At 43.8% G+C, this 57519-nt stretch carries 58 protein-coding genes (2 of these 58 cut by a window edge); 31 read left to right on the forward strand and 27 right to left on the reverse strand.

The features are described from left to right. Together trpB and GZK95_RS04480 are read left to right on the forward strand one after the other, a co-directional pair. A protein-coding gene (gene trpB, locus GZK95_RS04475; RefSeq protein WP_075713885.1) for a tryptophan synthase subunit beta crosses the window boundary here: on the forward strand, positions 1–46 show its end. 1178 nt of this gene lie to the left of the window's left edge; only the last 46 of its 1224 coding nucleotides appear in the window; its start codon lies off the left edge, out of view; its stop codon occupies positions 44–46. 151 nt (positions 47–197) lie between these two features. Next, positions 198–746 carry an NAD(P)H nitroreductase gene (locus GZK95_RS04480; protein WP_075716098.1) on the forward strand — a complete coding sequence of 183 codons (549 nt, stop codon included), beginning with the start codon at positions 198–200 and terminating at the stop codon, positions 744–746. A 480-nt stretch (positions 747–1226) separates the two neighbouring features. Here GZK95_RS04480 and GZK95_RS04485 read toward each other — a convergent pair whose 3' ends face one another. Continuing rightward, the gene (locus GZK95_RS04485) at positions 1227–2102 is read right to left on the reverse strand and encodes a LysR family transcriptional regulator (protein ID WP_075709014.1); all 876 of its coding nucleotides are present in this window, start codon (positions 2100–2102) and stop codon (positions 1227–1229) included. Positions 2103–2337: 235 nt separating this feature from the next. Between GZK95_RS04485 and GZK95_RS04490 the strand changes: the two genes are divergently transcribed. The 7 genes from GZK95_RS04490 to recR all read left to right on the forward strand — a co-directional run bounded on the left by GZK95_RS04490 (position 2338) and on the right by recR (position 8035). Continuing rightward, positions 2338–3438: a response regulator gene (locus tag GZK95_RS04490; protein WP_075716097.1), complete on the forward strand. Its 1101-nt coding sequence runs from the start codon at positions 2338–2340 to the stop codon at positions 3436–3438. Positions 3439–3623: 185 nt separating this feature from the next. Continuing rightward, positions 3624–3755, forward strand: a complete 132-nt coding sequence (locus GZK95_RS22375) for a hypothetical protein (protein ID WP_139312647.1) — start codon at positions 3624–3626, stop codon at positions 3753–3755. A gap of 18 nt (positions 3756–3773) precedes the next feature. After that, positions 3774–4166 carry a YbaN family protein gene (locus GZK95_RS04495; RefSeq protein ID WP_263862231.1) on the forward strand — a complete coding sequence of 131 codons (393 nt, stop codon included), beginning with the start codon at positions 3774–3776 and terminating at the stop codon, positions 4164–4166. A gap of 148 nt (positions 4167–4314) precedes the next feature. Next, a complete protein-coding gene (gene apt, locus GZK95_RS04500; RefSeq protein ID WP_075708992.1) occupies positions 4315–4860 on the forward strand; it encodes an adenine phosphoribosyltransferase in 546 nt (181 codons plus the stop codon). A gap of 12 nt (positions 4861–4872) precedes the next feature. Further along, a complete protein-coding gene (gene dnaX / locus GZK95_RS04505; protein WP_075716096.1) occupies positions 4873–6987 on the forward strand; it encodes a DNA polymerase III subunit gamma/tau in 2115 nt (704 codons plus the stop codon). A gap of 101 nt (positions 6988–7088) precedes the next feature. Next, positions 7089–7418: a YbaB/EbfC family nucleoid-associated protein gene (locus tag GZK95_RS04510; RefSeq protein ID WP_075708990.1), complete on the forward strand. Its 330-nt coding sequence runs from the start codon at positions 7089–7091 to the stop codon at positions 7416–7418. Between the two features lie 17 nt (positions 7419–7435). Then, positions 7436–8035, forward strand: coding sequence for a recombination mediator RecR (gene recR, locus GZK95_RS04515; RefSeq protein ID WP_075708989.1), 600 nt, complete (start codon positions 7436–7438; stop codon positions 8033–8035). Between the two features lie 314 nt (positions 8036–8349). Here recR and aqpZ read toward each other — a convergent pair whose 3' ends face one another. Next, positions 8350–9042, reverse strand: a complete 693-nt coding sequence (gene aqpZ / locus GZK95_RS04520) for an aquaporin Z (RefSeq protein WP_075716095.1) — start codon at positions 9040–9042, stop codon at positions 8350–8352. A 301-nt stretch (positions 9043–9343) separates the two neighbouring features. Here aqpZ and GZK95_RS04525 point away from each other — a divergent pair, with 301 nt between their 5' ends. Together GZK95_RS04525 and GZK95_RS04530 are read left to right on the forward strand one after the other, a co-directional pair. Next, positions 9344–9724 carry a RidA family protein gene (locus GZK95_RS04525; RefSeq protein WP_075709076.1) on the forward strand — a complete coding sequence of 127 codons (381 nt, stop codon included), beginning with the start codon at positions 9344–9346 and terminating at the stop codon, positions 9722–9724. A gap of 315 nt (positions 9725–10039) precedes the next feature. Then, positions 10040–10693 carry a helix-turn-helix transcriptional regulator gene (locus tag GZK95_RS04530; protein ID WP_075709077.1) on the forward strand — a complete coding sequence of 218 codons (654 nt, stop codon included), beginning with the start codon at positions 10040–10042 and terminating at the stop codon, positions 10691–10693. A gap of 166 nt (positions 10694–10859) precedes the next feature. Here GZK95_RS04530 and GZK95_RS04535 read toward each other — a convergent pair whose 3' ends face one another. Then, the gene (locus tag GZK95_RS04535) at positions 10860–11561 is read right to left on the reverse strand and encodes a GntR family transcriptional regulator (RefSeq protein WP_075709078.1); all 702 of its coding nucleotides are present in this window, start codon (positions 11559–11561) and stop codon (positions 10860–10862) included. Between the two features lie 286 nt (positions 11562–11847). Between GZK95_RS04535 and GZK95_RS04540 the strand changes: the two genes are divergently transcribed. The 4 genes from GZK95_RS04540 (at position 11848) to GZK95_RS04555 (ending at position 15877) form a co-directional block, all read left to right on the forward strand. After that, on the forward strand, positions 11848–13473 hold the full coding sequence (locus GZK95_RS04540) for an alpha-glucoside-specific PTS transporter subunit IIBC (protein ID WP_075709079.1): 1626 nt from the start codon (positions 11848–11850) through the stop codon (positions 13471–13473). An 85-nt stretch (positions 13474–13558) separates the two neighbouring features. Continuing rightward, positions 13559–14896: a 6-phospho-alpha-glucosidase gene (locus GZK95_RS04545; RefSeq protein WP_075709080.1), complete on the forward strand. Its 1338-nt coding sequence runs from the start codon at positions 13559–13561 to the stop codon at positions 14894–14896. A 58-nt stretch (positions 14897–14954) separates the two neighbouring features. Further along, positions 14955–15242 (forward strand): SemiSWEET transporter, encoded by a 288-nt coding sequence (locus tag GZK95_RS04550; RefSeq protein WP_075709081.1) that lies wholly within the window; start codon positions 14955–14957, stop codon positions 15240–15242. A gap of 365 nt (positions 15243–15607) precedes the next feature. After that, positions 15608–15877 carry a hypothetical protein gene (locus GZK95_RS04555; RefSeq protein WP_225623997.1) on the forward strand — a complete coding sequence of 90 codons (270 nt, stop codon included), beginning with the start codon at positions 15608–15610 and terminating at the stop codon, positions 15875–15877. Between the two features lie 74 nt (positions 15878–15951). On the opposite strand, the gene GZK95_RS04560 is transcribed toward GZK95_RS04555, so the two are convergent. Beyond that, positions 15952–17529, reverse strand: coding sequence for a PTS transporter subunit EIIC (locus GZK95_RS04560; protein ID WP_075716094.1), 1578 nt, complete (start codon positions 17527–17529; stop codon positions 15952–15954). Positions 17530–17748: 219 nt separating this feature from the next. Here GZK95_RS04560 and GZK95_RS04565 point away from each other — a divergent pair, with 219 nt between their 5' ends. The 3 genes from GZK95_RS04565 (at position 17749) to GZK95_RS04575 (ending at position 21016) form a co-directional block, all read left to right on the forward strand. Next, positions 17749–18447 (forward strand): GntR family transcriptional regulator, encoded by a 699-nt coding sequence (locus tag GZK95_RS04565; protein ID WP_075709084.1) that lies wholly within the window; start codon positions 17749–17751, stop codon positions 18445–18447. A 239-nt stretch (positions 18448–18686) separates the two neighbouring features. Then, the gene (locus GZK95_RS04570; RefSeq protein WP_075716093.1) at positions 18687–20021 is read left to right on the forward strand and encodes a 6-phospho-alpha-glucosidase; all 1335 of its coding nucleotides are present in this window, start codon (positions 18687–18689) and stop codon (positions 20019–20021) included. A 14-nt stretch (positions 20022–20035) separates the two neighbouring features. After that, positions 20036–21016, forward strand: coding sequence for an aldo/keto reductase (locus GZK95_RS04575; protein ID WP_075716092.1), 981 nt, complete (start codon positions 20036–20038; stop codon positions 21014–21016). Positions 21017–21125: 109 nt separating this feature from the next. On the opposite strand, the gene GZK95_RS04580 is transcribed toward GZK95_RS04575, so the two are convergent. From GZK95_RS04580 to GZK95_RS04620, 9 genes are all read right to left on the reverse strand, one after another. After that, the gene (locus GZK95_RS04580; RefSeq protein ID WP_075716091.1) at positions 21126–21779 is read right to left on the reverse strand and encodes a 2-dehydro-3-deoxy-6-phosphogalactonate aldolase; all 654 of its coding nucleotides are present in this window, start codon (positions 21777–21779) and stop codon (positions 21126–21128) included. Next, complete coding sequence (locus GZK95_RS04585; RefSeq protein WP_075716090.1) at positions 21763–22674, reverse strand: 2-dehydro-3-deoxygalactonokinase; 912 nt, start codon at positions 22672–22674, stop codon at positions 21763–21765. The genes GZK95_RS04580 and GZK95_RS04585 overlap by 17 nt, the downstream gene beginning before the upstream one ends. Positions 22675–22689: 15 nt before the next feature. Continuing rightward, positions 22690–23835: a mandelate racemase/muconate lactonizing enzyme family protein gene (locus GZK95_RS04590; protein ID WP_075716089.1), complete on the reverse strand. Its 1146-nt coding sequence runs from the start codon at positions 23833–23835 to the stop codon at positions 22690–22692. 44 nt (positions 23836–23879) lie between these two features. Further along, on the reverse strand, positions 23880–24593 hold the full coding sequence (locus GZK95_RS04595) for an IclR family transcriptional regulator (RefSeq protein ID WP_075709090.1): 714 nt from the start codon (positions 24591–24593) through the stop codon (positions 23880–23882). Between the two features lie 164 nt (positions 24594–24757). Next, positions 24758–25933, reverse strand: coding sequence for a mandelate racemase/muconate lactonizing enzyme family protein (locus GZK95_RS04600; protein WP_075709091.1), 1176 nt, complete (start codon positions 25931–25933; stop codon positions 24758–24760). A gap of 44 nt (positions 25934–25977) precedes the next feature. Next, entirely contained in the window at positions 25978–27348 is a 1371-nt protein-coding gene (locus GZK95_RS04605) for an MFS transporter (protein ID WP_408646685.1), read from the reverse strand. Positions 27349–27444: 96 nt separating this feature from the next. Continuing rightward, a complete protein-coding gene (locus GZK95_RS04610) occupies positions 27445–28863 on the reverse strand; it encodes an aldehyde dehydrogenase family protein (RefSeq protein ID WP_075714085.1) in 1419 nt (472 codons plus the stop codon). Between the two features lie 240 nt (positions 28864–29103). Further along, on the reverse strand, positions 29104–29355 hold the full coding sequence (locus tag GZK95_RS04615) for a YkgJ family cysteine cluster protein (RefSeq protein WP_197740176.1): 252 nt from the start codon (positions 29353–29355) through the stop codon (positions 29104–29106). A 194-nt stretch (positions 29356–29549) separates the two neighbouring features. Beyond that, the gene (locus GZK95_RS04620; RefSeq protein ID WP_075709095.1) at positions 29550–29801 is read right to left on the reverse strand and encodes a GlsB/YeaQ/YmgE family stress response membrane protein; all 252 of its coding nucleotides are present in this window, start codon (positions 29799–29801) and stop codon (positions 29550–29552) included. A gap of 324 nt (positions 29802–30125) precedes the next feature. On the opposite strand from GZK95_RS04620, the gene GZK95_RS04625 reads away from it, so the two are divergent. From GZK95_RS04625 to GZK95_RS04655, 7 genes are all read left to right on the forward strand, one after another. Continuing rightward, positions 30126–30563 (forward strand): YcgN family cysteine cluster protein, encoded by a 438-nt coding sequence (locus tag GZK95_RS04625; RefSeq protein WP_075709097.1) that lies wholly within the window; start codon positions 30126–30128, stop codon positions 30561–30563. 293 nt (positions 30564–30856) lie between these two features. Further along, positions 30857–31375 carry an Hcp family type VI secretion system effector gene (locus GZK95_RS04630; RefSeq protein WP_075709098.1) on the forward strand — a complete coding sequence of 173 codons (519 nt, stop codon included), beginning with the start codon at positions 30857–30859 and terminating at the stop codon, positions 31373–31375. A gap of 143 nt (positions 31376–31518) precedes the next feature. Next, positions 31519–33582: a type VI secretion system Vgr family protein gene (locus GZK95_RS04635; RefSeq protein ID WP_075714083.1), complete on the forward strand. Its 2064-nt coding sequence runs from the start codon at positions 31519–31521 to the stop codon at positions 33580–33582. Beyond that, a complete protein-coding gene (locus GZK95_RS04640; RefSeq protein ID WP_075714081.1) occupies positions 33579–34472 on the forward strand; it encodes a DUF4123 domain-containing protein in 894 nt (297 codons plus the stop codon). Before GZK95_RS04635 ends, GZK95_RS04640 begins: the two co-directional genes overlap by 4 nt. Next, on the forward strand, positions 34469–37687 hold the full coding sequence (locus GZK95_RS04645; protein ID WP_075714079.1) for a LysM peptidoglycan-binding domain-containing protein: 3219 nt from the start codon (positions 34469–34471) through the stop codon (positions 37685–37687). The genes GZK95_RS04640 and GZK95_RS04645 overlap by 4 nt, the downstream gene beginning before the upstream one ends. After that, entirely contained in the window at positions 37687–38646 is a 960-nt protein-coding gene (locus GZK95_RS04650; protein WP_075714077.1) for a DUF6708 domain-containing protein, read from the forward strand. The genes GZK95_RS04645 and GZK95_RS04650 overlap by 1 nt, the downstream gene beginning before the upstream one ends. A 298-nt stretch (positions 38647–38944) precedes the next feature. Further along, positions 38945–40600, forward strand: a complete 1656-nt coding sequence (locus GZK95_RS04655) for a mechanosensitive ion channel family protein (RefSeq protein ID WP_075714075.1) — start codon at positions 38945–38947, stop codon at positions 40598–40600. Between the two features lie 158 nt (positions 40601–40758). Here GZK95_RS04655 and GZK95_RS04660 read toward each other — a convergent pair whose 3' ends face one another. From GZK95_RS04660 to gap, 6 genes are all read right to left on the reverse strand, one after another. Then, positions 40759–42639 carry a BCCT family transporter gene (locus GZK95_RS04660; RefSeq protein ID WP_075709104.1) on the reverse strand — a complete coding sequence of 627 codons (1881 nt, stop codon included), beginning with the start codon at positions 42637–42639 and terminating at the stop codon, positions 40759–40761. Between the two features lie 125 nt (positions 42640–42764). Then, a complete protein-coding gene (locus GZK95_RS04665; protein ID WP_075709105.1) occupies positions 42765–43121 on the reverse strand; it encodes a hypothetical protein in 357 nt (118 codons plus the stop codon). Between the two features lie 174 nt (positions 43122–43295). Further along, positions 43296–44237: a ChaN family lipoprotein gene (locus GZK95_RS04670; RefSeq protein ID WP_075714073.1), complete on the reverse strand. Its 942-nt coding sequence runs from the start codon at positions 44235–44237 to the stop codon at positions 43296–43298. A 60-nt stretch (positions 44238–44297) separates the two neighbouring features. Then, complete coding sequence (rlmA, locus tag GZK95_RS04675; protein ID WP_075714071.1) at positions 44298–45116, reverse strand: 23S rRNA (guanine(745)-N(1))-methyltransferase; 819 nt, start codon at positions 45114–45116, stop codon at positions 44298–44300. Between the two features lie 117 nt (positions 45117–45233). After that, positions 45234–46115: a D-hexose-6-phosphate mutarotase gene (locus tag GZK95_RS04680; RefSeq protein ID WP_075709108.1), complete on the reverse strand. Its 882-nt coding sequence runs from the start codon at positions 46113–46115 to the stop codon at positions 45234–45236. 101 nt (positions 46116–46216) lie between these two features. After that, complete coding sequence (gene gap, locus GZK95_RS04685; RefSeq protein WP_075709109.1) at positions 46217–47212, reverse strand: type I glyceraldehyde-3-phosphate dehydrogenase; 996 nt, start codon at positions 47210–47212, stop codon at positions 46217–46219. Between the two features lie 336 nt (positions 47213–47548). On the opposite strand from gap, the gene msrB reads away from it, so the two are divergent. Beyond that, the gene (msrB, locus tag GZK95_RS04690; RefSeq protein ID WP_075714069.1) at positions 47549–47968 is read left to right on the forward strand and encodes a peptide-methionine (R)-S-oxide reductase MsrB; all 420 of its coding nucleotides are present in this window, start codon (positions 47549–47551) and stop codon (positions 47966–47968) included. 80 nt (positions 47969–48048) lie between these two features. Here msrB and GZK95_RS04695 read toward each other — a convergent pair whose 3' ends face one another. After that, positions 48049–48864: a DUF2989 domain-containing protein gene (locus GZK95_RS04695; RefSeq protein WP_075709111.1), complete on the reverse strand. Its 816-nt coding sequence runs from the start codon at positions 48862–48864 to the stop codon at positions 48049–48051. A gap of 101 nt (positions 48865–48965) precedes the next feature. Between GZK95_RS04695 and GZK95_RS04700 the strand changes: the two genes are divergently transcribed. Beyond that, positions 48966–49253, forward strand: a complete 288-nt coding sequence (locus GZK95_RS04700) for a YeaC family protein (protein ID WP_075709112.1) — start codon at positions 48966–48968, stop codon at positions 49251–49253. An 88-nt stretch (positions 49254–49341) separates the two neighbouring features. On the opposite strand, the gene GZK95_RS04705 is transcribed toward GZK95_RS04700, so the two are convergent. The 4 genes from GZK95_RS04705 to GZK95_RS04720 all read right to left on the reverse strand — a co-directional run bounded on the left by GZK95_RS04705 (position 49342) and on the right by GZK95_RS04720 (position 52492). After that, positions 49342–49833, reverse strand: coding sequence for a YchJ family protein (locus GZK95_RS04705; RefSeq protein ID WP_075709113.1), 492 nt, complete (start codon positions 49831–49833; stop codon positions 49342–49344). Between the two features lie 69 nt (positions 49834–49902). Next, entirely contained in the window at positions 49903–51141 is a 1239-nt protein-coding gene (locus GZK95_RS04710; RefSeq protein ID WP_075709114.1) for an EAL and HDOD domain-containing protein, read from the reverse strand. 73 nt (positions 51142–51214) lie between these two features. After that, positions 51215–51952, reverse strand: a complete 738-nt coding sequence (lpxH, locus tag GZK95_RS04715; protein WP_075709115.1) for a UDP-2,3-diacylglucosamine diphosphatase — start codon at positions 51950–51952, stop codon at positions 51215–51217. 45 nt (positions 51953–51997) lie between these two features. After that, positions 51998–52492 carry a peptidylprolyl isomerase gene (locus tag GZK95_RS04720; RefSeq protein WP_075709116.1) on the reverse strand — a complete coding sequence of 165 codons (495 nt, stop codon included), beginning with the start codon at positions 52490–52492 and terminating at the stop codon, positions 51998–52000. Positions 52493–52693: 201 nt separating this feature from the next. Here GZK95_RS04720 and cysS point away from each other — a divergent pair, with 201 nt between their 5' ends. Both cysS and GZK95_RS04730 read left to right on the forward strand, forming a co-directional pair. Beyond that, the gene (gene cysS / locus GZK95_RS04725; RefSeq protein ID WP_075709117.1) at positions 52694–54076 is read left to right on the forward strand and encodes a cysteine--tRNA ligase; all 1383 of its coding nucleotides are present in this window, start codon (positions 52694–52696) and stop codon (positions 54074–54076) included. Between the two features lie 130 nt (positions 54077–54206). Beyond that, positions 54207–54785: a thymidine kinase gene (locus GZK95_RS04730; protein WP_075709118.1), complete on the forward strand. Its 579-nt coding sequence runs from the start codon at positions 54207–54209 to the stop codon at positions 54783–54785. 137 nt (positions 54786–54922) lie between these two features. Here the strand turns inward: GZK95_RS04730 and infA are convergent, their stop codons facing one another. The 3 genes from infA to aat form a co-directional block, all read right to left on the reverse strand. Continuing rightward, complete coding sequence (gene infA, locus GZK95_RS04735; RefSeq protein ID WP_001040192.1) at positions 54923–55141, reverse strand: translation initiation factor IF-1; 219 nt, start codon at positions 55139–55141, stop codon at positions 54923–54925. A gap of 81 nt (positions 55142–55222) precedes the next feature. Beyond that, positions 55223–55921 carry an arginyltransferase gene (locus tag GZK95_RS04740; RefSeq protein WP_075714067.1) on the reverse strand — a complete coding sequence of 233 codons (699 nt, stop codon included), beginning with the start codon at positions 55919–55921 and terminating at the stop codon, positions 55223–55225. Continuing rightward, positions 55921–56637 carry a leucyl/phenylalanyl-tRNA--protein transferase gene (gene aat, locus GZK95_RS04745; protein ID WP_075714065.1) on the reverse strand — a complete coding sequence of 239 codons (717 nt, stop codon included), beginning with the start codon at positions 56635–56637 and terminating at the stop codon, positions 55921–55923. Before aat ends, GZK95_RS04740 begins: the two co-directional genes overlap by 1 nt. 15 nt (positions 56638–56652) lie before the next feature. On the opposite strand from aat, the gene GZK95_RS04750 reads away from it, so the two are divergent. Then, positions 56653–57111, forward strand: a complete 459-nt coding sequence (locus tag GZK95_RS04750) for an outer membrane lipoprotein (protein ID WP_083626149.1) — start codon at positions 56653–56655, stop codon at positions 57109–57111. Positions 57112–57235: 124 nt separating this feature from the next. After that, positions 57236–57519 carry the start of a 3-phosphoshikimate 1-carboxyvinyltransferase gene (gene aroA / locus GZK95_RS04755; protein ID WP_075714063.1) on the forward strand. It continues 997 nt past the right edge of the window, so the window shows 284 of its 1281 coding nt (coding positions 1–284); its start codon is at positions 57236–57238; its stop codon lies beyond the right edge, outside the window.

The raw sequence follows: 57519 nt of genomic DNA on the forward strand, positions 1-57519 counted from the left end.
GGTTGAGAACTACGGTAAGCAATATGGCATTGAGTCGCTAATCTAATCGACATCGTTCGAAAGGATAAAGGTTACTTGGATACAAAACTAAGCTGGCGTAGTGCCAGCTTTTTTTATCACCATATATTATGAATTTGTTATTATATTTAGGTAACTAGATAAATAAAAACAAACAGTAAAGTTAGTAAGGAATGGTTATGGATGCTTTAGATTTACTTCTTAATCGTCGTTCGATTGGCCGCTTATCAGAGCCAGCCCCAGAGGGTAAGGTATTAGAAAACATCATTCGCGCGGGGCTGCGGGCACCAGACCACGGTGGTTTGACCCCATGGCGTTTTGTTGTTGCGCAAGGCTCGGGGTTGCAAAAGTTGTCGGATATTTTGCTTGAGGCAGCTAAGGCTGAGGATAGTGACCAAACGGTGCTTGAAAAAGTGACCAATGCTCCATTTCGAGCTCCGATGGTGATTACTGTGATTGCTAAAGTTAAACCTCACGACAAAGTGCCAGCATTTGAGCAGTACTTGTCTGCAGGATGTGCGGCTCATGCCATGCAAATGGCGGCGGTTGCGCAAGGTTTCCAAGGCTTTTGGCGCTCTGGCAAGTGGATGTTTCATCAAAAAGTACATCAAGCCTTCGGTTTAGAAGGTGAAGATCAGATAGTAGGATTTCTCTATTTAGGTACGCCGGGCTGCACACCAATGAAAGTGCCTGAGCGGGATTTAAGTAAGTTTGTCGAGTTTCTTTAGAGAAGGGCACGCTATCGCTACTATAGAGCCTAAAAGGCTGAAGTTGTGATTCCATAGAGCGCGAGTAGGGAATCTCGCTGTTTCTAAACAGCTTCGGTGTAAACAGAGATCCCCAACTCGTTCGTCCCTCACTCTTGAGGATGACGATCGTTAGCCTGTTCCTCGTTTTTGAGGATGACGAGGTTAAGTGATGTGTTTTATGTAGAGCGTATAACTTTGAAGTTGTCATTCCATAGAGCGCGATAGCGCGAGTAGGGAATCTCGCTGTTTCTATACTGCTTCGGTGTAAACAGAGATCCCCAACTTGTTCGTCCCTCACTCTTGAGGATGACGATAGATAGTACGTTCCTTGCTATAGAGGATGACAATCGTTAGCGAGGAGATCGATCTTTGCATCTAAAGATGACAATCCTCAGTGAGTTTTTGGTCGTTAATCAGTGCCCAAAAGAAAAAAGCTTGGCTGAGCCAAGCTTTTTGAAATTAGTGAATGTTATAAGCAATCACAAAGTCGATAAACAGGCGTACCTTCTCAGGCAAGTGATCTTTGTGGTTGTATAGCATGTAAATATCACGTGGGTTAGCACTCCAGTCGCGTAGGACTTGCACTAAGCTGCCATCTTCGATGTACTCGCGGATCATCACGTCAGGCATTAGAGTGATACCTAAACCTTCCGAGCAGGAGCTGCGAACCACATTGAGTGCACTTGCTTGGAAGCGGCCTTTATCGTTGTTAATCACCACCTCACCACTCTCATTGATCAATTGCCACTTAAGAAGTGGATGACCTTTCAGTAGCTGATGATTGTGTAGCTCTTCTGCGTGAACAGGAGCTGGGTGGTGGCTTAGGTATTCAGGACTTGCTACTAGAATATCTTTTACTGAACTAATCTTACGAGCGATTAGACTTGAATCGCGTTGCGGTCCAACTCGGAAAATAACATCCCATTCAGTGGGATCAAGTTGGTCAGCGTGATTGCTGGTGGTAAGCTCGATACTAATATCAGGGAACTGATGCATAAACTCGTTAAACATCGGCATCATCATGCGCTTGGTTAAGTTCGAAGGAGACGAAATGCGAATCTTACCCGCGGCACCACGACATTCATCTGAAATCTCTTCAGTCACATTTGATAAGCGTTGAAGCAATGGCGAGCATTCGTTGAAAAAACGTTCTCCGGCTTCGGTAAGTGATAACTTACGCGCGTGACGATTTAGCAGACGCAGGTTCAATGAATCTTCCAGAGCTTGAATACGTCGCGTAATCGTTGCAACAGGAATCATGGTTTTGCGTGACGTTGCAGTATAGCTCCCATTTTCGACAACCAAGCGAAAGAGGTTTAAGTCATCTAATTTCATCATTCGGACACATTATTTTACGAATTGCGTTAATTTATATTGATCATCTCTGTCAAAGATTGAGACACATCAACAAGTCATGAGATCTTATGTTATTTTGATTACATCAAGTATGCAACCAATCAGAAGATCGGCTAATTTGTATAATTAAGGGTTCACGACTACTTTAAGAGAAGCTTTTTATAGTTTTATAAATATAATTATTCAACACCCAATGGGGATGTGAGGCGGTACCATGCATAAGATATCAGAAGCGCAAATTTTGCCATCAAGCGATATTTCTGCGCAAAAAAGACGCATTATGCTGGTGGACGACGATCCTATTTTCCGCCACATTACGACGGCATACCTTGAGACACAAGGCTTTGAAGTTCTTGAAGCTGAAGATGGTCTTGCGGGTTTAAGACAATTGCGCCAGTTTGAACCCGATTTAGTATTGTGTGATCTGTCGATGCCAGTTTTAAACGGTGTTGAGTTCGTCGAAGAGGTTAGTGTCGCTTATCCTTCCCTACCAATGATTGTTGTTTCGGCAACCGAGAGCATTTCTGATGTTGCCAAAGTCATGAAATGCGGCATCAAAGACTTTCTCACAAAACCCATCTCCAACCCCGACAATCTAACCAATGCGATTGAAAATACATTGGAAGATGCCGATAACCATCTGATTGATCAACGTGATTTTTCCTCCCAGTGGTTTCGTGTCGACGGTGCTGAAATGCCAGAAGAGCAAGAGTTGCACTGGCATTTAGATTATCTGCAAAAACATCCAATCGCAGCCAAGGACTTTTTGTTGGCGCTGTTACCCGATAAAGACACATCACAAGGTTCTTGGAAATGTACTTACCGCCTGTTGCAGTCCACCGAAGTGATGCCGCTAGTGTTTGATTACGCTTGGGTAATGAATGGCCAGTTTATTTTCTACTTAGTGGACTCGGACAACGAGAGTGACCAGGGTGCCGCGACAACTTTATTAGTTCGCGCGCTGTTTCATGATTATGTTCGTGGTTTGAGATCACAAAACGCGGATTTAAAAGATCTAATAGATATTCTTGAGAAGGGTATTGATTGCACTGATTGCGCTGCGCCGATTAAGGCGGTATTTGGTATCGCTAACTTGGCTGATGGCAGCGTGAGTATTTTGCCCGCAGGTTTAGATGTTAGTCTCTCAAGTCAAAAAGAGGGTGTGACTCAAATCAGCGCACAAAGATGTTTAGGCAATAAGTGCTTGTACAACCCAATGCTAGCGGACGTTACCATAGGACAGCGTTGCTCTGTTAGTTCAAGTCGTTTGGGTACCAGCAGTTTTGCATTGGATATCGTTGACTTGGCAAAGTAGCGCTATCCACTTAGGGTTAACTGCTAGGGCTCACCGGTATTTTTGAATAACCCTATTTCTCCTCTGTGTTTGTCTCGTCCATATTAGGCTATAGTGCCAAGCTCAACAAAAAGATAACAAATCACCAACAAATTAGTTTCGATTTGAATCTTTTATCTTTTCCTTAATAGATTTGAGATTGAGCAATGGCAGACAAAGATTTTAAAGAGCCCTATAATATCTTCTACTTCCTCGGGTTTATCGCGGTACTACTGATCCCGACCTTACCAGCAACGTTAACATGGCTTCGTGTTTTAAACGGTTATGCTGGGTTTTGATTGAAATGGAGCTGAGCCATCGTTATTCGTCGTTTGTTGTATAACTTGATAGGTGGTCTCAGCCTATGCCTTGGCATTATTGGTATTTTCCTCCCTGTTCTACCTACCACTCCGTTTGTGTTACTCGCTAGCGCCTGTTTTATGCGTAGCAGTCCGCGTTTTCATCGCTGGTTGAGTGAACACCCAACGTTTGGACCTATCATTTCAAACTGGCATCAACATCGAGCCGTGTCGAAAAAAGTCAAACTGCGTGGCGCATTGGTCATGGTCGCGAGCTTTTGCTTCTCTATCTATATTGTGCCTCATGATTGGTTAAAGATTATGCTGCTCGTCATGCTGTTGGCATTACTTAGCTGGTTTATTCGTTTGCCTGTGATAGAGCACCTTGCTGACCAAGAAGAAAATCACTAAGATTGGCGAGAAGTGTGCCCACGATTTATAGTGGGCGTTTGTTTTTTCACCTTTAGCTTTTTAAGCTTTAATTAGGTGAAAACGAATTTATTCGCAAGTCGTGAGCAAGAGTGATTACGACTGCGTAGCCAATCTTAAGAACAGAGTTATGACGACTGAAACAATCTCATTGATTAAAGCGAGCATCAAAAGCATTGCTGATTACCCAAAACCAGGCATCCTTTTCCGCGATGTCACCAGCCTACTAGAAGATGCACAAGCGTACCAAGCAACGATCCAACTTCTTGTAGACAAGTACAAAGAGATGGGCTTTACCAAGGTTGTTGGTACCGAGGCTCGTGGCTTCCTATTTGGTGCACCACTTGCTCTTGAGCTAGGCGTAGGCTTTGTTCCTGTGCGTAAGCCGGGCAAACTGCCACGTGAAACCGTAGCGCAAACTTACGATCTTGAGTACGGTACTGACACCCTAGAAATCCATGTTGATGCAATCAATGAAGGCGACAAAGTGCTAGTTGTTGATGATCTACTAGCAACGGGTGGCACGATTGAAGCAACAACCAAACTTATCCGCCAACTAGGTGGTGAAGTAGAGCACGCAGCATTTGTTATCAACCTACCTGAAATTGGTGGTGACAAGCGCCTAGAAAAACTAGGTCTGAATGTTTACAGCATCTGCGAGTTCGACGGTCACTAATCGGAATAGTTCATGAGTTATCTTGCCTTAGCGCGAAAATGGCGACCAACCAGATTTAATGAAGTGGTTGGTCAAACCCACGTATTAACTGCTTTAGAGAATGCTTTAGCGCAGAATCGCTTGCACCATGCTTACCTTTTTAGTGGCACGCGTGGGGTAGGTAAAACTTCCATTGGTCGTTTGTTTGCCAAAGGTCTGAACTGTGAAACAGGGATCACCGCGACGCCTTGTGGCCAATGTGATACCTGCCGTGAGATTGATGAAGGTCGTTTTGTTGACTTGTTAGAAATCGATGCGGCGTCGCGTACCAAAGTCGAAGATACTCGTGAACTGCTGGATAATGTGCAGTACAAGCCTGCACGTGGTCGCTTTAAAGTCTACTTAATCGATGAAGTGCACATGCTCTCTCGCCATAGTTTCAACGCATTGTTGAAAACATTGGAAGAGCCACCAGAGTATGTGAAGTTCTTACTTGCGACGACAGATCCACAAAAGCTGCCCGTGACCATTTTGTCGCGTTGTTTGCAGTTCCACCTCAAGCCAATCAGTGTTGATGATATTCATCAGCAACTTGAACATATATTGAGTCATGAAAGTGTCGGTTTTGAGCAACGTGCGTTGGGTATGATTGCCCATGCTGCTGATGGCAGTATGCGCGATGCGTTGAGCTTAACTGACCAAGCGATAGCACTGGGTAATGGTCAGGTGCAAACTGAGTTAGTCAGCCACATGTTGGGGACTCTCGATACTGACCAAGCATTACACCTGCTTGAAGCTATCGCCTCCAAGCAGGCGCAGACAGCGATGGATGCGATTTTACGCTTGGCGCAAAATGGGGTGGAGTGGGATGGCTTGCTTAATCAATTAGCCACTCAGCTTCATCGCATTGCAATGTATCAAGCACTGCCATCGACACTGGACAAAGCTCAGCCGGATGCAGAAAAAGTGGAACTATTAAGTCGTTCGCTTTCTGCGGAAGATGTGCAGCTATACTACCAAATTGCTTTAAAAGGGCGCCAAGACTTACCGCTTGCTCCTTCGCAACGTGTTGGTTTAGAAATGGTCGTGCTACGCATGATGGCATTTCGTCCTGCAGCGGCGAGCGCGAATGTGATTTCAACTCAAGTGGCGCAACCTCAGCCTGTGGTTAACGCACCAGTTGAACCGCCTGTTCAACCAACGGCGAATAGTGCTCCTCAAGCTGCGGCTCCGGTTCGACCTTCGACGCCGCAACAAGTCGCGCCTCAACCTACATCGCAGCCAGCCTCACGACCAATGGCACCAGAGTATGACTTGGCTCCGCCGCCGGATGATTACTATGAAGAGTATGATTCAGGGCCTGTGCAAGGCGCTATGAGTAATGCAAATACTCAGATGCAACCGACACAACAACCAGCACCATCGGCGCGTCCGACTATGGCTGGTTTGCGTCATCAGTTGCGCTCACAACGTGGGCAAGTTCAAAGTGATGGTCATTCGCCAAAAAAGGCTAACGCGACATCTGTAGCGAAAAAAGAGTCAGTTCTTGACCGTGTTGCTCAAAAACACGCTGGCTCAACACAGGTGTCGCCATACAAGCATGGTTTGCTCCCAGTGCCACAACAGCACGAGGAAAAAGATGACGCGTACCGTTGGAAACCGACATTACCTCAAACCAAGCAAGAGAAAAAAGAGCTTACGCCTACTCAAATTAAGCAAGCGTTAGAGCACGAAAAGACACCTGAAATGGCGAAAAAGCTCGCAGATGAGTCGATCAAACAAGACCAGTGGGCAGAGCTTATTACGCGTTTAGATACGGCAAAGATGGTTGAGCAACTTGCGCTGAACTCATTTTATGAGAAAAACGGTTCAACGATTTCTTTAACGCTAAGGGCTCAGCAAGCGCACTTAAACACTGACCGCGCTCAAGCTGAACTTTTGGCCGCGTTAAATGCTGCTCTTGGAGAAGAGTGCCACTTAAGTGTGGAAGTTGGTGATAAAGGTCAAACACCTTTAGAGCTACGTGAAGCGCTATATCAAGGCAAATTACAACAAGCATTTGACAGTTTAGAACAAGATCCTCATGTACAATTTATAGAGCGACGCTTTGCGGCAGAGCTTGATAAAGATAGCGTGAGACCAGTTTAGGGTTGAAAGCAGTGCTTTTGACCCCATCTAGTATAAAACCACAAGCATTTAGCACGACCCTTTAGTAGCGGTTGTTGTTAAACATAACCAGAGAGATAAACATGTTTGGTAAAGGCGGTATGGGCAACCTGATGAAGCAAGCCCAGCAAATGCAAGATCGTATGCAAAAGCTTCAAGAAGAAATCGCAAATATGGAAGTAACAGGCGAGTCTGGTGCTGGCCTAGTTAAAGTGACTATCACTGGTAGCCATAGCGTGCGTCGTGTTGACATTGACGAGAGTCTGATGGAAGACGACAAAGAGATGCTTGAAGATCTTATCGCTGCGGCATTTAACGATGCAGCACGTCGCGTAGAAGAAACGCAAAAAGAAAAAATGGCGCAAGTGACTGGCGGTATGCAACTACCACCAGGCATGAAAATGCCATTCTAATCACTGAAGGTTAGTAAATGCGCACCAGTCATATGCTGGAGCAATTGATGGAGGCCTTACGTTGTCTACCTGGGGTTGGTCCCAAGTCGGCGCAGCGTATGGCCTTTCATTTGTTACAGCGAGATAGAAAAGGCGGCCTGCAATTGGCTGATGCTCTTAGCCAAGCAATGACAGAAATTGGTCACTGTAGTGAGTGCCGTACCTTTACCGAAGAAGATACTTGTCATATCTGCACCAACGCTAAGCGCCAAGAAAACGGTCAGCTTTGTGTGGTTGAGAGCCCTGCCGATATTGCAGCGGTAGAGGCGACAGGTCAGTTTTCTGGTCGATACTTTGTTCTGATGGGACATCTATCTCCCCTTGATGGTATCGGGCCGAGTGATATTGGCTTGGACGTACTGGATTACCGATTACGTCATGGCGATATACAAGAAGTTATTCTGGCCACTAATCCGACCGTAGAAGGCGAAGCGACAGCGCATTACATTGCTGAGCTTTGTCGTGAGCATCAAGTTGACGCAAGTCGTATTGCTCACGGTGTGCCAGTTGGCGGAGAGCTTGAGTTAGTCGATGGAACCACCTTGTCCCATTCGCTTCTAGGACGCCACAAGCTTTAAAAAACCGCCTTCGGGCGGTTTTTTTGTAGAACGGATGTAGGATAGGGAGTCTGTTTTTTTCTACGTCGCACTGAGTGCGAGATCCCCGACTCGGCTGCGCCTCTCGAGGATGACCAAGGGCAGGAGAGCGCGATTGTTAATGGCGGCATTACTCAATACTTGCCATCCCATATGGCGCAATCACTAACTACTTGTCATTCCATACAGCGCGATAGCGCGTGATAGGGAATCTTGTTTTTCTCAACGCCAATACTCAGTGCGAGATCCCCGACTCGGCTACGCCTCTCGAGGATGACTACGGGGAGGGAGCGCGCTCATTCCTCTTTCCCTGCGATCATTTTGTAAGCAAGCGCTCCTAATGCTGCCCCAATGATCGGCGCGATCCAAAACAGCCATAACTGACTTATCGCCCAATCACCAACAAATACGGCGACGCCAGTACTGCGCGCTGGGTTAACTGAAGTATTGGTCACAGGTATCGAAATCAAGTGAATCAGCGTTAAGCACAAACCAATCGCAAGCGGAGCAAAGCCTTGTGGAGCTCTAGAATCGGTTGCCCCCATAATCACCAGTAAGAACATCATGGTCATGACGATCTCACACACTAGGGCGGCAATCAGAGAGTACTGTCCGGGAGAATGTTCACCATAGCCGTTTGAGGCAAAACCAGAGCTGACCACATCAAAGCCCATCTGTCCGCTGGCAATAACATACAACACTCCGCCAGCAATAATGCCGCCCAATACTTGAGCAATGATATAAGGCAGCACTTCTTTGCTCTCAAAGCGCCCTCCAACCCATAAACCTATGGTGACTGCTGGGTTTAAGTGGCAGCCAGAAATATGCCCAATAGCGTAAGCCATTGTGACGACAGTGAGGCCAAATGCCAGTGATACGCCGAGTAGGCCAATCCCAACATCAGGAAAGCCAGCGGCCAAAACGGCGCTACCACAACCACCTAGCACCAACCAAAAAGTACCAAAAGTTTCAGCAAGAAGTTTGTTCATCGTGACGTGATCCTCTGTAACTGTGTCTGCTGAACATAGTTAACGATCAGCAAAAGTGCCTAATTTCTTGAGAAAATAGTGGTTAATCTACGAGGTGTTATGCGGAACTAGGCTAAAAAATCGTATTTAGTTGAGTTTTTTCAATCAATAAAATTTGAGAAAAAGGCAAAAATTCAACTGTAAAAGCAAATATGTGATCTATTCCGGTTGTTTTTATCATATTTTGTTGAGAATATAGCGCCATCATAAGTTGTTGCTCACAATGACTTGTTATAAAAATAAAATATATATGAGGAATATCATGAAAAAAGTGATCAGCGCAGAGCAAGCTCCAGCAGCGATTGGCCCATACTCACACGGTACATCTTACGGTGAAATGATCTTCACTTCTGGCCAGCTTCCTGTTGATGGCGCGACTGGTAAAGTTGTTGAAGGTGGTATCACTGAGCAGAGCGTTCAATCACTAACTAACCTTAAGCACGTTCTTGAAGCTGGCGGTGGTAGCATCGATACAGTTCTAAAAACAACTTGCTACCTAGCAAACATTTCTGACTTCGCTGAGTTCAACAAAGTTTACGCAGATTTCTTTAAAACTGATTGCCCAGCACGTAGCTGTTTCGCAGTTAAAGATCTGCCTCTAGGCGTTCTTATCGAAGTTGAAGCGATTGCTCACAAACTATAGTTTCAACACTTATCGCTGGAGATGAATTAGTTTTCCATTAGAAGTGTTATCGTACAGCAATTGAATGATTCCCTCGTACATAGATACGCGCTATGTAACCGCTGGCTCACTTTCAAGGATTGAAGGTAACCAGCACTTGCTGTAACTTCTGGTGATAAAGTTATATTAATCAAAATCTTGGCATTATTGTCATGGTTCATTAAGCGAAAAGTAATAGACTATGGTGAGCTTGGGCTTGATTACATACTCAAAAGCAATCTGCTGAAGTATGTTTTCAAGCCCTTCTTAATCGTCGCATAAGCTAAGGTAAGTACATTGGAAATAAAGAAACTGACCAAAAGTGATCTTGATATCCTTCACTCGATGAAGAATGTGGTTGATGGTATTGCTCGCATGTATGGCGAATATACCGAAGTCGTGCTCCACAGCTTAGATGCCGAATCTCCGGCAATCATAAAAATCGCGAACGGCCATGTTACGGAGCGAGGAGAAGGGGCTCCAATTACCAACTTAGCTTTGATGAAATTAAAAGAGGGCAAGGATGTATCTGACTCGTATTTGACGAAAACCTCATGCGGGAAGACTTTGCACTCAATCACAACCATCGTTAGAAACCCAAAGAATAAGCCAATCGGTTTGTTGTGTATTAACGTTGATATGGATGCACCGATTCAGTCATTCTTAAAGACGTTATTGCCGCCTCGCAATGAAAGCGAGTTAGAAGTGGCATCGCCGGAGACATTTGCTCGAAACATTGATGAGACAATCGAAAGTACCATCAACTCAGTGCAGTCTGAGGTTTGGCAAAATGAAGCGATTGCACCGTCTAAGCGAAATCGCGAGGTCGTAACACGCTTACATGGATTGGGTATATTTAAAATTAAAGATGCGGTATTGATGGTTGCGAACCAATTAGGTATTTCGCGAGATACGATTTACCTCTACCTACGAGAATTGGGTAACAATTGATAGTCATCAACTTGATGCTATCGTTTTAAATCAGCTCCATTGGAACTGATAAAATAAGCACAAACGGTCGCCCTTAGTGGCGACTTTTTGTGTTTATAGCATCTAAAATTTTGTGGCCAGTTATTGAGGTCTAAGCCAAACAGGCTTAGACCAGTTTTAAAGCGCATTAATCGCGTTTTAGGTAGTGACGATAAGACATGGTGCCAGGTTTAGATGTGATTTTGGTGTACTCGAAGATGCGTCCATCTTTTAAAATACCAGTAGAAAGAATGCAGATCAGTGGCTTACTGGCTTCAACTTTTAGCGTATCGCACATATGTTGATCGGGGATAATCGCTTCAAAGTCTTGATACGCTCCGTCAATCTCAAACCCTAGCTCTTGCTCCAAATAGCGATACTTGGAATCTTCCAGCGACATCACATTCATTTTTGGATACATTGACACTGGCATATAGGAGTCTTCATACACAGAAGGCACACCATTGACTAGCTTGAATCGACGAATGAAATAGACTTTTTCATCCATACCAATCTTTAAGATCTCTGCCAGTTCTTCATCTGGATCAATTAACGAAAATTCACAGATTTTGTACTCCAGCTTTGTTGCTGGATCATCTACATACTCTTTCGTACTTTTTAGCGTCAGCATTGAGCTAACCATTGTTTTACCAATGATGGTTGTCCCTGCTCCTTGGCGCTTTTCAACCATGCCAAGTGCGACTAACTCATCAATCGCTTTGCGAACCGTGATTCGGCTGACAGAGTAATGTGCAATTAACTCTTTTTCGGTCGGCAGTGTTTCACCAATCGAGAACTCTTCTGAATCAATGCGGGTACGTAAGTCCTGCATTACCTTCTTATACAGCATATGCCACCTCTCTTAAGGTAACCAATTTAGCATATTATAATGGTACAAATCAATGACCTTTGATCGCGCTCACAGTTCCAAATGGAGGTGAATCTAAGAAAATGCGATTAATTGTTATTCATTGGTACTAAATATTGAGCGAAATCTCAAAATACATCTCTTATTTGTTATTGATCACGTTTAACATATCTTATATTTGTCATATCAATTTTCGAGGAGTAAGTTAAATATTGTCGAAAGACGGAACACGCTGAAAAAGATATATAACAAATTAAGGACCCTGCCCATGTTGAGTGCGATACAACGATTAGGCGGAGCAATGTTTACCCCAGTCTTGCTGTTCCCGTTTGTAGGGATACTAGTCGGATTAACCATTGTTCTTAAAAACCCAGTTTTTGTTGGTGATCTTGCTGATAAAAACGGTCTGTATTATCAAGTGTTACAAGTCATAGAAGAGGGTGGCTGGACCATCTTCCGCAATATGGCACTTTTATTCGCGGTTGGTTTGCCAATCGGACTGGCTAAAACAGCCCATGCTCGCGCAGTTATGGTGGTCATGGTTTCTTACTTAACCTTTAACTACTTCGTTGGCGCGATGGGTGGATTCTGGGGTGACTTCTTTGGTGTGGATTTCACTCAAGCAATTGGCGGAACTTCAGGCTTAACTGAAATAGCAGGTATTAAAACCATCGATACCGGTATTTTTGGCGCCATCATTATCTCTGGTCTAGTCACTTGGATTCACAACCGTACGTTTGAAAAACAGCTACCTGCATACCTAGGTATTTTCCAAGGTGCGTCATTTGTAGCAATGATCTCATTTTTTGCCATGCTGCCAGCGGCTTGGTTAACCCTTTACGTATGGCCTTCAATTCAACACGGTATTCTAGGTCTACAAACTTTCATGGTTGAGTCTGGTTCATTTGGCGTGTGGCTGTACACATTCTTAGAACGAATCTTGATCCCAACAGGTCTTCATCACTTTGTGTATGCACCGTTCGTATACGGCAATATTGCAACACCAAACGGCATTGCTGTGGATTGGTTTACTAACTTAGAGATGTTCACTCAATCAAGCCAAGCGATGGTGGATCTTTTCCCTGCTGGTGGCTTTGCGCTCCACGGTAACTCAAAAATCTTTGGCTGTACGGGTATTGCATTGGCGATGTACCACACAGCGAAACCGGAAAACCGTAAGAAAGTTGCTGCATTACTTATTCCCGCAACACTCACTGCAGTGCTTGTGGGTATCACCGAGCCGCTAGAGTTTACCTTCCTGTTTATCGCGCCATGGCTATTTGCGATTCACGCTCTATTGGCTGGCACTATGGCTATGGTGATGTACAGCTTTGGTGTGGTAGGCAACATGGGTGGTGGTCTCATTGAGTTTGCGACCGGTAACTGGATTCCTCTACTTGGTAACCATACCAGCATGGTCATCACTCAAATCGCGATTGGTCTGTGCTTCACCGTGATTTACTACTTCGTCTTTAAGTATCTTATCGTCAAATTTAATGTGCCGATTGCGGGGCGTGGCGAAGCTGAACTTAAACTTCACACTAAAGATGACTTTAACAAAAAACACGGCATCACTGGTAAAGGCGCACAAGGTGCAAGCCCACTTCAAGTCCAAGCGGTAGAGACCATTCACGGTTTAGGTGGCGTCGAGAACATCGCGGACTTAAGTAACTGTGCGACTCGCTTACGCGTCACAGTCAAAGATCCAGCGAAAGTGGAATCAGCAGAATACTTTATGAGCACAGGTGCGGTGAACTTGGTTAAAAACGGTAATGCAGTGCAAGTCATCATCGGATTGAGCGTTCCACAGTTACGTGAGGAATGCGAAAAGATAGTCAGTGTTTACAAAGCAGAACAAAAAGTGGATGAGCTAACACCAAGTCCGGCTAGTTAATCAAAAAACAAAAACGAACAAATCAAAATTTAATCAAATATCGAATGGGCGGCTTATGCGCCGCCCGAAATAAGAGAGGCATAGTATGAAAAAAGAATTCTCAGTTGTTATTGCAGGCGGCGGTTCAACATTTACTCCAGGCATCGTAATGATGTTGCTAGAAAACCAAGATCGTTTTCCAATCCGCAAACTGAAATTCTACGATAACTTCGCGGCACGTCAGGAGACAGTCGCAGAAGCATGTAAGATTTTACTGCAAGAACGTGCTCCACACATCGAGTTCTCTTACACTACAGATCCTGAAGAAGCGTTTACTGATATTGATTTCTGTATGGCGCACATTCGTGCTGGTTTGTACGCAATGCGTGAACAAGATGAGAAGATCCCACTACGTCACGGTTGTGTAGGACAAGAAACTTGTGGTGCGGGCGGTATGGCTTACGGTCTACGTTCTATCCCAGCGGTAATCGAAATGATCGATTACATGGAAAAATACTCGCCAAACGCTTGGATGTTGAACTACTCAAACCCAGCGGCGATCGTAGCAGAAGCTTGCCGTGTGATGCGTCCAAATTCAAAAGTACTCAATATTTGTGATATGCCAATTGGTATCGAAACGCGCATCGCAGAAATTTTGGGTTACCAAGATCGTAAACAGTTCGACATCATGTACTACGGTCTAAACCACTTTGGTTGGTGGAAAGAGTTCAAAGATGCAAAAACTGGTGAAGATCTAATGCCACGCATCAAAGAATACATCCAAGAGTTTGGCTACTTGCCACCAAGTGCGATGAATGGTTCACAGCACACCGATGAATCTTGGAAGGAAACCTTTATCAAAGTTCGTGATGTTTACGCACTTGATCCAGAAACGATTCCAAACACCTACCTAAAATACTACATGTACCCAGATTACGTAGTAGAGCACTCAAACAAAGAGTTCACTCGTGCTAACGAAGTAATGGAAGGTCGTGAAAAAGAAGTCTTCACTGAGTGTCGTCGTATTATTGCAGCGGGTACCGCCGTTGATACAACGATCGAAGTTGAAGAACATGCGTCTTACATCGTTGACCTTGCTACAGCAATCGCGTTCAACACGAAAGAGCGTATGCTACTGATTGTCCCTAACAATGGTGCAATCAGTAACTTTGACCCAACTGCGATGGTTGAGATCCCATGTATTGTGGACAACACAGGTGCGAAACCACTACAAATTGGTGAAATTCCTGAGTTCCAAAAAGGGATGATGAGCCAACAAGTTTCAGTAGAAAAACTGGTTGTACAAGCTCACGTTGAAGGCTCTAAACAACGCCTATGGCAAGCATTGACATTGTCAGCAACGATTCCGAGTGCGACAGTCGCGAAAGCGATTTTAGATGACCTACTTGAAGCAAATAAAGAGTTCTGGGTTGAAATGAAATAGAGCGTAACGTCTGATCAATGCCCTGCCGATGCGGGGCATTTTTTGTAGGTACAACGTAATGATTGATTTCACTGTTCTGGGCTATGTTGCCGCGTTCTGCACCACATGTTCTTTTGTGCCGCAAGTGTTTCATATATTGAAGACTGGTGACACTAAGTCAATTTCTTTGGCAATGTATAGTTGCTTTGTTTTTGGCGTGTTTCTGTGGTTGGTTTACGGTATCGCGATGCAAGATTGGCCGATTATCGTGGCTAATGCGATTACTCTAATGCTGGCGAGTATGATTCTACTACTCAAAGTTCGTGATGTTGCTCGCGCCAAAAAAGCGCCCCCTTTAAGTGTCTAGTCAGCACTTACTTTCCCCCCAAGTTAGCCAGATTATTATCTGGCTTTTTTACCTTTCAAACTAAGTTAAAGTACCAGATTACTACATCAAACCACGTGAAAATAGATGGCTATTTCACGTCGCCGTTTCCTTAAACTCGAACCAATGATAAGGCTCTGAACCCTACATCTTGAAGTCACTTGAGTATAACGTGTGTGAGTTAACGTTCACAAAGGGAAGGCGCGATGAGAAGCGAGAGGACTAAGCTGGGCTTTATTGTCGCTGGGGCAATGAACATTGGGGGCGTACTGGCGTTTTCTTAAGGCTTAACAACTGAGGTGATTAACTAATTTGCCCCCATAGTGATGTCTAATTTTGGTTTACTCATGATTATGGTGTGGGGACTCGCCTACTTAGGCACCGCTTTTATTCAGGCGAATGTGTCTTGGTTGGCCGCCGCGTTTGCCATAGAGAAGTTTGTGTATGTGATCGCTTGGTTAATGTGGATTGGTCATCACAGTCTTGCCGATGTTTATCATCAAGACCTTTTGGCTGGGCTTTTTTATACCATTTATGGCGCGAATGACTTTGTGTTTATGCTGTTTTTTCTCTGGGTATTTATGAGTCAACGTAGAAGCAAGTTAGCTGATAGCTGAGGATTATTGACTCAGGAAAAATAGAAAAGGGAAGCTTTGCTTCCCTTTGTTGTCGATAGAAAATGGCGACAGACTTACGCCATAACTTGTAAGTGGTCGTTCACTTCTTGTCTTACTGAAGCCACGTGGCTACCAAAAATAATTTGAATATTAGTGCCTTTCAGCACTACCCCCATAGGGTTCGACTCGCGAATGATCGCTTCGTTAACGAGTTCAGGATCTCGAACTTCAACGCGAAGGCGAGTGTAGCAGTTTTGCACATCGACAATATTATCTTTGCCACCAAGGCCTTTAATGATAGCCGCTGAATTGTATTGACCCGCAGCCGCATCAATCGCTTGACCTTGCTGTTTTGCTTTGTAATCCGATTTGCTGTGTAGCTTCATTTCAGCTTCGCCACGGCCTAAAGTTTTTAGATTGAGCTTAGTAATTAGCGCACGGAATACCATATAGTAGACCGCGAGTTGCACCAGACCCATTAAGATGTAAAAAGGCCAATCGGTTTTTTCCGTGCCTAGTGGTACGTTGTAAACAATAAAGTCAATTAATCCGCCTTTACCAACCGCGACAATATCGAATATCGCCAGCAGAGACATAAACAGGCCAGTCAGAATCGCATGTACCACAAACAGAATAGGGGCTACAAATAGGAACGAGAACTCAATTGGCTCTGTCACACCGACTAAGATAGACGATGCAATGGCAGGGAAGACAATCGCTTTTACTTTTTCGCGCTTATCTGCGTCAGCGCAATGATACATCGCTAGCCCCGCACCAGTAAGACCGAAGATCTTGACTAGGCTGCGCGAGTCAAAAATGATCGAGCTAGATAGACGAGTCGTTTCAGGGTCACCAATTTCAGCTAGGAAAATGTTCTCCACACCGCAGTAAGTTTGACCCGCAATAACTTGGCAACCACCTAGATCGGTAAAGTGCATCGGTACCCAAAGTAGGTGATGCAGACCTGTTGGGATTAAGATGCGTTCAAGGAAACCATAGACACCCACGCCCATAGAGCCTGCGCCACGAATATTTTCACCAAATTGGAAAATTACCTGCTGTACCGGAGGCCAAATGTGAGTGAACAGTAAACCAAGGCCAATTGTAATGGGTAGCATGATGATCAGTACCAAGCGAGATTCGCCGTACAGAGATAAGGCCCCACTCAATACTTTTTGGCTGTACTTGTTGTGAAAGTATGCATTGATGATACCAATCAGCATACCAACGAAAATGCCAGTATCGACTACCTGCAAGCCCATAATACTTGCTTGACCAGTTCCTCCCAGATCGCCATCAATGAGAAGTCCGTTGAACTTCATATAAGTGTTCATGGTGTAGAGATAGACGAAGTAGAGGATCATGGCATTAAAGCCAGCTAGGTGTTTATCTTTTTTGGCTAAACCAACAGAGATGCCAACGGCAAAAATAATATGCAGGTTAATAAGTACGCTCAATGTCGACCAGACCAGCACTTCGCCCATGCCTTTGAAGAAAGGGGCATCTAAAAATGGCAGTAACTCAACGATTCCCGGGTTCGTCACAGCCGCGCCAATTGCGATAACAAAGCCTACAAGCGGTAATACGTAAATAGGAGCCAGCATTGCCCGTGATAAATCACTGAGGTAAGTGGTGATTGCTTCCTTGTTCATGTTTTTGTCTCGATTAATTATAAATATTTTTCTAGATAACGATTTGTCACGGAACTCGGGTGACTTCGTCATTTTTAAGTAGGTTTATGCGTACTCTATTGGTTATAAAAGTCATGACAACTTTGAGGTGTAATATTTGTGATATATAACCTATCTGTTATTTAATATGTCATGCTATCTTGTATTTCATATAACCTTTACTTTGGAGTTATCAATCAAATGTTATACAAAAAGGTGTTGGAGGAACTGAAACAGAACATCAACAGTGGGGTGTACGAAGTGGGTTCTGCATTGCCAACAGAAAGGCAATTAATCGAGGCTTTTGATGTAAGTCGGATCACCATCCGCAAAGCGGTGGATGAACTGGTTAAGTTAGAGCTTGTTGAGAAGCGACGTGGTTCAGGGACTTATGTGTTGGGCAAGCAATACTCTCATGAGCTCAGAGGATTGGCTGGTACCACTGAAATCTTGGGTGGTTTGCAAAAAACGGTCCGCTATAAAGTGTTTCAGTTTAGTATGGTGACGGATCATCCGGCGATTCATAAGATGCTAGAAATTGATGAAAAAGAGCCGCTGTACTACATTCGTCGTGTAAAGTATGTCGATGATTTACCTAGAATTGTTGAAGACAGCTATATGCCTGTTTCGCTGTTTCCTGACTTGAACATCTCAACATTAGAAAAGTCGAAATTTGATTATGTTGAGCGCGTAAAGGGAATGCAGATTGAAGGTAGCCGACAAGAGTTTACCGCGGTCGAACCTGATGACGCTTTGATTGATTTATTGGCAATGGAAAAGAGCGCTCCGGTTATGAACCTTTGCTCGGTTTCGAACCTGAAAGATGGTCGTCGTTTTGATTACACCGAAGCATGGTTTCATCCAGATGCACATAAACTGGCCGTTTATCTTCCACGTTAAATTGGTATTTTTAATTAATGGTTTTTATAACCAATGCTCTAAATAAATCCGCAGGGATCACATTATCTATTTTTATTATTTGTCATGTTGGTTTGAATTAATAGGATAGGACCAATTAAGAAATTGGTTATTTAAATACATAACCAATTTTCTGGGTGGCATTGTGACGTTACACTTATCGCATCAAGCCACTTTAGAACAAAGAATTAAAAATTGCTGATATTTGCTTGAGGATGGTTATGAACAAACAACCACAAATTATTGCTATTGCTGGTGGCGGTTCTACTTACACTGCTGGGATTGTTAAAGCGCTACTGATGAAAGGCGAAGAGTTCCCTATCGCTGAAATTCGCCTATATGATATTGATGCAGAGCGTCAGGATAATGTAGTGGTGCTCGTTGATTATGTTGTTAAGACACATGCTCCACACGTAAATCTAACTGTGACCACTGAGCCGGAAGTTGCTTTCTCCCATGCAGATTTCGTTTTCGCCCAAATTCGCGTTGGTCAATACAAGATGCGTGAACAGGATGAAAAGATCCCTCTACGTCACGGCTGTGTTGGTCAAGAAACATGTGGTGCTGGTGGTTTAGCTTATGGAATGCGCACCATTTTCCCTATGGTCGAGCTAATTGACCATATGGAACGTTTCGCGAAACCTACTTGCTGGATGCTCAACTATTCCAACCCAGCAGCGATTGTTGCCGATGCGGTTAATCGTCTGCGTCCAAACTCTCGTGTACTCAATATCTGTGATATGCCAGTGGCGATTGAACGTAACCTATCCAATATTTTGGGTGTTAACCGTTACGAACTTGATGTCGAATACTTCGGCTTGAACCACTACGGTTGGTTTACTTCAGTGAAAGTTGATGGTGAAGAGAAACTGCCTGAACTACGCCAGCATATTCAAAAGTTTGGAATGCTAACTGAGCAAGAAGTTGAAAACGCCTGTCACTCGGAGCCATCTTGGATCAAGACATTCAAGAACACTAAGCCTCTTGTGCAAATGTTCCCTGAGTACTTACCAAATACCTATCTACAATACTATCTGATGGCTGATGAGATTGTTGAACAATCGAATCCAGAGCGTACTCGTGCCAACGAAGTTATGGAAGGTCGTGAGAAGAAAATGTTTGAAGCGATTGAGCAAATCAAGGCATCTGACGGTAATGTTGAAGGTAAGTTCCACGTTGGCGTGCATGGTGAGTTTATCGCTGACGTTGCTATGTCTATGGCGTACGATTTGCGTCAAAAATGGCTAGTCATTATTCCAAACAACGGTTTAATCAAAGGGCTACCGGATGATGCAATGGTAGAAGTACCAGCATTGTTAGGTCGTGATAAAGTTTACCCAATTCAAGTAGGCGAAGTGCCACACTTCTATCAAGGTATGCTTATGCAGCAATTGATGTCCGAAAAATGCTTGGTAGATGCTGCGCTGGAAGGCTCATACGAAAAAGCGTTACAAGCTTTTGCATTGAACAAAACTATTCCTTCAGCACGCGTTGCTAAGTTGATCTTAGATGAGATGATTGAAGCGAACAAAGGCTACTGGCCAGAGCTTAAATAACGGAACTGAGTATTATGAAATTCAAACAAATTAAAGACATGAATGCATCAGCAGTGGGCTTTGGCTGCTGGGCAATCGGCGGTACTTGGAACAATGTAACTGATGACGAGTCAATTCGCGCGATCAAAACCGCGATTGACACGGGTATTAACTTCTTCGATGTCGCGCCAGTTTACGGTAAAGGCCACGCTGAAACGGTACTAGGTAAAGCACTGAAAGATGAGAAGCGTGAATCAATCATCATCGCGACTAAATGCGGCCTACCATGGTCGCAAGATGAACGTAAGAAGACGCGTAAAGACCTCACAAAAGAGAGTATTTTTAAAGAGATTGATGACTCACTAACTCGTCTTCAAACCGATTATATCGACCTGTACCAAGTACATTGGCCAGACCCAAACACGCCAATTAGTGAGACAGCAGAAGCGTTAGCTGAGTTGAAAAAGCAAGGTAAGATCCGCCATGTTGGTGTGTCGAACTACTCTCTAGACATGACTCGCGAGATGATGGCGGGCGTAGAAGTCGCCACCTTCCAAGGCCTATACAACCTACTTGAGCAAAACCCAGAGCATTACCACAACATCCCGCTGCAATACCGCGCACGTGAAGAAGCTTTGCCGTTCTGTAAAGAGCATGATCTGAAGTACCTACCGTACTCGCCGTTAATGCAAGGTTTGCTAACGGGCACATTAAAGCGCAGTGGTAACTGGGACGAAAATGATGACCGTCGCAATAACCCGAAATTAAATGGTGATGCATTTGAACCATACTTCAACTGTGTTGAAGAGCTAAAAGTGCTAGCAAAAGAAGCCAACATTCCTCTTGCTCACCTTGCCATTCACTGGTTGGTTGCTCAAGAAGAAGTTGGCCCAGTGATTGCGGGGGCATACACACAAGAGCAAGTGCGAGACAACGCTGCCTTTGCTCACTCAACTTCAAGCATAGAATTACTTAAACGTGCAGAAGACATTGTAGCGAAGTGGAACCTTAAGTAAGTTCGTTTTAGTTCATCAAATAAAAAGTCCTACCGCGGTAGGACTTTTGTCTTTTCTAGGCGCTCTAAAGATTTTAGATTCGACAGTCTTTCGGTTGTTCGAACTCGCACTAAGCGGCGCTACAAACCGTTTGACATGATTGCCATGCTGCAACAAACGATTTAGCGTTTTGTCTAAGCTCTTTATCGCTGATACCGGCTTTGTAAAGAGATGCCCCCAATCCAAAGCCATTAGCTCCTAAGTCTAAGTATGGTTTCATACTCTCTTCACTAGGATTAATGCCACCAACGGGAAAGCAGAGTGAGCCCTGAGGTAAAACTGAATGCAATGCTTTAAAACCATCTAAGCCCATTTGAGATACAGGAAAGAGTTTTAAACCCGTGGCCCCAGCACTGATTGCAGCGAATGCTTCGCTGGGAGTGACAACACCTGGGAAACAAACACAGTCGTTTTGGATCGCCAAAGTCACGACATCAGCATTGAAGTTTGGCGTAACAATTAAGTTTGCCCCTGTTTCAATGACTGATTTTGCTTGCTCAGGAGTGGTTACAGTGCCTGCACCAATCAAATAACCGTCATGACCAAATTGCTCGACGAGTTTAGCAATGCTGATTAAGGCATCAGGGCTATTAAGAGGCACTTCAATCATAGTAAAACCCTCTTCAATGAGAATCTGAGCAACTCGGATCACATCGATAGGTTCAACTCCGCGAATAATTGCAATTAACGGTAGGTGTTGGTCTAAGTTAAACGTTGTTTTCACAGTTCATTACCTTTTTGATTTCCAGCATGCCGATGAGAAATACTTCATCACCATCAATTTGTTCACTACTTGCAGAGAGGTACTCACATGCCTCTACATAGCGACGACATAGAGCTTCACCGCCAACCAGATAGAGATGTTGCTCGTGAGACTGTTTTAACTCTTGTCCAATAAGTAGTCCTGATAAATAGTCATAAATATGGACTGGTTCCACGTGACTAAAGAGCCTATGGGTACGAGCAGAGAAAAGTGTACTGGTAAAATCGCTGCCGCCACTTTCCTCTAAGCCTTTAACGAAAGCCTCTGGTGAAGGAATTTGCTGAGGCAGTGCCTTTCCTAAGATTGAGTGCTTAGAGAGAACGGAGAATAACTCCCCAGTCATAAAAGTTTGAAATCTCTCAAGATAACCGTTACGCATTGTTGCGTGCTTGCTATGTGTACCTGGCAACGCTGCGCAAAACTCTTGGCGAGAGAGTTTTGTTTGCAAGCCAAAAAGCTGCACTTCCTCACCTCGCATAACATCATAACGATTTGGCTCGATTTGATAACGCACTCCCGGAACAATGTATGCCGGTGCTCCCCAAGGTAGCATTAAGTGATAAGTACCATGAGCAAGTTGTGATAATGATACTGGCGCATCGACGTAAGGGACATTGATCCAACCTTGTGCGGAGCCAACCATACCAGCCATGTATATTGGTAGGTGCTTATAATCGTTTAACCATTGTTGGAGGATCATTTGCAAAGTGGCGGCAAACTGACCGTTCTCTACTTGCAGGAGACCAAGGTTTCTCTCGATTTTTGCAACAAGTGAGCCATCTTCTGTGAGTGCAAATGCCCGAAAGTTGGTTGTTCCCCAGTCAATCACCAACCAGTCAACTTTATTGATTGTCATCTATCTACTCCCAACTCAGTTCACTTTGAAACGATTGATAATGTCTCTGTTTATCTCGACACCAATCCCGGGTTTGGTTGGGATGGTCACTTTACCATTCATCATCTTGATGCCATCACAAATGAGATCTTTGCGGAATGGATGTGAAGACTGATCAAACTCAAGCATCGGATGAGTTGGATTAAGACATAATGGTGTGCTAGGTATCGATGCAATAAACTGCAGAGAGGCAGCGATGCCGATTCCGGATCCCCATACGTGAGGAATCATCATTGTGTGTTGAGCTTGAGCCAATGCAGCAATCTTTTTACATTCGGTGATACCTCCTGACGAACAAATATCAGGCTGGATAATGTCTAACGCTCGTTGCTCAAGCCATGGTCGGTACCCCATCTTGCCAAAGATCTGCTCCCCAGCGGCAAGATAGGCCTTAGATAAACCTTTGATCTCTCTGTAACCTTGCAAGTCTTCTGGAGCAAGCAACTCTTCTAAGAAATAGAGGTCGCACTCTTCCGTCTCTTTAATTAAATAACGAGCTTCGGCAACATTGTAAGCACCATTAGCGTCTGCCATTATTTTGATGTCATTGCCTACAGCGTTTCGTATTGCCTTGATAAATGCGATATCTTCTTTAACACCAAAGCCAATTTTGAGCTTAAATGCTTCGAATCCAGCATCGACATATGTCTGAGCTTCACGAATCGCATCCTGAGGATAAATCGCGTTCGCTAGACGATAAAACCCAGTGGCATAAGGTGTCACCTCTTGGCGAAAAGCTCCGCCTATGAGACGATGAATAGGTTGGTTTACGCTCTTGCCAATAATGTCCCATAGTGCGATGTCTACACCACTAATCGCATTTACCGCGGAGCCTCCTTGTCCATAAGGGCGAGTAATGTTGTACATTTCTTCCCATAGAACTTCGACATCAAATGGATTTCTATTGATCAATATAGGTCTGAATACATTTTCAATAAACGCTGCTGCAATTTGGGGAGCTTGTAAGCCGTGACAAAGTGCTTCCCCCCAGCCAGAAATACCGTTATCTGTCACTATCTCAATTATTAGTGAGCTGCGTTTTTCAACCCAACCTTGAGAGAAATAAAATGGTTTTTCCAGAGGAACTGATATTGCGTGTGCAATAACATTGGTAATTTTCATTTAAGTAAAACCTTATAATTAAAGTTCTAGAGCTAGCAGTAATATTAATTAAGTTGTTCTGATATTTTTCTACAATAATCAGTGATGATTGGGATTAGTTCTTTCATTCTATCGTCAGACATATATTCTTTAATGCTAGTTACAGAAATAGCAGCAATGATATTTCCATATTTATTTCTAATAGGAATTGAAACACACCTAACCAAATCATCATTATCTTCTAGGTCATAGCTGAAGTTATTTTTTGAATACAGTTCCATTCGCTTCATCATGACATCAATATCGAGGTCTTTTTGGCTCAGGATCAGACGACGCCATTCTGTTTTTGGCATATCGAGCATCAATGCTTTGCCAAGTCCTGTTCCAGCAAGAGGTAACCGATCTCCAATTTGTGAGCGCATCTGTATTTGACGTTTTCCTGGAATTTTATCTAAATAGAAAACTTCATCTTCATCTTTGATTCCAAGATGAACAGTGTCTAACGTCAGTTCTGCTAGTTGATGAAGATAAGGGCGTGCAATTTCTTTTAAAGGCATATCTTGCTGAGCTCTTATCCCGAGTTGGATCATTTTAGTTCCAAGTACTAGCCCAATACCATGAACTTCTCTTATATATCGAGCTTCAATTAATCCTTGTAGAATTCGATGTACAGTCGATTTTGGTAAATCTAGATATATGCAAATATCTTTTAATTGACGATGTCCTAATGCAATAGCATCGATCACTTTAAATGCTTTCAATAAAGCTTGATTACTCATAACAAATCCCACTCGAAATAGATAATTACTATATCTATTAAATAAATGAAAAATTGTGATATTTATCAATGTTCCATTTTGTGGAATTCTTATCCCACTATGTGGAACATGAGTTTGAGAATCTAACGTAGCGCCTCAATGGCGCTACGTGTTTCGCTTAAGAGTTACCAGTTTTGTACGCTGCCATCTTCCCTTGTCGTGTGGGGAGCCTCCCAATCAGCGACACTGTAGTCTTGAAGCATTTCTTCATTCACATCTACGCCCAACCCAGGAATTTCAGGAATTTCGTAATGAGTTCCTTTCAGTTTTGGTTGAATTGGGAACAAATCAGGGTATTTGTATTCAAAAACCGTGTCTCCCAGTGGGGATATATTACTTTCAACGTGACTGAAGTTGGGAATCGCGGCAGCTAAGTGAACAGACGCCGCTGTGCATATTGGACCTAATGGGTTGTGCATCAGCAAATCAACGTAATGCGCTTCACTCCAACCTGCGATTTTCATTGCCTCAGTAAATCCGCCAACGTTACAGATATCAAGACGGTTATATTGGAAAATCCCCCTCTCCAAGTAAGGCAGGAATTGCCACTTAGACGAGAACTCCTCCCCAATAGCAAACGGAATATTAGTCAGTGTTCGCAAGCTTTCGTAGGCTTCAGGTGTTTCATCACGAATGGCTTCCTCGAGAAAGTCTATCGTGCCACTTGGGAGCTTCTGACATAAGCTGGCTGCCTCAGCAACGCTCAAGCGATGGTGGTACTCTAACCCTATCAAGATCTCGTGGCCGAGTAGTTCGCGTGCTTTGATCAATAGTGGAACGGTCTGAGCAATAGACTTTCTTGGTTCCCACTCGTTAATGCCGTGCTGCATCGCATGATCCACACCTTCACCGACGAAGCGGATACAATCCCAGCCCATATCTTTGAGTTTTTTAGCGTTGCGCAGTGTTTCTTCTTCGCTACTGCAATTAGGTACGGTAGCGAATGCTTTTACATAATTACGCTGCTTACCACCTAGTAACTGGTAGACGGGAACACCCAATGCTTTGCCTTTAATGTCATATAGTGCGATATCGATAGCTGAAATGGCAGCGGTTGTGACTCTGCCACCTTCAAAGTAGTGTGAACGATAGCACTCTTGCCAAATACGTCCGATGTTCATTGGGTCTTGCCCAATCAGAAATCTTGCAAAGTGTTGTACCATTTGTTCAACACTCTTCTCACGGCTGGAGAAACCAGATTCCCCCCAACCGTATAGCCCGGAATCAGTTTCTATTTTGACTAGCAAGAAGTCTCGGATACCAACCTGAACGACATGGGTTTTAATATTTGAAATTCTCATTACATTTACCTCTAAATAAAGCCACTTACGTGGCTTTAAATGTGCTACTTGTAGTCTTCTACGCGTTCAACTTTTCCAACTAAGAAAATGTATGACATTGCACCCAATATACTGACACTTGAGATATACAGCAGCGGCGCCATAAAGCTACCTGAGTCACCTGCAAGATAACCGATAACAACAGGAGTAATAATCGCAGCGAGGCCGCCGATGAAGTTAAACGTACCTCCCGTTAACCCAATTAGACGTTTTGGCGCAATTGATGACACCAATGACCAAGTGATAGAGGCAAGACCCGTAGCAAAAAACGCGATTGACATGAAAATTGTCACTGCCGCAGGGTGTTGGAAATATTCTGCACCAATAATGGTTGAAGTTAGCAGTAGACCGGAAATAATTGGTACTTTGCGCGAAGTCGCTAAGCTACAACCTTTTCTTAGTAGAAAATCAGAGAAGAAACCTGAAGACAGCACCCCTAGACAGCCACACAAGAAGGGTAGGGAGGCCATAAATCCAGCTTTTACGAAGCTCATACCATGATATTCAACGAGGTAGGTTGGGAACCAAGTTAAGAAGAATATCGTTGCGTTACCTAGAGCGAACTGGCCTAGGCAAATACCCAAAATTTTCTTGCGAGTAAGTACAAACAACAGGTCTTTAAAGAAGTCACCTTGCTCTTTTTGTTGCACATCACCTAAATCAGTCTCGGCGCCATTTTTCTGAATGAGTTCCAGCTCTGATTGCGAGATACCTTTGAAATCTTTAGGATCGTCATAAGCGATGTACCAAACCACTGCCCACACGATACCGACGCCACCAGTGACAAAGAAAACCGACTGCCATCCCCAGTGGGTCATAATCCAAGCAAGTACAGGAGTTAGCAGCGCTAGACCAATGAATTGGCCAGAAGTGTAGACCGCGATTGAAGAGGCACGCTCATTTTCCGGTATCCATGCAGTGACAACACGGTTGTTAATTGGATAGCTTGGAGCTTCTAACATACCAACGATAAAGCGTAGTGCAAGAATGACAAAGAAGGTACTGGCGAAGCCTAGTAAGAGCGTCGCTATGGACCAAGCACCTAAGAAAATTGCCAGTAAATATTTGGGCTTGAACTTATCAACTAAGGCGCCGCAAGGAACTTGCATCGCGGCATACGCCCATCCCCACGATGAAAATATCCATCCAAGCTCTTGAGTTGTTAAGCCGAGAGCTTTGGTCATTTCTGGTGCTGCAATTGATAAGTTAGCACGATCTAAATAGTTAATAACTACCGATATAAACAGTAGTAAAACTATGAAAAACCGCTTTTTCGTTGTTTTTTGGTTATTCATGATAGCAGTGTTGGACATATAGACCTCGTTAAAGTCGATCTTAAATATGATCAAGTGTATTGTACAGATATAACTCACCATTCAATTAACTTAGGTTAATTAAACAGGTTATGGTTTAATTGATGTTGAATTATTTATCTGTCATTATTTTTATTCAATAATGACGTTAATTTTTGTCTAGTTTTTAATTGATAGTCTTTTAATAGAAAAATATTCTTGCAAAGCATGCAGGGAACAGTCACATCCGATGCCAGATTGCTTTATACCACTATGTGGAAGTTCAATTGAATACTTAATTCCATTTACATGTATTTCTCCAAAGCTTAACTCATTAGATACGCGAGTTGCTTTTTCTTTATCTTCAGTGAATATGTAGGAAGCCAAACCGGCAAGAGTGTTGTTCGCAGTTTTAACGACGTCATTCTCATCATCAAAAGTGCTAATTGCTATAACTGGGCCAAATATTTCGTTCCTAAATATCTCCATTTTATCGCTAATATTTGTTAGTAATGTTGGCGGATAAAAAGCTCCTTCTTCATATTGATTTATATTCCCTCCACATTGTAATGTCGCACCTTTTTCTAGAGCGTCAACCACAAGGCGATGAACTCTTTCTTTGGCTGCTACATCAATTAATGCCCCCATGTTTGCATTACTTTCTCGCTCCCACCCAACCACAATGTTAGCTATGCGATTCAGCAATTTTGTAGTAAAGCAGTCGAGTACGCTTTTTTCGACAAGTACCCGGTTAGCGGAAACACAGATTTGCCCCGCATTGGTAAACTTAATGGCTGTGAGAATATCTGCTGCTGCGTCTAGGTCTGCGTCGGCGAATACTATGTATGGAGCATCCCCGCCTAGTTCCATTGAATAACGCTTGATGGATGTGGCGCTATTGCTGATGACATCAATACCTGTTTGCGTTGAACCAATTAGCGTAATTAGTGCCGGAACAGTCGATGAGGACAGGTAGTTACCCAGTTCACGATCATTTCCAGCAAGAATATGAACAGCGCCTTTAGGTAGACCAATGTCATGGCAAATTTTCCCAACCGCATAAGCGGACAATGGCGTTTTTGAAGAGGGCTTGATTATAATTGGACAGCCGGAAGCCATTGCTGGTCCTAACTTATAACCAATATTTAGTAAAGGAAAGTTCCACGCTAAATACGCAACCACTACACCTACAGGAGATTTTTTGATCTTATGGGTATAATCCGTATCTTTAATTATTTCTGGATTTAGATAATTGGTAATATTCTTTGAATAATAATCAAGACTATCAACTAGTAACTTGAAGTCTTCTTCTGTATCTTTCCATGTTTTACCAGTTTCATAATGAACACAGTTTCTTAATGTTTCTTCATTTTTAATTATTTCTTTCTTGAGTTTTTGCATCCAGTCAATGCGTTCATTTATATCTGTATTCGCCCATTCTATTTCAAATCCTTTTGCAGATAGTAGCGCCATTTCAGCTTCATTTTTAGTTGCTGAATATATTTCGCAGACATGTTTGCTTGTTGCAGGGTTAATTATCAGGTGTTTTTGGTCAGAGACTATTAGTTGACCGTCAATGTACATGTGTTGTGTATACATATTTAACCATTTTCTGTGTGCGTTTTATTTGAACGCTATTATGAAAATTGTTAGGAATTAATTATGTGATACAGATACACTTTTCAATTTTGTGGAATGCTAATCCCGTATTGTGGAATTTTGCTAGAAATTTACTTGAAAGGAATAAATTTGCTCGGTAATGCTAATAGAAAAGTAGCTCTTGCTAAGTAAGTAATGGCAAAAGGATTAAGGAATATAAGTAGTTAGCGAGCGATTGTTTTAATCGGTTGCTTGCTCAAGTTCCAGCAAGATCTCAAGCGCCTTCTCCGGTCCACCTGCGCAAATCGCATCGTCATTGTCGAAAGCGGAACAAACAGCAGGGCGTTCTGGTTGCCCAAAAATCTTGCATAAATTGCTTTCATTAAGTTGGATGCAGCGTACGCCAGCAGGTTTGCCGTTTGGCATACCGGGGATAGGTGAGGTGATCGAGGGAGCTATGCAACACGCACCACAGCCACGATTAAGCTTGATCGAGATACAAGGTGACCAGTCAGAGACTTCGATAGTAGAAATGGTCATAGCAGTACCTCAAACTAAAAAAGGGGGTCAAGAAAGATAAAGAGGAGGCGATTCTAGAGGATTGTTACCCCTGTGGCTAGTCTGGTGATAGGAAGGTTTGTAAAAGAGATAAAGCCCCGTTTGGGGCTTTAAACAAAGAGGCGGGATTACCCACGTATAAAACGGTTGTATAAAAAGAGTAGGATAAACGCCCCGAGAGTTGCGGTGACAATACTGCCGATATTAACGCCATCTGCTCCACCAAAGCCGAAAAAGCCGCCGACGAACCCGCCGACAAATGCGCCTGCGATGCCGAGTACCATCGTTGCGATCCAACCGCCACCGTCATCACCAGGCATTAGCCACTTCGCCAGTGCACCAGCGATGAGACCAAGAATTATCCATGAAATGAAACCCATCTGTACTCCTTAATCGATATGTTGCCACAACGCCTTAAGTTTAGAACAGATGCTAAAAAGTGCTTATACTCGAGCGACTTCAAGACGTAGGATTCAGGTTAGTGACTTGCTGCCTAAGGGCGAGTTTCACTAGTTCTGAACCGTGGTTAATGATTTTGGTATAGAGCCAAGGGAGCTTGGGTTTATTGCCTCGTCTACGAACCAAGTTATTTTTACTGAAGCAAGTGCCTTGAGGTTACTTGAGTATATTGATGCACTAGACTTGAACTTATCGGCGCCAAGGAGTATAAATCGCACCCTGTTTTGGAATCGAAGTATGAGTCTATGAGCGAACAATTTTGGCAAACTAAAACCTTAGAGCAGATGAGCGATCAAGAATGGGAAGCCCTTTGTGATGGCTGTGGTAAATGCTGCCTGCATAAACTCATGGATGAAGATACCGACGAAATATACTACACCAACGTGGCATGTAGTTGGTTGAATACCAAAACGTGTGCTTGTAAAGACTACGAGAATCGTTTCACTTCAGACGAAGACTGTACCAAATTGACCCGTGAAGATATCGATGATTTTCAATGGTTGCCTCATACTTGTGCATATCGCTTAATGGCGAATGGTGAACCTCTCCCTGAATGGCACCCGTTGATCACGGGGTCGAAATCTGCGATGCACAAAGCAGGTGAAAGCGTACGAAACAAAGTGGTTTACGAAATTGAAGTGGTCAATTGGGAGGACCACATATTAAATCATCCCAATCGTTAAGATTCTGAAAAGGCTTGTATCTACAAGCCTTTTTTCTTGTTCGCTATTCAGCCTGCACGCTCTCTACGTTCTATTATTCGGTGATCACAAATCATGCCGGAATGCGATTTGTTCACCTCACACCTTCCATGAGTAAGATTTTACTCGTCAGGCAAGCTTTTGCTCATATTGGGCAATAAGTTGCTTATTAAATCTGCAAGTTTTAATTAAGATGCTGAAAAATAACAATATATTTTTTGGCACAACTGTTGAAAGTAACAAGGGCGTTATTTAAACCATACAAGGAAATAGTTATGCCAACCCCATGTTATATCTCAATCGAAGGTCAGGTTCAGGGACTTATCACAGCTGGCGCATGTACAGCAGATTCAATCGGCGATTCTTACGTTGAGGGCCATGAAGATGAGATGCTGGTTCAGAAGTTCGATCACACTGTAACAGTACCGACTGATCCGCAATCTGGTCAACCAGCGGGTCAACGTGTGCACAAGCCATTCCAGTTCACTGTGTCACTGAACAAAGCTGTTCCTCTACTATACAACGCACTGGCATCAGGTGAGAAGTTAAGCTCAGTTGAGCTGAAGTGGTACCGTACTTCAATTGAAGGTAAACAAGAGAACTTCTTCACAACTAAGCTAGAGAACGCTTCGATTGTTGATATTCAATGTGAAATGCCACACTGCCAAGATCCATCAATGTCTGACTTTACGCAAAACCTAACAGTATCGCTTACTTACCGTAAGATCACTTGGGATCACGTTAATGCAGGTACATCTGGTTCTGATGACTGGCGTAAGCCAATTGAAGCGTAAGCTTTGATTGACTGACCTAAGTACTCCGGTGTTGCTATTTGATGGTAACACTGGGGTTGCAAGGAAAGCCTTAAGCAAGGCGCAGCATTGCGTTGCCTCTTGCTTAAGGTTTTAACGCATATAGCGGAACAAGGAAAGATGGTATGGCAACGTTGAAGTTCAATCTGCGCGTCGATGATTTAGATGATGATACATTCGTGGTTCGGGATTTTCATGGCAGTGACGTCCTTTCTCAGACCTCTTTGAGTAACGGCGAGGTCTGTAATGGTTACCGATACGAAATATCGCTTGCGAGCCGTCGAACAGATATCGCCGCAGAGCATGTTGTCGACAAAGGTGTTCAGCTAGAGATTGAAATCAATGGTGAAGTGAGCCAGCGTGTTCATGGCATTGTTCGCAGTTTTACCAAGGGTGACATAGGGCATAACCACACTTTCTACGCGTTAACGTTAGTTCCAAGCCTTGAGCGTTTGTCCTTAAGGCAAAACAGCCGAATTTTCCAACATAAAAATATCCCTGAGATTTTCTCCATTTTGCTGCAAGAAATGGGTATCAATGAGTTTGCTTTTTCCTTACAACGAGAGTTTGCTCCTCGTGAGTTCTGTGTTCAGTATCGCGAGAGTGACATCGATTTTCTACATCGATTAGCCGCCGAGGAAGGCTTGGTCTACAGCTTCATTCATGAAGATGGTAAGCATACACTGCTCTTTACCGATAGTAGTGAGCGCCTCCCTCAGTTGGGGATGCCGATACCATACAATGCTTTAAGTGGTGGCGTTAGCGACGCGCCTTACATCTCTCATTTAGCAACGCATACTCAAACCGAGGTGAGCCAAACGGTACTGAAAGACTATAGCTTTAAGAAGCCCTCTTATGGCTTTGAACAACAGGCGCATGGTGTGGAGATGGATTATCAACGCACCGAGTTTTACCAACATTTTGATGCTCCCGGGCGTTATAAAAATGATCAAAGTGGCAAAGCGTTTAATCAAATTCGCTTAGATTACCTGAGGCGTAATGCCCATACAGCGACAGGTAAAAGTAATCATCCACAGTTGCAAGCGGGCTATAAATTCGATTTACAAGAACATATTGATAGCAAGTTAAATCGCACTTGGTTAGTGGTTGAGGCAGCACACTACGGCAAGCAAACTCAAGCGTTGGAAGAAGAGGGCGGCAGTGGAGAAACCACTTATCGCAACGAGTTTAAATTGATTCCCGCTCATATTAATTGGCAGGCTCAGCCCCAACCCAAGCCCCAAGTGGATGGTCCAATGATCGCTACTGTGGTTGGCCCTGAGGGTGAGGAAATATTTTGTGATGAACATGGGCGAGTGAAAGTTCACTTTCCTTGGGACAGATACTCGAGTGCAAACGAAAACAGCTCATGTTGGGTACGCGTCTCTCAAGGGTGGGCGGGCAGTCAATATGGCATGATAGCAATACCGCGCATTGGTCACGAGGTAATTGTCTCATTTTTAAATGGCGATCCTGACCAACCGATTATCACAGGTCGCACCTATCATGCGACGAACACATCAGCTTACGAATTGCCTGAGAATAAGACCAAAACCGTTTTTCGCAGTGAAACTCACCAAGGAAGTGGTTACAACGAGCTAAGTTTTGAAGATCAAGCGGGTTCGGAACAAGTCTATCTTCATGCACAAAAAGACTTTGATGCAGAAATCAAAAATGACCATTCAACTCACATTAAGCACGATAAGCACTTAAAGATAGACAACGATAGTTTTACGCAAATAGCTCGCAATAGTCATTTAACGGTAACAGGTGAGTCTAGAAGTCTTATCAAAGGTGACAAAACGCATGTTGTAGAAGCGAGTCATCATCAAAAAGTGGGGAGTTTATACGCCCTAGAATCAGGTCAAGAAATTCATATCAAAAGTGGGACTAAGACCGTTATCGAAGCTGGCGCAGAAATCACTCTTAAGGTAGGCGGAAGTTTTGTAAAAGTTGATGCCTCGGGTGTCACTGTTGTGGGACCTAGCATTAATCTCAACTCCGGTGGAAGCGCAGGGAGTGGAAGAGGATATGGAGGTTTACAAGCCGCTCTCCCAAAAGGGGTAGAGATGCTTGATGCGCCGGAGGAGTTAGTACCTATCAACATAGAACAGCAACGAAATACGCTTATTGAAGCCGCATTAAAAGGTAGCCCAATTTGCCAAGTTTGTGAGGATGCTGATTCATGAGAACCTTTCCTACCTGTGGGGAACTCACTCCAGCGTCAAACTCGCCCCGTTGGATGATTCTTGACGGTGCTCTTCTACCAAAGCTCGAATACCAAGTCGCAACCTTAGGGGGTGAACTCAATACTGATATTAAGTACGCACCATTATTAGCAGCAACCCGTTGGGAAAAAGTATCTGACCTTGGCCCATACCTTGTCACATGGTCGAAAGAAATTGAAGGTTGGGCTCATAACATAGCGCCTTATCGCTATGGTGTTATTTTCGAATCCGACGCTTCCATAGACGACCTCGAAACGCACTGGAAGGAGCTCATTCTTTGTAAACATAGTGGCTTAGAAAACAATCTAACTCGTTTATACGACCCAATTATTTTCCTTTATTTACTCGAAGCAACGGAACAGACACGCTTTGAAACTTGGCTGGGACCAATGAGAAATTTGTGGCTACCAAACCTTTTTAACCAACAATACAGGGAAGCAAAATCGACGTCGACAACACCTAAGGTCTTAAAAGAAGCGTTTTTAAATGATGAAGAATGGCAGAGCCTGAGCGAAGCGAGCACAGCCTATACAGCGTGGCGGCTTATCCAACACATAGAGGAATATTTCCCTGACAAACTTCAAGCAACCAAACAACAAACGCACACTTTTGTTTTGCAGCAACTAAGTGACTTAAACCAACTTGGTCAAGTTAATGAGCAATTAGCAACATACTACCTCAATATTATTTGTAGGCTTGGAAATGTCTTGGATGAGGATTCTCTCTATCCTGAAATAACAGCTTGTTTATGTGCCCCTAAAGTCCCCTTAGAACAACGTTTAAAACAAGCCAATCATCTATCTATCTCACTTGCCCAGAATCCACAAGACTTAGTGGAGAACTATCAATGAACTATACAATTCAATCCGGAGATACCTTGTCCGGTATCGCTCGCGCAAACGGTATTACATTAAAAGCTATACAAAACGCCAACGCTAACATTACTGATCCGAATCAGATTCATGCGGGTGATGTCATCAATATACCAGAGGATGCGGTACTGGTTTCTGGCACTTCCGATCCTGCAACCAATGCAGCAATCGTCGCGAGTGCGAAGCCAATAGACAACGTGGTTGAGGAATGCCCATTAAGAGACAAATGGTTTACCGTTAAGCCAATGCGTTATGCTGTGGCAGATAACGATAGCCCTGCAAAACTCCCTGAGACATTATCTGTAGGCGTTGACCTACCTAATATGAAAGAGCATCACTATATTGCCCGAGAGCTAGTCAACCATATCGTCTATTATTTTAACGAAGACGATCAGTACCTTATTGAAGTACTTTATCAAGATGGTATTGCCCAAGATGCACGTTGTATTTTTGGCGAAGTACCACCAGAGGTTGAAGCCGCTTTACCAATTTTGAAACAAAAACAAAATGTAAAGGCAACTATGTGGTTAAGTGTAACGCCACTATCAAAGTTAAGGTTATCAAACTTACAAGCAAATCCAGATGCAATTCTCAAGCTTGGTCAGCGTATCGACTTCTCCCATGCCTCGGCTGGCAATGCTCCGGATACTAGACCGCTCTATGATGTTCAGAGCTTACTCGCTAATACTCAAGTTACCGAAAACTTTCTAAAATGGACGTTTCCAGCGTTAGACCCCATTTCTGATATCAACGGGATACGGGTTCCATACGAAGTACAAACGCCCAAAAACAACTACGCTGTTTGTCTCGTAGACGCGATTGGTATTGCAACCGATCTATGCCGAGAGTTCTCTATTGCTTACGAGTTAACTATGTCTAGTCTGAGTACCTCTCAACACCCTCTACAAATGGCAAAGTTAACCAAAAGCATTTTAGACAAAGAGATGACACAGGCTCAGGCAGCGTTAAAAATATCTGCATATGAATCCACAGGCCATTACGCCGCTGCACTCTCTATGCGTAAGCGTAGTGATCAAGAAATAGAGCAACTAAAACATGCGGCAGGTTCCTCTAGAAAGCTGGAATTGGAAGAATGTCTTCACGTAAGCGAAATGGAAAGTTACCTACAGGACTACCAAGATGCAATGCCTAAGCTCAAACAACAACTTGAAACGCTATCGCAAGACTGGTTAGTTTGGCTTGAACATGAACAGCTCGATCTAGCACTATCATTGCTAGATGACAGCGACAAAACGCAAGTAGCATTAAAAGAAAGCTTACTGTTTGCTATGACCAATAATCTCGAGGCAACCGATCAAGGGATTAAGCTTGCCAAGCGTTGGAGTAAAACATTGCTGGCAGTGGTAACTGAGCAACCGAAACAAGAGAAAGGCGCTGGAGCGCATTTATTAGCGGCGCTAGGCTTTGCCAAGCCATTAATATTAGAAGGCTCTAAGTGGTTAAAAGAGCTTAACGGAACAACAAACAGTAGCTCTAGTATCGAAGCGATAGCGAATGTAAGAAGTGGGCTAATTGAATCGGGTGACATGCCTGCCACCGTTGCCACCGATGGGCTGATTCAAGCTATCGCGACACCTTTGACCCAACTGAGTACTGAGAGCAAAACTCCTTTGCTTTGGGACGAGACTTACTCCCTGTTAACCTACCGTTATAACTATCAGTTTTCACAAGTAACAAGCACGTTAGGCGACGTAATGTTCGACATCGAGGCTTCCTATGCTGTAATGGTCTATGCGGCAACAGGGCATGTAACCAATGCTCCACAACGGCAATCTAGTTCTCAAACTCTCAACATGTATGCCGTCAACCAAACGTCAGCTCCCGGAGCCAAAACAAGTACTGTTGAAAAACACGCACAGTTTTGGATTAAGCAAGTCAATGGAAATGATTTTCTTAATGAAAAAACAACGTTAATGAAGTTGTATCGAAAAACAGAGCAAGTTTTTACACCAAAAGTACAAAACTCAGCAGTGGGCTTATTCTTTTTAGTTCAGGTTTACAACACTACACAGATGAATAGTACAGTAGAAAAAGATGGCTATTTAAAAGTAGGCTTGGAGCAGGCAAATGGTTATATAGGTTTGGTAACAAGCTCTTTTGCCGCCCTAGACCACTTTGCCGGTGCACGATTTGGTAAAGAAGGCAGTAAAAAAGTATTTACTGAGTTTATGCAAAAAGATGGCGCAAAATTACTCGGTTCTTCAACATCTAATATGTTAACTTCAGTATTGAAGCAAGCTGCTATAACCTCTCCTTCATCAGTCGAAGTTGTTGAACGGATTGGAGAGTGGGTAACTAAGCATGTAAGTGGCACTTTTCGTTGGTTGCCTGTAATAGGTGGAGTTGTTGCCGTGGTTGCCAGCGGGCATCAGCTTGGAGCTGATCTATTTGGCAACCAAAATGCCTTATCCACGGCTGTGTCCGGGGTAACATTATTGGTCAACGGCATGGCGGCTTATTGCGCTTGGATCGCCTTAGTCCCGGGGGCGGCTCCCGTAATGGCGGTAGCAGCGGTGGTTCTTGGTGTTACCGCAATAGCACTAGAAATAGTCAGGGCTTCCTTAATGGACGATAAAACTCAACTGTTCTTAAAGGGATCTTTCTGGGGGCGCGGCAGTTATGACTATGGTAAATCTAATACTTTAGAACAGCGAATGATGCTTTTTGGTCAAGACGCGCGGCAAGATGATGCAATAAAAGTGATGCAAAAAGAGTTGACCGCGTTTGGAGACTTTCTATTTAAACCCATCCCCCACCTAGTAAATGTTAGCAAAAATGGGGACCACAGTCGTTTTGATCTTCATATATTATTGCCAGGCTTTGTTCCTTTAAAAAGTGATGTCAGTGTTTATCTCCAAGGCTATGTGGAGAGTGATTCTAAGGATCTATTAGTGAGTCATAGCCGCGAAAATCGATGGCAAACTAATCACCTTAAAGGCAAGATGAGTCTGCTGAACGAAAATAATACAGCAGCATTGAGCTTTGAGGTCGATGAAGCAAAACTGAAAACGGACTATCGTTTTTATGAACTGGCGCTCGCTTATCATAACCCTGCTGGTTATCCTGTAACCTTAAAGTATCCTAAAATAACCATTAATGATGAAAAACAATGGTTTGAGTTCTGGCGTAACACTTCTGAATTGGAGTCTTTTGAAGTAGAGAAAAGCAAATAATGAGTCAAATAAAGCAAATAGGCCCAAACCATTGGATTGGGCCAGAGGACTTTGGTTTTACGCCAAACTTCCATATTACCCAATACGGCGTCGACCATTACCCTAATGGACATCTAATTCAGCAAGAACCGCTAAATCCAGGGAATAAAAAAATATCTTTAGTTAATCAAGTGAAAGAAGCTGAAGATATGGGAGAGTTTTTCGACGCATTTTCCGCGGGCGGGCATCAGGAGTTTCTTGATATGCGGGTTCAGTCAGTCCATGGAAGGGGGGGGAATGTTTTTGCTGTTATTTTCTTTGCATTGCTCTGGCTGGTTATCAAGACTTCAATGGTCTATAGCGCAGGAGATACTTGGTCACCAAACTACCTTGATATGATAGTCTCGGCAATACTAGCAATTTGTATGGGATTAAGTTTGTTTAAGCCCATAGCCATGCCAATCCGTTTTCACAAAAAAAACCAAGAAGTCTACGTTTGGTACAATAAAATTCTCTATCGTATTCCGTGGCAAGAATGTGAGTTATCAGTCATTGTGGCTAAAACGCATATGGGCTATGGTCGATTAAAAGATGGCTATGAGTTAATGTTATGGCTAAATCCCAAGCATGCAGTGAACGCTGATTTAACCGGCAATCGTCATCAATATATCAGTCTGCTGCACAATATGGGCAGTCATGCCCCCGTGTATGGCTATTGGGAGTATGTGCGACGTTATATGACAGGTGAACAACCTCTCTCGATAGAAATGAGTACTAAACCTAGAATACCTAGAGTCAACATTGAACTTGCAAAAGAGGAAGGATACAGCAGTTTTGAGGCCTTCGTGCGTTTCATATTAGTTCTGCCTATAGTATTTATTGTTCGACCTGCCCACTTCTCGCTTTGGTGCAACCCTTTTAAACATAAATGGCCTGAACAAGTCCATGAATGGACGGGCAAACGATGCAACTGGCATTAGACGTAACTCTACAAACCGCTCGATTTAAAGAATGATTGAAATGAAATTGTTTTTTAAGGTGGTATTGATGAGTGATGATACTGTGATTACCTATAACATTTTTGCAGGTGAGGATTACCGTAGCGAACCGCTTGACCCGCAAACCACCAAATAGCGCGTAAGAGAATTTCACGCTCTGCTAGTGATATTCACAGTTCTTATTCGCTATTAACACTACACTTACTTTTAACCGCAGTTTGATGCGGCAATAAAGGGATGCTGCTAGGCTATTGCGCCTAGCTCTACAAGTGAGGTGTATATGTCATTCTTTTTTAGTAAGAGGCTCTTTCTTACTCTACTTTTGTCCGTGTTCTCTTTTTCACTGTTTGCCCAGCAAGAGGCGGCTCAACCAGAGCCTTCTAAAGCTGAGTTGGCAATTGAGTCTATTAACCAAGATATTGTCGACCTTACTCAAAGCCTTAAAACGGCGACTGGCGATGAGCGTGATGCGATTCAACTGCAGCTTTTCCAGAAAAATGAAGATTTGCGCAGTCAACTGGCGCTTGCTGTTAGCCATAAAAGTTTGCCTGAAAAGGTGTTGCTCAAGAACGTTAAGATGCAAATTCAATACTCTCAAGGTGCGAGAAGCTACCTTGATGAGAAAATAAAAGTCATCAACCAGCAGATTAACGAGGCGAAAACAGAAGATAAGCTTTCTTTGATCAATCATTATCGAGAGCTGCAGTATTATCTTGATACGACCTATCAATCGAGTTGGCAAAATCTCAATTGGTTGGCGGATCTTGATAAAGCGGATCCGAAGTTGGAAGAAAATCTCCGCGATAGCACCAACACGCGTTTGCGTTTACTGTCGGCGTCGATTGAGTACCTCAATCAGCAACATGATTTCACATCAAGCCAATTGGCAACTAGCCCTGAATCAGAGAAAGCAACGATTCAACTTAACCAACTGATCATCAAACAGCGTTTAGATATTGCGACAAAAAGCTTACGTGATTTAATCACCATTGGAGATCATCTTGGGATCCAAACGTCAGAATATAAACGCCTTGCTTTTGAAGTCACGGGTAACATCACTCATGACTTACTCAATACTCAAGTCATTTGGGCGATCATTACCAATTGGTCAAATAATGCGTTGGATTGGCTGGTGGATAACGCACCCCAGCACCTATTCCAACTACTTGTCTTTGCGCTAATTTTGCTTATCGCAAAAGGGCTTGCCAATGTAGCGCGTAAAATTGTTACCAAAACAGTGTCATCGAAAAACCTCAAAATGTCGCAGTTAATGCAAGACTTTTTTGTTTCGATGTCGGGTAAAGCGGTTTGGGTGATTGGGATTATGGTGGGCTTATCGCAGATAGGTCTTAATCTGGCGCCAATTCTCACCGGTTTCGGTATTGCGGGTGTGATTATTGGTTTTGCATTGCAAGATACCTTATCCAACTTTGCCGCGGGCATGATGCTACTGATTTACCGCCCGTTTGATGTGGGTGACTTTGTTTATGCGGGTGGGGTCGACGGCAAAGTTAGCCATATGAGCTTGGTTAACACCACAATTCGAACCTTTGACAACCAAATCATCATTGTTCCGAACAGTAAAATCTGGGGAGATGTAATTAAGAACGTCACCCATGAGCGAATTCGTCGTGTTGATATGGTGTTTGGCATTGGCTATAGCGATGACTTGCTTAAAGCGGAATCTGTTCTGGCTGACATTGTGAACTCTCATCCAGCGGTGTTACGCGCGCCAGAGCCGATGATCAAAGTGCATGTTCTGAATACATCCTCTATCGATTTTATCGTTCGCCCGTGGGTGAAAACTGATGATTACTGGGATGTCTACTGGGATGTTACTAAAGAAGTGAAACTGCGTTTTGACCGTGAAGGCATTTCAATTCCATTCCCACAACAAGATGTTCATTTACATATGGTCAATCAGCAAGAAGCCTAGTCACAGAGTCACTTGCTCTTCCTGCGAGTTAACAAGCAAACTAAAAAAGCCCACCATGAGTGGGCTTAAACTTACAGTAGGAGAAGAGAACAATGGTTTAATCACCACATGTTCACATTGAACCTTAGTGACAAGGTTTGTCACCAAGGTGCAATTCGTTAGCTAGGAACCAGACCATTGAAATCGATTCTAGCTTGCTGAGAGAGCTCAGATGCTTGCTGCTTAAACTCTTTCGCTTTTGATACGTTATCGAGCGCTTGCTGAAGTTCATCTTGCAACTCTTGAGGCAACTGATGGTCGCTAAAGTGCTCATCAAAGCTATGCTCTAGGGCAAAGGCGCGGATACGTTTACGTACCGACATCAACTCGGCCATGGCTAAGCGCTCAGCCTCTGCCGCTTCCTGAGCGGTATCGCGTGCCTTTTCGAATCTCGCTAACGCCATGCCCTCTGATGACCAAGGGTCAATATCGGGTAGCTCTTCAATGTTAATCGTTGGCTCAACGTAATCCTCTTGGTGGCGTAAATCGAGGGAGGTTGCGCGAACGGCTGAAATCATCAGCATCACTGAAATTCCCAGCAGCGGCAGTCCACCTACGATGGCGGCAGTTTGTAGAGTGCTAAGTCCACCCATAAACATCAGAACCGTAGGAAGGAAGGAGAGGGTAAATGCCCAGAACATACGGTTCCAACGCATCGGTTCTTCAGTTACGTTGTTTTGTACCACCGACGCTAGGATGTAAGAAATCGAGTCAAAGGTGGTCGCGGTGAAGATAATGCACAGTACGGTAAATACCGCGATGACAAAAGTGCCCATCGGCAAGGCTTCTAACATTGAGAAGATCGCCTTTGTCGCGCCTTCAGCATTTAAGATACCCACCACATCCAACTCGCCTGATAGTTGCAGTGATAAGCCGTAATTGCCCAGTACCATAAAGAACAAGAAGCAGCCTAGAGAGCCAAAGAAGATCGAGCCAGATACCATTTGCTTAATCGTACGTCCGCGAGAGATACGGGCAACAAATAGCCCCATACTAGGGGCGAACACCAGCCACCATGCCCAATAGAAAATTGTCCAATCTTGAGGGAAGTGAGTGTCCTCAAACGAGCCATAGCCACCAAATGGTTCTGCCCATGTCGCCATTACAAAGAAGTTGGAAAGCATGCGCCCAATTGAGTCTAAGCCTGTTTCCAGCATAAAGATGGTTGGACCGGCAATCAAAATAAACGCAAGCAATCCCATCGCTCCCCAGAAGTTAATATTACTGAGGATCTTGATACCTTTTTCGAGACCAGCGTATGAGGAGTAGGCGAAAATTGCGGTACAAAGCAGCAGTACCATGACTTGGCTAAAGGTGTTTTTAGGTAGACCAAATAGATAATGCAAACCTTCGCCAATTAATGGAGCGGCAAGCCCCAAGCTGGTCGCGGCACCACCGAGTAGGCCGAAGATAAACAACACATCGACAATTTTGCCTGCAGTACCTTTGCTGCGCGCTTCTCCTAAAACGGGCATTAACGCACTAGAGACTTTTAAAACTGGTTGTTTACGAACGTAAAAGAAATAGGCGATAGGTAGGGCTGGGATAAGATAGATTGCCCAGGCAATCGGCCCCCAGTGAAAGATGCCATAGGTTGCCGCCCAACGGACCGCCTCTTCGCTGCCCGGCTCTAACTGAAAAGGCGGAGCTTGATAGTAGTATGCCCATTCAATACACCCCCAATAGAGGATACTGGCACCGATACCGCCACAAAATAGCATGGCAGCCCAAGAAACGGTGGAAAACTCAGGTTTTTCATCGGCTTCGCCGAGTTTGATTTGTCCCATATCGCTGAAAACGACATAGATCATAAAGAAAAATGCCCCGAGACCGAGAGCAAGATAAAGGAAACCGAGTTTATCGGTCATAAAGGTTTTTGCTACCGCAATCCATTCTGCGCCTTGCTCAGGAAAGAGCATTAACGGCAGAACAATTGATAGCAACATAGCGATAGCGCCAAAAAAGGTTGGCTTATCGATCAAAGAGAAAGAATCTTTCATGGTGTGCTTCATCCTTAAACAACATGACGCAACCATTATGTCGGTAGGGTCTTGGTTCGGACAAATAGCAGATTCTTTCGTGAAGATTAAAAATAGTAAGGGATTAAGCAGCCTGAGTGTGAAACTCAGGCAAGCATAAGAAGTAAACCACCAACGGTTGCCGCTGCGGAAACAAATTGCCCTGCAGTGTAGGAATCATCTTCCTCTTCTTTTACAACATCAGGATGATCCATACCCAGTGCACCGGCTGCAAATGACTCCACTTTGTCACCAACAGTTTTATCTGATTTGGCCTCTTTAGCACTTTCTTTTTCTATCTCTTGCAGTGCAGCAAGAAGAGCTTTACCTTCTTCTGACAGCGTCACTTTGTTTTGCTCAACCTTAAGTGGTGCAGGACTTGCTCCTCCTTCGACAGGTTTTGCTTGAGGCTTGACCTGATCGGTTGGTGTCAGCTTAGCTGGCGCCATTCCTACTGGTGTCATAAACGTCTCCTCCAACATTCCTTAGTCATTGTATCGACCATGGCGTGAAAAACTTGTGTGAAATATTCGCCCAATTAATAAATTTTTTATGAGCAAAAACTGAGCCAATATTGACGATAAAGCAAAAAATAGTGTTTAACTTTGTCTTCAGGCCAGCAAATACAATCGGTAGGGTTAATCACAACTCATCTCATCACTGTGATGCATCATGGCATGGATTGCCTTAATTCTATTTTCTGGCTGAATGTATCTTGCCGGCGGCGGCAATACATGTAACTGATAGTCGGGATTAGTCAGAGTGATTTCACCAACGGGACTTATCATTATGACATTGAGTTTCGGCGCGCGTCGTTTTATCGAGGCTTTGATCCCAAGCCCTTCCTCAACATGGAATTTGCCCGCAATATGCATTACCTGAGAATCTGGATGGTCGATGAGATAGTTAACAATACTCTCTGCCATAGTTTCATCCCACGTTGCTTGTGCGGCGAACTGATTGTCGTTTTGCGTCTGTGTCCCATGATGCATAGACTGCATAAACTTATCTTTATATGGTGAGGCTTGTGTGTTTATTTCTCTCGCTGCCCATGCTCTTTGTTCGCGAGAGAGGGTATCGAGATAGCCGATGCCTTTTCGACCGACACAGCGCACAAGGTTACGTGGAGCATTCGCCGCAACAACATCAAGTTGTTTGGCTTTAGCAAACTCAATTAAAGGGCGATAATCACTTTCGTAATTAGGCCATGCGTTCCCTTGTGTAATTAGAGTTTGTTCGCCAATCTCACTAGCTAAATATTGGTCGACAATGGTTTGATTATCGCGGCTAAACTGTTCCATAGAGACGGCAAGTTTGGGCTGGGTTTTGACTAACTGTTGTAGGAACTCGGTTTGAAAACGGTGAATAGCAGAATGCGTATGCCACTCACCAACTAAAATGACATCGGCGTCTGCGGCTATTGTCGAGAGTTCACTCAGTGAAAGGGCTTGCCCCTCTGGAGTGTAGAGCGTGTAGTCGTAGTATGTTTGCGGCAGGGGCTCGCCATTTGGCGAGGAAAGTGCGTGAGAGCAGGCGACAAGCGGCAGCACTAACGCACTAAGCAATAAGTTTCTATACATAAAAAGCCCTTTCTTGAAAGTTTAATCGGGCTTGATAAAGATGCAATGTTGCGACGGTAATTAAATCTTGCGATAGATTCGGATCATAAAGTCAGCTTCACAAGCAAAGTGCTCCGCTGTCTTAAGCAATTCCCGTAACTCATTTGTTGCTTTCCATGCAAATGGCGTCATTTGCAAAAGATCAAATGCGTCCCCTTGAGCAAGTTCCATTACATAGTTCAGCTTCTGCTCATGCTCGAGAGTGAACCCCGCGAGTTCTTCGGCTGCCTCATTATGCAAGCGAACATCTTGATAAATATGTTCACGCAGTTGATAAAGGTGACGACCAGCTGGTGTTACCGTGATAACAATACCTTGATCTTTTAGTGTGCGAGACAGTTCCTCCGCTTTGCAAGGTGCATAGATACGTAAAATCGCATCAAGGCTTTGCTCAGAGAAAGGTAAACGGTGACTTGAAGCCACGGTAAATTGGCAGTTAGGGTATCGTTTTGCCGCATAACGAATCGCAACTTTCGAGATATCCAAGCCAAAAACTTGAGCTTGTGGCTCTTGCTGCTTTAACTGAGTGGCGACTTCATCGGTATAGTATCCTTCACCACAACCTATATCTAAGAGTTGATGGTGAGTACCCTGCAAATATTGCGCGCACAGCTGGGCAACGGCTTGCTTCATCGGCTGGTAGTAGTCTTTTTCTAAGAAACGGCGACGCGCTTGCATCATCTCTTTGTTATCACCAGGATCTTTAGAGCGCTTGTGTTGCACAGGCATTAGATTGACATAGCCTTCTTTGGCAAGGTCAAAACTATGGTTATTGCTACAGCGATAAGTACGGTCGGCAAAAGAGAGTGATTGATGACAAAGAGGGCATTGATAAGACATAGCAAGCTCAACAGGTGGATTTAGGCGGCAGAGTCTAGCAAGAAAGTGCCACAGGCAAAAGGGAAGATCAAAAGAGCCAGCAATTTCGCTGGCTCATTATCTTAGTGACTGGGTTGATTACGCAGAAATAACCGTCGCTAACTCGTAGCTTTGATCGGGTTGAAGCGTAACACCATGCTGGATTGAGGGCGCGTGAACGGTTGATTCAACACAGAGCATGGTTTGGTAACCGTTATCAGCCATATCCGTCATACCTTGTGCACCTTGTGACCATGGGTTCCAAAGTACGGCAGAGTTGTGACCATGGTTTTCAATCGTAAGGGTACGGTCGAGCACCTTATCTTCAACTTTGATTTGTGCCGCTGGTTGGGTATAGACACGATCAATCGTATCGGTAAGCACTAACGTATCGCCACCCTGGCACACTTGGTCTTCCAATAGGCTGTCAATGTACTCGCTGCCCATGCCAGTGGTTTGTGCTTGAGTGATATCGCCAACATTGAGATAAGTATGCAGCGCACCTGAGAACGTCCAAGCTTCGTCATCGATGTTAGTGACTTTCAGTGTGACTTTCAGTTTGTCGCCTACTTCAACGATCAAACGGGCATCAAACATATGTGGCCAGATTTGATGTGTTTCTTCACTTGGGAACAAAGCAAGTTCCACAATAACACCCTGATCATTTTCACGATGCTCAACTAACTCCCATTCTGAGCTGCGAGCGAAGCCATGAGCCGGAACCGCAATACGACCAAACCAAGGCCAGCAAACTGGAATTCCCCCACGTAGCGCAGCCTTACCATCAAAAATAGCCTTTTCACTCATCCAGATCAGATCTTGTTGACCAGTTGGTTGATAAGAAACGACATGACCACCGTGTAAAGCGATACCAGCGGTCGCTTTCTCATGGATGACTCGGACAATCTTAACTTGGTCTTTTTCAACAATCGTCACGTTGTCTGATAAAACTGCTAGGGTAGGAAGAGAGACTAAATCCATCTATCAAGTCCTTTTATTGTAGGAATTACAGATACTAAAAAGGCGACTCAAGAGCCGCCTTTTCTAACGAAGAACTTCGCTAATCTTTATCTCAGTAATAATTACTTAGAGATGTGTGCGATTAGGTCTAGAACTTTGTTTGAGTAACCGATTTCGTTGTCGTACCAAGATACAACTTTAACGAAGTTGTCAGTTAGAGCGATACCAGCTTTAGCATCGAATACTGAAGTTTGAACTTCGCCGATGAAGTCTTGAGAAACTACTTGGTCTTCAGTGTAACCTAGAACACCTTTTAGCTCGCCTTCAGAAGCTTCTTTCATTGCTGCACAGATAGCTTCGTAAGATGCGCCAGTTTTTAGGTTAACAGTTAGGTCAACTACAGAAACGTTAGCAGTTGGTACGCGGAAAGCCATACCAGTTAGTTTGCCGTTTAGTTCTGGAAGAACAACGCCTACAGCTTTAGCAGCACCAGTTGACGATGGGATGATGTTTTGAGAAGCACCACGACCACCGCGCCAGTCTTTCGCAGAAGGACCGTCTACAGTTTTTTGAGTAGCTGTAGTAGCGTGAACTGTAGTCATAAGACCAGATTCGATACCGAACTTGTCGTTAAGAACTTTAGCGATAGGAGCTAGACAGTTAGTAGTACAAGAAGCGTTAGAAACGATGTCTTGACCTGCGTAAGTAGCGTGGTTAACGCCCATTACGAACATTGGAGTTGCGTCTTTTGAAGGACCAGTTAGAACAACTTTCTTCGCACCAGCAGTGATGTGTTGACGAGCAGTTTCGTCAGTTAGGAAGATACCAGTTGCTTCAGCAACTACATCAACACCGATTTCGTCCCACTTAAGGTCAGCTGGGTTGCGCTCTGCAGTAACACGTACAGTTTTGCCGTTAACAACAAGGTTGCCGTCTACTACTTCAACAGTGCCGTTGAAACGACCGTGAGTTGAGTCGTACTTCAGCATGTATGCCATGTAATCTACGTCGATAAGGTCGTTAATACCTACAACTTCGATGTCCGCGCGCTCAACAGATGCACGGAATACGAAACGACCGATACGGCCGAAACCGTTAATACCTACTTTGATAGTCATTATAGTTGCTCCACAACTTAATTTCTGATTAAAGATAACTGGTAGTAAAATTACAAAATCCAGTAACAATCTGCAAGAGATAATCGGTCTTAACTTGTTTAAAGTCAAAAAAAAGCGACGCTTTTTTTCACAATTAGTCGCAAATGGTTATCTTTTGCGCGGATATTGAAATCTTTCTGCCAATTATTGTCGTAAAATAGCAGTGAGGGCAAATTGAAGCTAAGCAAAATTTGCCGCTCTATCATGGTGAGAAAGTATGTGCTACAAAGGCTATCTGACGCAAGTTTTTAACGAAAATTTAGAAAATAATAATTAGAAAAATGGAGAGGAGGAAGGATGGATAAAGCACCTAAAAAGTTGATAAAGCCTGATGAATACTGGCGTGAGCGGCTTTCTGAACAAGAATTTCATGTCTGTCGAATGCAAGGAACCGAAGCACCGTTTAGTGGTAAATTGTTACATAATCGCGAGTCGGGAATATACCGCTGTACCTGCTGTGAAGCCGATTTATTTCAATCCTCAAACAAATATGATTCAGGCTGCGGGTGGCCAAGCTTTGACGCACCAATTCACCCCGATGCAATCCGATTTTTAGAAGATCTGAGTCACGGAATGGTTCGAACTGAGATTCGTTGTGCGGTTTGTGATAGTCATTTAGGTCACGTTTTTCCGGATGGGCCACCGACAACAGGGGAACGATTCTGTGTCAATTCTGTGTCGTTAATTTTCAACAATCCACAAAAAAGCGGTGACTAAATCACCGCAATTTGTTTAATCCTTTCAATTTTTTTGAAAGCCCTACAACTTAGTTACTGAGCATTAACACCTTTTTTGCGCTAAATGCGCGGAATCATACTGGCTTGGTAACGTCCATCTTCAATAGCATCGTAGACATCGTCTGCAATATCGTCGAGTTGGCGGTACTTTTCTTCAGTAAAACCATACAACAGAGTGTGGTTTTTTTCCGACGCAGTTTGTACATCGTATTCTGCTGCTACCTGAGACCAAATGTACGCCAGTTCGCGACGATTTAGCTGGAGGTTGATACTTGCCAAAGACTTGATAGCACTAATATTGACTGAATTACTGTCACTGAGTTCTAGTGAACGGTTCAGTAGTTGCAACGTTTTGCTTGCATCACGGTCAGTATAAAAGGTCGCCAGTGCGTACTGCATTTCGGCAGTGTCTAATGCATCTGTCCCTTCAAGTTGTAAGAAACTGCGTTTGGCATTTTCATCACCGATCTGACTCCACAAGAAATACAGTGCATTTGGGGCGCTTGAATGCTTGAGTTCGTCCACCACTCGTTGTCTTTCTTGCTGAATATGCATGATTGTTGTCACCCGTTTTGATTTGCGTTCAGAAGCGGTAAGAGGCTGGATCTGAGCGGCTAACGTTAGACACTTCTCATAGTCTGCGAGGATATGGTATTCCTTGATTTTGTTTTGTTCAGAAGGGTTTTTGATAATCTCGTGTCGATGCCAGATCAAGTCGGTGCGCGGCAAACGGCACTGGCCATCGTCGACATTGAGTTCATTGCATCGTAGTGCTGGATTTGAGTCACATAACTGTTCTGTGTTTTTACGACTTTCAAAACACCCTGAGAGTGTTAAACCAAGGCCAATAGTGGCAACCAACTTTAATGTGTTCATAATTCTCGCTGCTTGTGATCAATTACACTTAATGAGAGTGCCTTACTTGACTCAAAGGCTAGGGCAGTTATGTTTTCTCAAAAAGATGATAAGGATAAATCATGGATGTTGAGCAACTCGTTAACGCAATAACCCCAGAAGCCTATGAGCGACTACTTTATGCGATCGAAACTGGTAAATGGCCTGAGGGTACGGTTCTTACTCAGGAACAACGCGATTCATGCATGCAAGCAGTGATGCTATATCAATCAAAACATAACGCTGAAGCTCAGCATATGACGGTAGCTCAAGGCGGAGAAATGAGTTTTAAATCCAAAGCGGAGCTAAAAAAGCAATTTCAACCTGAGCAGTCAGACATTGTGCGCGTAAACCCTAACCACCACGAATAGCGACAAACTGAGAGCATGGTTCACTATACATTTAGCTCAAAGACATAATAAAAAGGTAGATGTGTTTGCATCTACCTTTTTTGATCAATTATCCGCAGCACTTCTTAAATTTTTTACCGCTGCCACAAATACAAGGGTCATTACGGCCGATTTTCAAGTTTTTGAGTGGTTGAGATAGGCGTTCGTCTTCCGCTTGTGGAAACTCGCCATCAATGTAGAACCACGTGCCATCTTCTCGAACAAAACGAGAACACTCTTCTAGGCAGTATTGTTTTTCATCTTGGTTGAAGAAGGCTTTGAAGGTCACAAACCCCTCATTACTATCGCCGCCATCGTGCGTCTCTACGACTTCAAGACCGACCCAGTCACTATCGATAGACTCGGCTATTGCTTGTCGTTGTTCTTCCGCATGGCAGCTTGGGTGGTAGGTTTGAACGACAAAATCGACTAAGCCAAGCACATGAGCGCTATAACGTGCGCGCATCAGTTGCTCTGGTACAGTGGCATTATTCGGATTTTGATGTATTGGTTGGCAACACACATCGTAAGACGACGGGTTTCCGCACGGGCAGTGACTCATAAGTTCTACACGATTAAAATTGAATGGAACCGTAAGTGTATTTAGCTGCGAGCATCCAGTAAAGCGATTCTATTTCGGCTTGATACTCTCAGCTTTCGCATCGACATCCATCAACTCAGCAGTCCAAGCGATAGCCGCATCATAAGCATTAAAGACTTGCTCATCATTAAGGCGTAGCCTCTGACCTATGGTGGTCACTTTGTCCCAACGCGCTCGTTCAATGGCTTTGGCTAAGACTAATAGGCCACCTAGCGTTCCCCGTTTTTCCAATATTGCTCCTTGAACTTCACTATCAACGGGCATTTGGTTAACGACCTGATCCAAAGGTCGATCAAGTAAGCAATCAATTAGTGAGAACATCCCGGTCAAAAAGGCATGGCTTGACTGAGGCGCTGGTGACACTTGAGTTGCTAACAACTCGCAGAACTTGGCTCTCTGGATAGAGAGACTATATAAGTAGTCCGGCTTGTCATTGTCGTTGGATGCCAAAGCAACCAACGATATAAATTTGCGTAGCCGATCTTCTCCAAGGTAGACAAGCGCTTGGTGGAAAGACTGAATCTTACTTGTGACGTTAGCAGAGGCGTTGACATAACTAAGCAATTTATAGGAAAGAGTGACATCACGCGCGACCAACTTTTCAAGTTGATCAAAACGAATCTCGGGTTTAGCAACTTCGACGAGTAGTTGCAATACCGTGAGCATAGATGGCTCCAGCGCTTTCTTTTGTACTACCTCTGGTTTGCTAAAGAAATACCCTTGGAAGTAATCGAAACCCGCATTCTTAGCCAGTTCAAATTCGGCGGCCGTTTCGACTTTTTCAGCGAGGTAGCGCAATCTGTTTTTACCGTGCTGGCGGATAAATTCTCGAGCATCACCAATGGATATTGTGCGAATGTCAAACTTGATGATGTGTACGTAGGGCAAAAATGGCTGCCATTCTGGAGCTGGGACAAAATCATCCAACGCAAGCGTATAACCACTATGGTAAAGCTGCTTCACTCTTTGCAGTAACGCATCTGTTGGCGGACAATCTTCTAAAATCTCAATAATTAAGTTGCTGGGTGGGAAAAGTGAGGGAATATCATCAATTAGGCTTTGATAGGGGAAGTTGATAAAGCCAAGGAGATCACCCAGCGTATCCTGTTTGGTAGTCAAAATATGATCTGACAACAAGCGAATGGTTGCCAGATCGGCATCGATATTGGGAAAGCTGTTTTTAGGTCCATCCCGAAACAGCAATTCATAACCGATGGTTTGTTTATCCACGTCCATGATCGGTTGACGTGCGAAATAGGAATACTTCAATTATCAATCAACTCTTTGTTTTACAAAGGTGATAATAAGCAGAATCGGAATATTTGCTTTGAACTAGTTCAAACTACGGATTTCCCGTACAGAAAGGGCGGGTTTCTAAACTGAAATTATTTGCGTTACAGCACAATATTGAGCCTTGTTCATACCAATCACCCAGAACAATACGTGTCATTTCTTGTCCATCAACAGCGAAAGTGTGAACGTTAGGTCGATGAGTATGACCATGGATCATTAGATCAGCGTGATGTTGCAACAGCACTTTTTCTACTTCGCTTTGTGTTACATCCATGATGTCAAACGACTTGTCTTTTTTGGTATCGCGAGCGTCAGACTGGACTTTGCGCACAATGGGTCTTTTGGCCGCCATTGGTAAGCGATTGAACAACCATTGCAACCAAGGTTGATTCACTTTAGCTCTAAAGGCGAGATATTGATGATCGTCAGTACAGAGTGTGTCACCGTGCAGAATGACGGCTTTGCGTCCATAGAGATCAATCACCGTTTCGTCACCAAGTAATACCATACCCGTTTGTTTGGCAAAGCGTTTACCGACTAAGAAGTCACGATTTCCTTTGGTGAAAAAACAGGGTACGCCACTGTCTGTCAGGCGCTTAAATTCAGCTCGAACGCGTTTGGCGAACTCGCTGTTGTCATCGTCGCCAATCCAGAAATCAAACAGATCACCTAAAACATACAAGGCATCGGCATGGATGGCTTCCTCACGCATAAAGCGTTCGAAACAAGCATTAATGTCAGGCGTGTCGGCTGATAAATGTAGGTCGGAAATAAATAGTGTGGTCATAGTTGTAAAAGAAAAGAAGGGTGATAAACACCCTTCTTAAATCGATTATTCTTCGATAGTAGTGCCAGTGATAACCACGTCTTCTAGTGGTACATCTTGGTGCATGCCGTAAGAGCCAGTGCTCACACCTTTGATTTTTTCAACGATGTCCATGCCTTCTACTACTTCACCGAATACACAGTAACCCCAACCATCTAGGCTTTCGCTGCGGAAGTCTAGGAAAGTGTTGTTGTTCACGTTGATGAAGAACTGAGAGCTAGCAGAGTGCGGCTCCATAGTACGAGCCATAGCAAGCGTGCCTACTTTGTTGCTTAGACCGTTGTTTGCTTCGTTCTTAATTGGTGCACGAGTTGCCTTCTCACGAAGACCTGACTCCATACCACCACCTTGAATCATGAAACCATCGATAACACGGTGGAATAGCGTGTTGTCGTAGAAACCATCACGGCAGTACTGTAGGAAGTTTGCACTTGTTTCCGGTGCTTTTTCTTCATTTAGCTGAATTTTGATATCACCAAAATTAGTGTGAAGGGTGATCATGATTATATCCTTAACCTTTGTTTTTGATTTGAGCTTGAGATTCTAACTTAACTTTTCCGACATTAATACGCGAAAAGCAGTGAATCAGACTTGAGTATAGGTGTTAATGATGGCTTTTTGAGCGATTGAGGGATTACTTAAAACAGGATGACTTGATATACTAGGTAACCATTTTATTTCACTCAAATAAGCATAGAGATCATGTTAAAGATATATAACACACTCACAAGACAGAAAGAGGAATTCAAACCAATCAATGCTGGCAAAGTTGGCATGTATGTCTGTGGGGTAACCATTTATGATCTCTGTCATATTGGTCACGGTCGCACTTTCGTTTCTTTCGATGTTGTGTCTCGTTACCTACGCTACTTGGGTTACGATTTAACATTTGTACGTAATATCACTGATATTGACGACAAAATCATCAAGCGTGCAAACGAAAACAACGAGAGTTGCGATTCTTTGACAGAGCGTTTGATCGGCGAAATGTACACCGATTTTGATGCGCTGAACATCAAGCGCCCAGACGTTGAGCCACGCGCGACACAGTTTATTCAAGAGATCATTGAACTGGTTGAAACCTTAATTCAACGTGGTTTTGCTTACGTTGCAGATAACGGCGACGTGATGTTTGAAGTTGGCAAGTTTGATGAATACGGCAAACTGTCTAAGCAAGATCTTGAGCAGCTACAAGCTGGCGCTCGTGTTGATATTGAAACGGCAAAACGCAGCCCGCTAGACTTCGTTCTATGGAAAATGTCTAAACCAGGCGAACCAACTTGGGAATCGCCATGGGGCCCAGGTCGTCCAGGTTGGCACATTGAGTGTTCAGCAATGAACTCATCAATCCTTGGTAACCACTTTGATATTCACGGTGGCGGTTCAGATCTTCAGTTCCCACACCATGAAAACGAAATTGCTCAGTCTTGCTGTGCGCATGATACCCAGTATGTAAATACTTGGATGCATAGCGGCATGGTGATGGTTGATAAAGAAAAAATGTCTAAGTCATTAGGCAACTTCTTCACGATTCGCGATGTATTGGGTCACTACGATGCTGAAACTGTTCGCTACTTCCTAATGTCTGGTCACTACCGCAGCCAGCTAAACTACAGTGAAGAGAACCTCAACCAAGCACGTGCTTCATTAGAGCGTCTATACACGTCACTACGTGGTCTTGACTTGTCAGTAGCGCCAGCAGGTGGCGAAGAGTACGTAACTCGCTTTACTGAAGCGATGAACGATGACTTCAATACACCAGAAGCTTACTCAGTGTTGTTTGATATGGCGCGTGAGATCAACCGTCTTAAGACAGAAAACCAAGAGCAAGCAAGTGCACTTGGCGCATTAATGCGTGAGTTGGCCGATGTGATCGGTATTCTTCATCAAGACCCAGAAGCTTTCCTAAAAGGCGATGCAGGCAGTGATGATGAAGTGGCTGAAATTGAAGCATTAATCAAGCTACGTAACGATTCTCGTGCAGCGAAAGATTGGGCCAATGCAGATATGGCGCGCGACAAGCTAAATGAGATGGGTATTGAGCTAGAGGATGGTGCGGAAGGTACAACCTGGCGCCGCAAATAGCATCGACGTCCTTCTTGAAGTTGTAGTCATGATGCCTGCAGCGTCAATGAAGGAACAGATAAACGAATTTTTAGGGCTGAACTGTCAGCCCTTTTTTTTACCAAATTTAGAATTTAACAGGAATATTTCTGTGGCACAGATGTACTTCTATTACTCAGCGATGAACGCTGGGAAATCAACCACGCTTCTACAATCGTCATTTAACTATCAAGAGCGTGGTATGAACCCACTGATCTTTACCGCTGCTTTAGATAACCGTTATGGCGTTGGTAAAGTGAGTTCTCGAATCGGTCTACAATCTGAAGCGCACTTATTCCAAGCTGAGACGGACTTATTTAAAACCATCGCCGAGCTTAATGAACAAGAGAAACGTCACTGTATTTTAATTGATGAATGCCAGTTTTTGTCGAAAGAACAGGTTTATCAACTCACTGAAGTGGTAGATAAATTACATATTCCAGTACTTTGCTACGGTTTGCGTACTGACTTTTTAGGTGAGTTGTTTGAAGGCAGTAAATACCTACTATCGTGGGCAGATAAACTGGTTGAGCTGAAAACCATTTGTCACTGCGGTCGCAAAGCGAACATGGTTATTCGCACGGATGAGCATGGCAATGCGATTAAAGAAGGTGACCAAGTGGCGATTGGTGGCAACGACCGTTATGTGTCGGTTTGTCGTCAGCACTATAAAGAGGCGCTTGGTAAGTAATTGCCACGCCGTTTGAGTGTTAGTTTCAGTAGGCCTCATAACATTGCTAAGGTGTTTTGAGGCATGCAGCACTAAGCTGACAGGTACAAAAAACGGAGCACTTGGCTCCGTTTTTTGTTGTATTCGGTAATCTGAGATTAACGAGCACGGAAGACGATGCGGCCTTTTGATAGGTCGTATGGAGTCATCTCTACAGTTACTTTGTCACCAGTAAGAATACGGATGTAGTTCTTACGCATTTTACCAGAGATGTGAGCAGTAACTACGTGACCGTTTTCAAGCTCAACACGGAACATTGTGTTTGGAAGAGTATCAAGGACAGTGCCTTGCATCTCAATAACGTCTTCTTTAGCCATCTAATCCTCTTTAAATAAATGGGCGTTTTTATCAGGTATTCGAAGCTGATAAAAATGAATTAAGCAAAGTTGGGGCGTATTCTACCCTCGCCACGATTGATTTACTAGCCTTTGATGAGGATGAAAGCGGACTTTGTAGTTCATCGCTGGACATTCATCGATCTGATAGCCGAGATAAAGCCACTGTTTGCCTTGTTGTCGGCAGTATTCAATTTGCAACAAAACCCCAAGTGTACCAAGCGATAGTGGATGGTTAGGGTCAAAAAAGGTATAGAAAGCGCTGGCACTGTTGGAGAGCAGGTCAGTCACTGCAATACCAATTAGTCGCTGGTCTTCATAGAGGTGTAAATATTGGGTATTTAACCAATTACAGTGGCTAAACTGTTCAAAACTCTGGCGGTTTGGAGGGTACATTGTGCCGGAGTGATGGCGGGATTCAATATAACTGGCATAGAGTTCATACCAGTTTTCATCAAGATCTTCTTTTAGTTGCCAAGTAATCGCGCTGGCCTTGTTTAGCAGACGCTTTTGGCTACGTGAGGGCTGAAATTGATGAGCTGCGACTCGAATGGGTTCGCAAGCCTCACAAGCTTGGCATAGCGGTTTATAGATGGTGTCGCCACTACGGCGAAAACCATTTGCCAGCAATACTTCGTAGTTAGATGAGGTGTGTAGCGTGGGGTCGAGCGCCACCGCCACCCGCTCTTGCCGTCCCGGAAGGTAGCTACAAGGGTGGTTATCGGTTAAACCAATTCTAATGTGTTGTATATCAGAGCTCATTATTGCTCCTCGGCCTGTACTAACCACTGCGGTTGAAAGCACTGTTTATCAACCGCTTGCTGTCTTAAGGATAGCAGGCTTTTGATAAAGTCTTCACGTGGTAATTCAAATGCACCTAACGATTGGGTGTGATCATTAAGTACTTGGCAATCAATGAGCTTTCCACCGTATTGCTTAAAATGGTCGCAGAAATACCATAAGGCGATTTTCGATGCGTTACTTTGCAGGCTAAACATCGATTCCCCGCAAAACAGCTGACCAACCGACAGGCCATAAAGCCCACCTATAAGCTGGTTTTGTTGCCATACTTCTACAGAGTGGCAATGACCAAGTTGCGCCAGTTGTTTATAGGCATCACGCATTTCCTCGTTGATCCAAGTTTCTTCGGCACTTCGAAGCGCAGCACAGTGATCAATGACTTGGTCAAACGCTCGGTTAATACTGACCTGATATTGATGCTTACGCTGAAATTTTTTGACACTTCTGGCGGGTTTAAATGTCTTAGGATCAAACACCGCGCGTTGTGATGGACTCCACCATAAAATAGGTTCATCAGGTCCATACCAAGGGAATATGCCATTGTGGTAAGCTGTGACCAAACGTGCAGATGACAGATCTCCGCCAAAAGCCAGCAACCCATTTGGGTCGTCAAGTGCTTCAAATGGAGAAGGAAAGCTCAAATTGTTACTATCGAGTTCTGTCAGATATATAGCCATTAGAGGAGTCGAGTTATGTTGAAGAAGTGGGTATGGATATTATTGATTTTTCCTCTATTTGCCAATGCAGCATACCAACGGAATGTTGCCCGTCCAGTAAATGAGGTTGTGTTTGGGAAGGTCGATTCAGTTCGCTATCTTACCCAGCAAGATATTGTGAAGGCAGAAAGCAACGGTTGGGAAACCTTTTTGGGTGCGGTTGTCGGCGGTTTAATTGGTAATCAGTTCGGTGGCGGTACAGGCCGTGAAGTGGCAACTGCTGTCGGTGCCGTAGCAGGTGCGAGTATTGCGCGAAATCGAGCTAATCAGAGTTATCGTGTTGAATATCGTCTGGTTGAGTTGTTAATTCAAACCGAAGACAAACGCTTGATAAACGTGATTCAAGACGTCGATAGCAACATGATATTTCAGCGTGGGGATCGCGTTCGTATTTTGTACTTTAACGATGGTGTTAGGGTCGATAGGGAGTATTAGATTACCGCTTGAAAGTAAAACCAGATTAACTCTGGTTTTACTTGGGCTTTTTCGATAGTCTGAAACGACGAAGAATTTTTCATCGCTCTTATGGAAGTGAGCGAGCAAGGAATAGTAGTTTTTAATGGAAAGCCTTACGTTACAACCAATCAATAAAGTCGATGGTGAGGTTAACTTACCTGGGTCAAAAAGTGTCTCGAATCGCGCGCTGTTATTGGCCGCCTTAGCAAGAGGCACCACGCGTCTTACCAACCTTCTCGATAGTGACGATATCCGTCACATGCTTAATGCGCTTACTCAGCTGGGTGTCAATTACACCCTATCAGCAGACAAAACAGTTTGCGAAGTAGAAGGCTTAGGTGGGTCGTTCCATTCATCTCAAGCTCTAGAGCTGTTTTTGGGTAATGC

It is taken from the genome of Vibrio panuliri (assembly GCF_009938205.1).
GTDB lineage: Bacteria > Pseudomonadota > Gammaproteobacteria > Enterobacterales > Vibrionaceae > Vibrio > Vibrio panuliri.

What these genes read in the sequence shown, in the direction of transcription:
- GZK95_RS04740 (WP_075714067.1), bottom strand. Translation starts at nt 55,921, where the DNA reads ATGAGCTCTGATATACAACACATTAGAATTGGTTTAACCGATAACCAC.
- GZK95_RS04750 (WP_083626149.1), top strand. Translation starts at nt 56,653, where the DNA reads ATGTTGAAGAAGTGGGTATGGATATTATTGATTTTTCCTCTATTTGCC.
- GZK95_RS04550 (WP_075709081.1), top strand. Translation starts at nt 14,955, where the DNA reads ATGATTGATTTCACTGTTCTGGGCTATGTTGCCGCGTTCTGCACCACA.
- GZK95_RS04695 (WP_075709111.1), bottom strand. Translation starts at nt 48,864, where the DNA reads ATGAACACATTAAAGTTGGTTGCCACTATTGGCCTTGGTTTAACACTC.
- GZK95_RS04700 (WP_075709112.1), top strand. Translation starts at nt 48,966, where the DNA reads ATGGATGTTGAGCAACTCGTTAACGCAATAACCCCAGAAGCCTATGAG.
- GZK95_RS04485 (WP_075709014.1), bottom strand. Translation starts at nt 2,102, where the DNA reads ATGAAATTAGATGACTTAAACCTCTTTCGCTTGGTTGTCGAAAATGGG.
- GZK95_RS04570 (WP_075716093.1), top strand. Translation starts at nt 18,687, where the DNA reads ATGAACAAACAACCACAAATTATTGCTATTGCTGGTGGCGGTTCTACT.
- GZK95_RS04545 (WP_075709080.1), top strand. Translation starts at nt 13,559, where the DNA reads ATGAAAAAAGAATTCTCAGTTGTTATTGCAGGCGGCGGTTCAACATTT.
- apt (WP_075708992.1), top strand. Translation starts at nt 4,315, where the DNA reads ATGACGACTGAAACAATCTCATTGATTAAAGCGAGCATCAAAAGCATT.
- rlmA (WP_075714071.1), bottom strand. Translation starts at nt 45,116, where the DNA reads ATGTCTTATCAATGCCCTCTTTGTCATCAATCACTCTCTTTTGCCGAC.
- GZK95_RS04670 (WP_075714073.1), bottom strand. Translation starts at nt 44,237, where the DNA reads ATGTATAGAAACTTATTGCTTAGTGCGTTAGTGCTGCCGCTTGTCGCC.
- GZK95_RS04535 (WP_075709078.1), bottom strand. Translation starts at nt 11,561, where the DNA reads ATGCTGTATAAGAAGGTAATGCAGGACTTACGTACCCGCATTGATTCA.
- gap (WP_075709109.1), bottom strand. Translation starts at nt 47,212, where the DNA reads ATGACTATCAAAGTAGGTATTAACGGTTTCGGCCGTATCGGTCGTTTC.
- GZK95_RS04620 (WP_075709095.1), bottom strand. Translation starts at nt 29,801, where the DNA reads ATGGGTTTCATTTCATGGATAATTCTTGGTCTCATCGCTGGTGCACTG.
- GZK95_RS04510 (WP_075708990.1), top strand. Translation starts at nt 7,089, where the DNA reads ATGTTTGGTAAAGGCGGTATGGGCAACCTGATGAAGCAAGCCCAGCAA.
- GZK95_RS04565 (WP_075709084.1), top strand. Translation starts at nt 17,749, where the DNA reads ATGTTATACAAAAAGGTGTTGGAGGAACTGAAACAGAACATCAACAGT.
- GZK95_RS04720 (WP_075709116.1), bottom strand. Translation starts at nt 52,492, where the DNA reads ATGATCACCCTTCACACTAATTTTGGTGATATCAAAATTCAGCTAAAT.
- GZK95_RS04490 (WP_075716097.1), top strand. Translation starts at nt 2,338, where the DNA reads ATGCATAAGATATCAGAAGCGCAAATTTTGCCATCAAGCGATATTTCT.
- GZK95_RS04585 (WP_075716090.1), bottom strand. Translation starts at nt 22,674, where the DNA reads ATGACAATCAATAAAGTTGACTGGTTGGTGATTGACTGGGGAACAACC.
- recR (WP_075708989.1), top strand. Translation starts at nt 7,436, where the DNA reads ATGCGCACCAGTCATATGCTGGAGCAATTGATGGAGGCCTTACGTTGT.
- GZK95_RS04575 (WP_075716092.1), top strand. Translation starts at nt 20,036, where the DNA reads ATGAAATTCAAACAAATTAAAGACATGAATGCATCAGCAGTGGGCTTT.
- GZK95_RS04590 (WP_075716089.1), bottom strand. Translation starts at nt 23,835, where the DNA reads ATGAAAATTACCAATGTTATTGCACACGCAATATCAGTTCCTCTGGAA.
- aqpZ (WP_075716095.1), bottom strand. Translation starts at nt 9,042, where the DNA reads ATGAACAAACTTCTTGCTGAAACTTTTGGTACTTTTTGGTTGGTGCTA.
- GZK95_RS04635 (WP_075714083.1), top strand. Translation starts at nt 31,519, where the DNA reads ATGGCAACGTTGAAGTTCAATCTGCGCGTCGATGATTTAGATGATGAT.
- GZK95_RS04610 (WP_075714085.1), bottom strand. Translation starts at nt 28,863, where the DNA reads ATGTATACACAACACATGTACATTGACGGTCAACTAATAGTCTCTGAC.
- GZK95_RS04655 (WP_075714075.1), top strand. Translation starts at nt 38,945, where the DNA reads ATGTCATTCTTTTTTAGTAAGAGGCTCTTTCTTACTCTACTTTTGTCC.
- GZK95_RS04600 (WP_075709091.1), bottom strand. Translation starts at nt 25,933, where the DNA reads ATGAGAATTTCAAATATTAAAACCCATGTCGTTCAGGTTGGTATCCGA.
- GZK95_RS04595 (WP_075709090.1), bottom strand. Translation starts at nt 24,593, where the DNA reads ATGAGTAATCAAGCTTTATTGAAAGCATTTAAAGTGATCGATGCTATT.
- msrB (WP_075714069.1), top strand. Translation starts at nt 47,549, where the DNA reads ATGGATAAAGCACCTAAAAAGTTGATAAAGCCTGATGAATACTGGCGT.
- GZK95_RS22375 (WP_139312647.1), top strand. Translation starts at nt 3,624, where the DNA reads ATGGCAGACAAAGATTTTAAAGAGCCCTATAATATCTTCTACTTCCTC.
- GZK95_RS04560 (WP_075716094.1), bottom strand. Translation starts at nt 17,529, where the DNA reads ATGAACAAGGAAGCAATCACCACTTACCTCAGTGATTTATCACGGGCA.
- GZK95_RS04605 (WP_408646685.1), bottom strand. Translation starts at nt 27,348, where the DNA reads ATGGTGAGTTATATCTGTACAATACACTTGATCATATTTAAGATCGAC.
- GZK95_RS04525 (WP_075709076.1), top strand. Translation starts at nt 9,344, where the DNA reads ATGAAAAAAGTGATCAGCGCAGAGCAAGCTCCAGCAGCGATTGGCCCA.
- GZK95_RS04660 (WP_075709104.1), bottom strand. Translation starts at nt 42,639, where the DNA reads ATGAAAGATTCTTTCTCTTTGATCGATAAGCCAACCTTTTTTGGCGCT.
- GZK95_RS04705 (WP_075709113.1), bottom strand. Translation starts at nt 49,833, where the DNA reads ATGAGTCACTGCCCGTGCGGAAACCCGTCGTCTTACGATGTGTGTTGC.
- infA (WP_001040192.1), bottom strand. Translation starts at nt 55,141, where the DNA reads ATGGCTAAAGAAGACGTTATTGAGATGCAAGGCACTGTCCTTGATACT.
- dnaX (WP_075716096.1), top strand. Translation starts at nt 4,873, where the DNA reads ATGAGTTATCTTGCCTTAGCGCGAAAATGGCGACCAACCAGATTTAAT.
- GZK95_RS04640 (WP_075714081.1), top strand. Translation starts at nt 33,579, where the DNA reads ATGAGAACCTTTCCTACCTGTGGGGAACTCACTCCAGCGTCAAACTCG.
- GZK95_RS04680 (WP_075709108.1), bottom strand. Translation starts at nt 46,115, where the DNA reads ATGGATTTAGTCTCTCTTCCTACCCTAGCAGTTTTATCAGACAACGTG.
- lpxH (WP_075709115.1), bottom strand. Translation starts at nt 51,952, where the DNA reads ATGACCACACTATTTATTTCCGACCTACATTTATCAGCCGACACGCCT.
- GZK95_RS04480 (WP_075716098.1), top strand. Translation starts at nt 198, where the DNA reads ATGGATGCTTTAGATTTACTTCTTAATCGTCGTTCGATTGGCCGCTTA.
- GZK95_RS04630 (WP_075709098.1), top strand. Translation starts at nt 30,857, where the DNA reads ATGCCAACCCCATGTTATATCTCAATCGAAGGTCAGGTTCAGGGACTT.
- GZK95_RS04555 (WP_225623997.1), top strand. Translation starts at nt 15,608, where the DNA reads ATGATTATGGTGTGGGGACTCGCCTACTTAGGCACCGCTTTTATTCAG.
- cysS (WP_075709117.1), top strand. Translation starts at nt 52,694, where the DNA reads ATGTTAAAGATATATAACACACTCACAAGACAGAAAGAGGAATTCAAA.
- aat (WP_075714065.1), bottom strand. Translation starts at nt 56,637, where the DNA reads ATGGCTATATATCTGACAGAACTCGATAGTAACAATTTGAGCTTTCCT.
- GZK95_RS04650 (WP_075714077.1), top strand. Translation starts at nt 37,687, where the DNA reads ATGAGTCAAATAAAGCAAATAGGCCCAAACCATTGGATTGGGCCAGAG.
- GZK95_RS04665 (WP_075709105.1), bottom strand. Translation starts at nt 43,121, where the DNA reads ATGACACCAGTAGGAATGGCGCCAGCTAAGCTGACACCAACCGATCAG.
- GZK95_RS04645 (WP_075714079.1), top strand. Translation starts at nt 34,469, where the DNA reads ATGAACTATACAATTCAATCCGGAGATACCTTGTCCGGTATCGCTCGC.
- GZK95_RS04625 (WP_075709097.1), top strand. Translation starts at nt 30,126, where the DNA reads ATGAGCGAACAATTTTGGCAAACTAAAACCTTAGAGCAGATGAGCGAT.
- GZK95_RS04540 (WP_075709079.1), top strand. Translation starts at nt 11,848, where the DNA reads ATGTTGAGTGCGATACAACGATTAGGCGGAGCAATGTTTACCCCAGTC.